At 35.4% G+C, this 57360-nt stretch carries 62 protein-coding genes (1 of these 62 only partly in view); 24 read left to right on the forward strand and 38 right to left on the reverse strand.

Translation table 11 applies throughout. From position 1 onward, the window contains the following. Window positions 1–451: 451 nt before the first annotated feature. From R2Q77_RS00005 to R2Q77_RS00015, 3 genes are read right to left on the reverse strand one after another with little or no spacing between them, the layout of a single operon-like run. A complete protein-coding gene (locus R2Q77_RS00005; protein ID WP_316801651.1) occupies window positions 452–811 on the reverse strand; it encodes a CoA-binding protein in 360 nt (119 codons plus the stop codon). A 1-nt stretch (window position 812) separates the two neighbouring features. Further along, the gene (locus tag R2Q77_RS00010) at window positions 813–1280 is read right to left on the reverse strand and encodes a hypothetical protein (RefSeq protein ID WP_316801652.1); all 468 of its coding nucleotides are present in this window, start codon (window positions 1278–1280) and stop codon (window positions 813–815) included. A gap of 34 nt (window positions 1281–1314) precedes the next feature. Next, entirely contained in the window at window positions 1315–2856 is a 1542-nt protein-coding gene (locus R2Q77_RS00015) for an NAD(P)/FAD-dependent oxidoreductase (RefSeq protein WP_316801653.1), read from the reverse strand. A 394-nt stretch (window positions 2857–3250) separates the two neighbouring features. On the opposite strand from R2Q77_RS00015, the gene R2Q77_RS00020 reads away from it, so the two are divergent. The 5 genes from R2Q77_RS00020 to R2Q77_RS00040 all read left to right on the forward strand — a co-directional run bounded on the left by R2Q77_RS00020 (window position 3251) and on the right by R2Q77_RS00040 (window position 7769). Continuing rightward, on the forward strand, window positions 3251–4981 hold the full coding sequence (locus R2Q77_RS00020; RefSeq protein ID WP_316801654.1) for a hypothetical protein: 1731 nt from the start codon (window positions 3251–3253) through the stop codon (window positions 4979–4981). Continuing rightward, on the forward strand, window positions 4974–5411 hold the full coding sequence (locus R2Q77_RS00025) for a hypothetical protein (RefSeq protein ID WP_316801655.1): 438 nt from the start codon (window positions 4974–4976) through the stop codon (window positions 5409–5411). The genes R2Q77_RS00020 and R2Q77_RS00025 overlap by 8 nt, the downstream gene beginning before the upstream one ends. Before the next feature lie 532 nt (window positions 5412–5943). Continuing rightward, on the forward strand, window positions 5944–6378 hold the full coding sequence (locus R2Q77_RS00030; protein ID WP_316801656.1) for a hypothetical protein: 435 nt from the start codon (window positions 5944–5946) through the stop codon (window positions 6376–6378). 32 nt (window positions 6379–6410) lie between these two features. Beyond that, entirely contained in the window at window positions 6411–7181 is a 771-nt protein-coding gene (locus R2Q77_RS00035) for a DUF2711 family protein (protein ID WP_316801657.1), read from the forward strand. Between the two features lie 42 nt (window positions 7182–7223). Beyond that, complete coding sequence (locus R2Q77_RS00040) at window positions 7224–7769, forward strand: hypothetical protein (RefSeq protein WP_316801658.1); 546 nt, start codon at window positions 7224–7226, stop codon at window positions 7767–7769. A gap of 250 nt (window positions 7770–8019) precedes the next feature. Here the strand turns inward: R2Q77_RS00040 and R2Q77_RS00045 are convergent, their stop codons facing one another. After that, window positions 8020–8166: a hypothetical protein gene (locus tag R2Q77_RS00045; RefSeq protein WP_316801659.1), complete on the reverse strand. Its 147-nt coding sequence runs from the start codon at window positions 8164–8166 to the stop codon at window positions 8020–8022. Window positions 8167–8277: 111 nt separating this feature from the next. Here R2Q77_RS00045 and R2Q77_RS00050 point away from each other — a divergent pair, with 111 nt between their 5' ends. The 5 genes from R2Q77_RS00050 (at window position 8278) to R2Q77_RS00070 (ending at window position 11175) form a co-directional block, all read left to right on the forward strand. After that, on the forward strand, window positions 8278–8859 hold the full coding sequence (locus tag R2Q77_RS00050; RefSeq protein ID WP_316801660.1) for a LemA family protein: 582 nt from the start codon (window positions 8278–8280) through the stop codon (window positions 8857–8859). Between the two features lie 80 nt (window positions 8860–8939). After that, window positions 8940–9383 (forward strand): TPM domain-containing protein, encoded by a 444-nt coding sequence (locus tag R2Q77_RS00055; RefSeq protein ID WP_316801661.1) that lies wholly within the window; start codon window positions 8940–8942, stop codon window positions 9381–9383. A 3-nt stretch (window positions 9384–9386) separates the two neighbouring features. Continuing rightward, window positions 9387–10160: a TPM domain-containing protein gene (locus R2Q77_RS00060; protein ID WP_316801662.1), complete on the forward strand. Its 774-nt coding sequence runs from the start codon at window positions 9387–9389 to the stop codon at window positions 10158–10160. 48 nt (window positions 10161–10208) lie between these two features. Beyond that, window positions 10209–10613: a hypothetical protein gene (locus R2Q77_RS00065; RefSeq protein WP_316801663.1), complete on the forward strand. Its 405-nt coding sequence runs from the start codon at window positions 10209–10211 to the stop codon at window positions 10611–10613. A 13-nt stretch (window positions 10614–10626) separates the two neighbouring features. Beyond that, on the forward strand, window positions 10627–11175 hold the full coding sequence (locus R2Q77_RS00070) for an NUDIX hydrolase (RefSeq protein WP_316801664.1): 549 nt from the start codon (window positions 10627–10629) through the stop codon (window positions 11173–11175). On the opposite strand, the gene R2Q77_RS00075 is transcribed toward R2Q77_RS00070, so the two are convergent. After that, window positions 11170–12240, reverse strand: a complete 1071-nt coding sequence (locus R2Q77_RS00075; protein WP_316801665.1) for a S41 family peptidase — start codon at window positions 12238–12240, stop codon at window positions 11170–11172. The two genes, R2Q77_RS00070 and R2Q77_RS00075, sit on opposite strands and share 6 nt — an antisense overlap. 33 nt (window positions 12241–12273) lie before the next feature. After that, window positions 12274–14040: a S41 family peptidase gene (locus tag R2Q77_RS00080; RefSeq protein WP_316801666.1), complete on the reverse strand. Its 1767-nt coding sequence runs from the start codon at window positions 14038–14040 to the stop codon at window positions 12274–12276. Window positions 14041–14253: 213 nt separating this feature from the next. Here R2Q77_RS00080 and R2Q77_RS00085 point away from each other — a divergent pair, with 213 nt between their 5' ends. Continuing rightward, complete coding sequence (locus R2Q77_RS00085) at window positions 14254–15297, forward strand: sensor histidine kinase (protein WP_316801667.1); 1044 nt, start codon at window positions 14254–14256, stop codon at window positions 15295–15297. Next, the gene (locus tag R2Q77_RS00090) at window positions 15294–16013 is read left to right on the forward strand and encodes a LytTR family DNA-binding domain-containing protein (protein WP_316801668.1); all 720 of its coding nucleotides are present in this window, start codon (window positions 15294–15296) and stop codon (window positions 16011–16013) included. Before R2Q77_RS00085 ends, R2Q77_RS00090 begins: the two co-directional genes overlap by 4 nt. Before the next feature lie 292 nt (window positions 16014–16305). On the opposite strand, the gene R2Q77_RS00095 is transcribed toward R2Q77_RS00090, so the two are convergent. Together R2Q77_RS00095 and R2Q77_RS00100 are read right to left on the reverse strand one after the other, a co-directional pair. Continuing rightward, complete coding sequence (locus tag R2Q77_RS00095) at window positions 16306–16551, reverse strand: hypothetical protein (RefSeq protein WP_316801669.1); 246 nt, start codon at window positions 16549–16551, stop codon at window positions 16306–16308. Window positions 16552–16743: 192 nt separating this feature from the next. After that, window positions 16744–17031 carry a hypothetical protein gene (locus R2Q77_RS00100; protein ID WP_316801670.1) on the reverse strand — a complete coding sequence of 96 codons (288 nt, stop codon included), beginning with the start codon at window positions 17029–17031 and terminating at the stop codon, window positions 16744–16746. A gap of 473 nt (window positions 17032–17504) precedes the next feature. On the opposite strand from R2Q77_RS00100, the gene R2Q77_RS00105 reads away from it, so the two are divergent. Then, window positions 17505–17702, forward strand: coding sequence for a hypothetical protein (locus R2Q77_RS00105; protein WP_316801671.1), 198 nt, complete (start codon window positions 17505–17507; stop codon window positions 17700–17702). A 69-nt stretch (window positions 17703–17771) separates the two neighbouring features. Here R2Q77_RS00105 and R2Q77_RS00110 read toward each other — a convergent pair whose 3' ends face one another. From R2Q77_RS00110 to R2Q77_RS00145, 8 genes are all read right to left on the reverse strand, one after another. Next, window positions 17772–18092 carry a hypothetical protein gene (locus tag R2Q77_RS00110; RefSeq protein ID WP_316801672.1) on the reverse strand — a complete coding sequence of 107 codons (321 nt, stop codon included), beginning with the start codon at window positions 18090–18092 and terminating at the stop codon, window positions 17772–17774. A gap of 676 nt (window positions 18093–18768) precedes the next feature. Next, entirely contained in the window at window positions 18769–19983 is a 1215-nt protein-coding gene (locus R2Q77_RS00115) for a PAAR-like protein (protein ID WP_316801673.1), read from the reverse strand. Continuing rightward, on the reverse strand, window positions 19961–20950 hold the full coding sequence (locus tag R2Q77_RS00120; protein WP_316801674.1) for a hypothetical protein: 990 nt from the start codon (window positions 20948–20950) through the stop codon (window positions 19961–19963). The genes R2Q77_RS00115 and R2Q77_RS00120 overlap by 23 nt, the downstream gene beginning before the upstream one ends. A 6-nt stretch (window positions 20951–20956) precedes the next feature. Next, window positions 20957–22744: a type VI secretion system Vgr family protein gene (locus R2Q77_RS00125; protein ID WP_316801675.1), complete on the reverse strand. Its 1788-nt coding sequence runs from the start codon at window positions 22742–22744 to the stop codon at window positions 20957–20959. A 291-nt stretch (window positions 22745–23035) separates the two neighbouring features. Then, entirely contained in the window at window positions 23036–23281 is a 246-nt protein-coding gene (locus R2Q77_RS00130; protein ID WP_316801676.1) for a hypothetical protein, read from the reverse strand. 729 nt (window positions 23282–24010) lie between these two features. After that, a complete protein-coding gene (gene dnaA / locus R2Q77_RS00135; RefSeq protein ID WP_316801677.1) occupies window positions 24011–25441 on the reverse strand; it encodes a chromosomal replication initiator protein DnaA in 1431 nt (476 codons plus the stop codon). A 470-nt stretch (window positions 25442–25911) separates the two neighbouring features. Continuing rightward, window positions 25912–27459, reverse strand: coding sequence for a methylmalonyl-CoA mutase (locus tag R2Q77_RS00140; RefSeq protein WP_316801678.1), 1548 nt, complete (start codon window positions 27457–27459; stop codon window positions 25912–25914). 91 nt (window positions 27460–27550) lie between these two features. Then, complete coding sequence (locus R2Q77_RS00145; RefSeq protein WP_316801679.1) at window positions 27551–28081, reverse strand: hypothetical protein; 531 nt, start codon at window positions 28079–28081, stop codon at window positions 27551–27553. Window positions 28082–28173: 92 nt separating this feature from the next. On the opposite strand from R2Q77_RS00145, the gene R2Q77_RS00150 reads away from it, so the two are divergent. Then, complete coding sequence (locus R2Q77_RS00150; RefSeq protein WP_316801680.1) at window positions 28174–28527, forward strand: iron-sulfur cluster assembly accessory protein; 354 nt, start codon at window positions 28174–28176, stop codon at window positions 28525–28527. 112 nt (window positions 28528–28639) lie between these two features. Beyond that, entirely contained in the window at window positions 28640–29872 is a 1233-nt protein-coding gene (locus R2Q77_RS00155; protein WP_316801681.1) for an ABC transporter permease, read from the forward strand. Between the two features lie 109 nt (window positions 29873–29981). Here R2Q77_RS00155 and R2Q77_RS00160 read toward each other — a convergent pair whose 3' ends face one another. The 5 genes from R2Q77_RS00160 to R2Q77_RS00180 are packed head-to-tail and all read right to left on the reverse strand — an operon-like array spanning window position 29982 to window position 34623. Beyond that, window positions 29982–30719, reverse strand: a complete 738-nt coding sequence (locus R2Q77_RS00160; RefSeq protein WP_316801682.1) for a tyrosine-protein phosphatase — start codon at window positions 30717–30719, stop codon at window positions 29982–29984. A gap of 23 nt (window positions 30720–30742) precedes the next feature. After that, complete coding sequence (locus R2Q77_RS00165; RefSeq protein WP_316801683.1) at window positions 30743–31297, reverse strand: hypothetical protein; 555 nt, start codon at window positions 31295–31297, stop codon at window positions 30743–30745. Next, the gene (gene galE / locus R2Q77_RS00170) at window positions 31298–32320 is read right to left on the reverse strand and encodes a UDP-glucose 4-epimerase GalE (RefSeq protein ID WP_316801684.1); all 1023 of its coding nucleotides are present in this window, start codon (window positions 32318–32320) and stop codon (window positions 31298–31300) included. A gap of 1 nt (window position 32321) precedes the next feature. After that, window positions 32322–33311: a UDP-glucuronic acid decarboxylase family protein gene (locus R2Q77_RS00175; protein ID WP_316801685.1), complete on the reverse strand. Its 990-nt coding sequence runs from the start codon at window positions 33309–33311 to the stop codon at window positions 32322–32324. 1 nt (window position 33312) lies between these two features. Then, window positions 33313–34623 carry a UDP-glucose/GDP-mannose dehydrogenase family protein gene (locus tag R2Q77_RS00180; protein ID WP_316801686.1) on the reverse strand — a complete coding sequence of 437 codons (1311 nt, stop codon included), beginning with the start codon at window positions 34621–34623 and terminating at the stop codon, window positions 33313–33315. Between the two features lie 66 nt (window positions 34624–34689). Here R2Q77_RS00180 and R2Q77_RS00185 point away from each other — a divergent pair, with 66 nt between their 5' ends. Then, on the forward strand, window positions 34690–35907 hold the full coding sequence (locus tag R2Q77_RS00185) for a 3-deoxy-D-manno-octulosonic acid transferase (protein WP_316801687.1): 1218 nt from the start codon (window positions 34690–34692) through the stop codon (window positions 35905–35907). A 176-nt stretch (window positions 35908–36083) separates the two neighbouring features. Here the strand turns inward: R2Q77_RS00185 and R2Q77_RS00190 are convergent, their stop codons facing one another. The 9 genes from R2Q77_RS00190 to R2Q77_RS00230 all read right to left on the reverse strand — a co-directional run bounded on the left by R2Q77_RS00190 (window position 36084) and on the right by R2Q77_RS00230 (window position 43069). Further along, window positions 36084–36692, reverse strand: coding sequence for an HAD family phosphatase (locus tag R2Q77_RS00190; protein WP_316801688.1), 609 nt, complete (start codon window positions 36690–36692; stop codon window positions 36084–36086). Then, window positions 36689–37204 (reverse strand): gluconokinase, encoded by a 516-nt coding sequence (locus R2Q77_RS00195; RefSeq protein ID WP_316801689.1) that lies wholly within the window; start codon window positions 37202–37204, stop codon window positions 36689–36691. Before R2Q77_RS00195 ends, R2Q77_RS00190 begins: the two co-directional genes overlap by 4 nt. Window position 37205: 1 nt before the next feature. Next, window positions 37206–38216, reverse strand: coding sequence for a ferrochelatase (gene hemH, locus R2Q77_RS00200; protein ID WP_316801690.1), 1011 nt, complete (start codon window positions 38214–38216; stop codon window positions 37206–37208). A 97-nt stretch (window positions 38217–38313) separates the two neighbouring features. Continuing rightward, window positions 38314–38988: a fatty acid desaturase gene (locus tag R2Q77_RS00205; protein ID WP_316801691.1), complete on the reverse strand. Its 675-nt coding sequence runs from the start codon at window positions 38986–38988 to the stop codon at window positions 38314–38316. A gap of 53 nt (window positions 38989–39041) precedes the next feature. After that, window positions 39042–39890 carry a 4-hydroxy-3-methylbut-2-enyl diphosphate reductase gene (locus tag R2Q77_RS00210; RefSeq protein WP_316801692.1) on the reverse strand — a complete coding sequence of 283 codons (849 nt, stop codon included), beginning with the start codon at window positions 39888–39890 and terminating at the stop codon, window positions 39042–39044. A gap of 12 nt (window positions 39891–39902) precedes the next feature. After that, window positions 39903–40577, reverse strand: coding sequence for a carotenoid biosynthesis protein (locus R2Q77_RS00215; RefSeq protein ID WP_316801693.1), 675 nt, complete (start codon window positions 40575–40577; stop codon window positions 39903–39905). Further along, window positions 40547–41644 (reverse strand): glycosyltransferase, encoded by a 1098-nt coding sequence (locus R2Q77_RS00220; protein ID WP_316801694.1) that lies wholly within the window; start codon window positions 41642–41644, stop codon window positions 40547–40549. Before R2Q77_RS00220 ends, R2Q77_RS00215 begins: the two co-directional genes overlap by 31 nt. After that, the gene (locus R2Q77_RS00225; RefSeq protein ID WP_316801695.1) at window positions 41641–42264 is read right to left on the reverse strand and encodes a 1-acyl-sn-glycerol-3-phosphate acyltransferase; all 624 of its coding nucleotides are present in this window, start codon (window positions 42262–42264) and stop codon (window positions 41641–41643) included. The genes R2Q77_RS00220 and R2Q77_RS00225 overlap by 4 nt, the downstream gene beginning before the upstream one ends. Window positions 42265–42559: 295 nt before the next feature. Further along, window positions 42560–43069 carry a phosphoribosyltransferase family protein gene (locus R2Q77_RS00230; protein WP_316801696.1) on the reverse strand — a complete coding sequence of 170 codons (510 nt, stop codon included), beginning with the start codon at window positions 43067–43069 and terminating at the stop codon, window positions 42560–42562. A gap of 143 nt (window positions 43070–43212) precedes the next feature. Between R2Q77_RS00230 and R2Q77_RS00235 the strand changes: the two genes are divergently transcribed. Both R2Q77_RS00235 and R2Q77_RS00240 read left to right on the forward strand, forming a co-directional pair. Further along, complete coding sequence (locus R2Q77_RS00235; RefSeq protein WP_316801697.1) at window positions 43213–44595, forward strand: serine hydrolase; 1383 nt, start codon at window positions 43213–43215, stop codon at window positions 44593–44595. Window positions 44596–44765: 170 nt separating this feature from the next. Continuing rightward, window positions 44766–45473 (forward strand): head GIN domain-containing protein, encoded by a 708-nt coding sequence (locus R2Q77_RS00240; RefSeq protein WP_316801698.1) that lies wholly within the window; start codon window positions 44766–44768, stop codon window positions 45471–45473. A 102-nt stretch (window positions 45474–45575) separates the two neighbouring features. Here R2Q77_RS00240 and R2Q77_RS00245 read toward each other — a convergent pair whose 3' ends face one another. The 3 genes from R2Q77_RS00245 to R2Q77_RS00255 all read right to left on the reverse strand — a co-directional run bounded on the left by R2Q77_RS00245 (window position 45576) and on the right by R2Q77_RS00255 (window position 47721). Beyond that, window positions 45576–45983 (reverse strand): hypothetical protein, encoded by a 408-nt coding sequence (locus tag R2Q77_RS00245; RefSeq protein WP_316801699.1) that lies wholly within the window; start codon window positions 45981–45983, stop codon window positions 45576–45578. Window positions 45984–46062: 79 nt separating this feature from the next. Further along, the gene (gene rlmD / locus R2Q77_RS00250; protein ID WP_316801700.1) at window positions 46063–47475 is read right to left on the reverse strand and encodes a 23S rRNA (uracil(1939)-C(5))-methyltransferase RlmD; all 1413 of its coding nucleotides are present in this window, start codon (window positions 47473–47475) and stop codon (window positions 46063–46065) included. A gap of 135 nt (window positions 47476–47610) precedes the next feature. Beyond that, on the reverse strand, window positions 47611–47721 hold the full coding sequence (locus R2Q77_RS00255) for a phenylalanyl-tRNA synthetase subunit alpha (RefSeq protein ID WP_131539288.1): 111 nt from the start codon (window positions 47719–47721) through the stop codon (window positions 47611–47613). Window positions 47722–47945: 224 nt separating this feature from the next. On the opposite strand from R2Q77_RS00255, the gene R2Q77_RS00260 reads away from it, so the two are divergent. The 6 genes from R2Q77_RS00260 to R2Q77_RS00285 all read left to right on the forward strand — a co-directional run bounded on the left by R2Q77_RS00260 (window position 47946) and on the right by R2Q77_RS00285 (window position 53817). Then, window positions 47946–48569 (forward strand): class I SAM-dependent methyltransferase, encoded by a 624-nt coding sequence (locus R2Q77_RS00260; RefSeq protein WP_316801701.1) that lies wholly within the window; start codon window positions 47946–47948, stop codon window positions 48567–48569. Window positions 48570–48662: 93 nt separating this feature from the next. Beyond that, window positions 48663–49121 (forward strand): DoxX family protein, encoded by a 459-nt coding sequence (locus tag R2Q77_RS00265; RefSeq protein ID WP_316801702.1) that lies wholly within the window; start codon window positions 48663–48665, stop codon window positions 49119–49121. Window positions 49122–49177: 56 nt separating this feature from the next. Next, window positions 49178–50881: a M28 family peptidase gene (locus R2Q77_RS00270; RefSeq protein WP_316801703.1), complete on the forward strand. Its 1704-nt coding sequence runs from the start codon at window positions 49178–49180 to the stop codon at window positions 50879–50881. Window positions 50882–50957: 76 nt separating this feature from the next. Continuing rightward, on the forward strand, window positions 50958–52457 hold the full coding sequence (gene crtD, locus R2Q77_RS00275; protein ID WP_316801704.1) for a 1-hydroxycarotenoid 3,4-desaturase CrtD: 1500 nt from the start codon (window positions 50958–50960) through the stop codon (window positions 52455–52457). A 177-nt stretch (window positions 52458–52634) separates the two neighbouring features. Then, window positions 52635–53042: an acyl-CoA thioesterase gene (locus R2Q77_RS00280; RefSeq protein WP_316801705.1), complete on the forward strand. Its 408-nt coding sequence runs from the start codon at window positions 52635–52637 to the stop codon at window positions 53040–53042. A gap of 532 nt (window positions 53043–53574) precedes the next feature. Continuing rightward, complete coding sequence (locus R2Q77_RS00285) at window positions 53575–53817, forward strand: hypothetical protein (RefSeq protein WP_316801706.1); 243 nt, start codon at window positions 53575–53577, stop codon at window positions 53815–53817. A gap of 69 nt (window positions 53818–53886) precedes the next feature. Here R2Q77_RS00285 and R2Q77_RS00290 read toward each other — a convergent pair whose 3' ends face one another. The 5 genes from R2Q77_RS00290 to R2Q77_RS00310 form a co-directional block, all read right to left on the reverse strand. Next, window positions 53887–54399 carry a shikimate kinase gene (locus tag R2Q77_RS00290; protein ID WP_316801707.1) on the reverse strand — a complete coding sequence of 171 codons (513 nt, stop codon included), beginning with the start codon at window positions 54397–54399 and terminating at the stop codon, window positions 53887–53889. Then, complete coding sequence (locus R2Q77_RS00295) at window positions 54396–54839, reverse strand: DinB family protein (protein WP_316801708.1); 444 nt, start codon at window positions 54837–54839, stop codon at window positions 54396–54398. Before R2Q77_RS00295 ends, R2Q77_RS00290 begins: the two co-directional genes overlap by 4 nt. 3 nt (window positions 54840–54842) lie before the next feature. Next, on the reverse strand, window positions 54843–55898 hold the full coding sequence (locus tag R2Q77_RS00300; RefSeq protein WP_316802741.1) for an ABC transporter permease: 1056 nt from the start codon (window positions 55896–55898) through the stop codon (window positions 54843–54845). 2 nt (window positions 55899–55900) lie between these two features. Then, window positions 55901–57052, reverse strand: a complete 1152-nt coding sequence (locus R2Q77_RS00305) for a BT_3928 family protein (RefSeq protein ID WP_316801709.1) — start codon at window positions 57050–57052, stop codon at window positions 55901–55903. Between the two features lie 180 nt (window positions 57053–57232). Further along, window positions 57233–57360, reverse strand: partial view of a DUF1599 domain-containing protein gene (locus tag R2Q77_RS00310; RefSeq protein WP_316801710.1) — the 3' portion only. The gene runs 418 nt beyond the window's last position; only the last 128 of its 546 coding nucleotides appear in the window; its start codon lies off the right edge, out of view — the gene reads right to left on this strand; the stop codon is at window positions 57233–57235.

The following is a 57360-nucleotide window of genomic DNA, read 5'->3' on the forward strand; positions in this document are numbered from 1 at the left end:
AACCGGGCTGCAAAGGTAGTAATCTTATTGACAATCGCAATGTTTATTTTAAAATAAATTATTGCCTCCTTTTCAATTACCATCTCCCTTTTCCCTTCCTCCGAAGCGGGTTGCAAAAGTAGAAAAATTATCCGCTAATCCAAAGCCAACACCACCTTTATTCCCTCAATATCCCCTAACTCCATGAATCTCAATCATAAAAAATAATACACAAAACCAAAATTAATAGAAAGTTGGTGTTTCAATGTTATTTTCATCTGAAATGAATTGAAAGCGGATTAAATAAAGCTAAATAAAACCCTCACATCAGCTTTTTGAGTATTTAGCCCTATTCTATAAACCTGACTTAATGAAAAATCCGCGTCCCGATGAATCGGCAGCGGATTAAAAATAACGTGGTCCGATTGTTAATCGTATCACAGCAACAATACTTTATTAATTATTTAATCCTTTAATACTGCCCTGTACTTAGCAAAACAAGTGTACAAGCTTCTACTGGTTCTATGTTATGCTGATTTAAAAGCTTTTCTAATTCATAATTTTCTGTCCCCGGATTAAAAATTACTCGTTTTGGTTTGGTTTCCAAAATATAATCGTGGTACTGCGCTTGTAAAGCAGGTCCTATATATAAGGTTATAGTATCTATATCCGGATGAATTTCTTCAGGTTTTTCTATTTCCACGCCGGCAACCTCTCCTTTTTTAATTCCTACGTTTACAAAATCGTGGTTAAAACGCTTTAACATGTGTGCCGCTTTGTAAGCATAACGGGTTGGATCTGGCGATGCGCCTATAATTAATGTCTTTTTCATCTTAAAATTTTGAGAGAAGTGCAATTTGTCCGGCATGGTAAGCATGATGCTGCACCAATCCATTTAATAACTCTACCTTATCTATTCCTTTACCTAATGCAGGGTTACTTTCCGATTTTACCCACTCGTGCCAATCCTGGCCATTAATGGCATCACATATACGAATGAGCTCCTCGTTGGCTACCTTAAAATCGAAAACAATTTTCTCCCAGCCTTGCGCAGTTTTATTGTCGGTTACGGGCCAATCTCCCAAAGCAGGCTCTGAAGCCATTTTATCCAGTAATCTGGCCGATACTTCTTCTGTCCAACTGGTTAAGTGTAAAGTAATTTCTGCAATGGAATGTCCATCTGTAATATAATATTCAAATGCATTCTCAGGTTTAACCTGATTTAATATTTGCATAATATGGTTTCCATGCCACGCATCACCATTAAATGCCTTTCTTAACTCAGCCGTAATATTAAACATAGTGAAACAACAACCGGGTGATTATAAAGTTTGTTTATGATGCCGATAAAATAGCATTGGCACAGTTAATTCCATCAATAGCGGCCGAAACAATACCTCCGGCATAACCAGCACCTTCAGCACATGGATATAAACCTGAAACCTGCGGATGCTGGAAGCTTTCCTTATCTCTTGGGATACGAACAGGCGATGAGGTACGGCTTTCTACGCCAACTAAAATGGCTTCATTGGTGTAATAACCTTTGATTTTATTCCCAAATAAAGGAAGTGCTACTTTTAAACTGTCGGATACAAAGGCTGGCAGGATATTATCGAGCATTACACTTTTTGTTCCCGGGAGGTAAGAATTTTTTGGTAAATCTATAGAAAGTTTATTGTTTACAAAATCCATCATCCTTTGTGCCGGTGCAACTAAATTGCCTCCACCTGCCTCGAAAGCTAATTTTTCGATTTCTGACTGGAAGTTTAACATCCGCAGTGGATCGTATCCCTGTACATCATTTAAGGTTACTTGTACAACCGTACCCGAATTTGCATATGGATTATTCCTTTTTGATGGCGACCATCCGTTCACTACGATTTCATTTTCTCCTGTTGCGCATGGCGCGATAATTCCACCCGGGCACATACAAAAAGAAAATACACCGCGAGCCCCCACCTGCTCTACCAAACTGTAATAGGCTGGGGGTAAAAATTCCGAACGAATATCGCAATGGTATTGTGCCGAATCTATAATGTCCTGGGGATGCTCTATACGAACGCCCAATGCAAAGGGTTTTGCTTCTATCAGGATATTTTTACGGTTTAACAATTCGTATACATCCCTGGCCGAATGTCCGGTAGCCAAAATAATATGCTCGGCAAGTAGTTTATCTTCAAAGTTTATTTCGATGCCTTTAACTTTTCCAAATTCCACCAATATGTCTGTCATCTGGCTATCAAACATGACCTCCCCGCCTGCATTTAATATGGTATCTTTTATAGAGGTAATAATATGCGGCAATTTGTTTGTACCAATATGTGGACGGGCATCGATCAAAATATCCTGTTCAGCGCCGTGGCTTACAAAAACCTGCAATACTTTATTTATATCTCCCCTTTTGTTGGATCGCGTATATAGCTTACCATCTGAATAGGTACCTGCCCCTCCTTCGCCATAACAATAATTAGATTCGGTATTCACTAAACCTTGTTTATTAATGGCTGCCAAATCTCTTCTGCGTTGCTTTACGTCCTTACCTCGTTCGATAATGATGGGTTTTAAACCATTTTCTATACACTGTAGTGCGGCAAATAACCCAGCCGGACCAGCCCCCACAATAATTACGGGTTTGGCACTACTGACATTTTGATAGTTCACGACAGCAATTTCTGCAATTCTTTCTTCGTCGATATAAGCCCTTACCTGTAAACGGTAAATCACTTTTCTTGATCGGGCATCAATAGACCTTTTTAGTATTTCGTAGCTTTTAATGCGGTTTAAAGGCAGTTTTAAAGATTCAGCAAGTTTCTGATTGATGGCTTCTGCCTGCTCAACCTGGTGCGGGAGCAATGTTATTTCGATTTCTTTCTGCATATCATATGTCAGGTATTTATCCCGAAGTGTAACAAAGGTACATCAAAATTCTGAATACACTAACTACTAACCTCTTATAAAAATTAATCACCTATTAATCAATTAAAAAAGTATCAAATGTTTATTAGAGTCAAATCATATCTAATGCTTATAGTTAAAACGTTGATTGCCTTCTTGACAATAGAGATGTATTTAAGGGTTTTTAAATAATTTATTTAGAATAAGAATAAAGGAAATTTTAACATTTAGCAACTACAAAACTAATTCGATATAAGCAAAGAAAAGAAAGACCATTATACGCAATATAAACATACATAAAATTGTTTTATTTAGATTATAGAAGTATCTTCGTTTAATCATCATCTCTCAAAATTTACTTTAAACTAATTAACTGATGAACAAATTAACGCTCTACAAAGGCAAGGCTATCGCTTGCCTTGCTCTCCTATGCCTATTTTTGGTGCAATCCTGTCGCAAGGATAGTCTTATGCCTAATTCAAATGATCTTCAAAAAGGTATTTCTATTGCTGAGGCAAAGCAATATTTTGAAAAAAATCTCCTCACCACACAACCCGAAAGGTTAATGTCAATATCAGGTTCGAGCAAAGATATTAGTGTTGAAAGTGTCCTTGCAGGCAAAGAGCCTTTGTGGGCGAGTGCCTATGAAAAGGTACTCACTACTGGTATGAGCGTAAAGGTGCCAATCAATTTTGGAAATGCTTATGCTATAATCAACCCAAAGACAAAAGCAGCTGTTCCTTTGAGCAGTCTGAATTACCTTTTCATTTACAAAGATAGCCTACAGACCATTCATGCTGAATGGGTAATTTTAGACCCGGATTCAGCCTGGTTATATGGAAATCGTAGTCAGTATTTAGGCCGAATTTACGTTAAGGATTGGAACGGTAAAACAATTAAGAACCTACAATATGACCAAAAGGGTATAGTTAGCCCTATCTCTTATTTAAACAAAAACAAACTAAATTCAGTAAGCAAATTGCAAACCACAAATGGCGAGGATGAAAACGGATTGATTGGTCCTCAACGTTATTGCATAAGAGTCTCAACCGGACGATGCCCTAAAATGCCTCCGAGATGTGACCAAACCCATTGTGATATGTGTACTGAGCTTTGTGCAAAAGAATTTTGCAATTGGATACCGGCTTGTAGTGGCCCAGAATGTCAGTTGCCCGGTGGTAACCCTGGTAGCCCAGGAAATCCTGGTGGAGGAGGACCAACTACGCCTGGTGGCGGAGGGGGAGCATATCCACCTGATGATTGTCATGGTGGAACCAGATTTCCACCAAAAAGCGAAGGAAATCAAGATCTCAATAGTATACCTCTTCCTCCATGCATACCTAACCCCAAACTTTTAGATGCCATCTTTATAAATTTAAGTATAGAAGAATCCAACTTTTTATCCAATTACCCAGAGATTGAAAATGCCCTTCGTGAATACTATATCAACGCAACAAATAAGGCAGAGGCTGAAGAGTTCTATAAATGGTCAGTAGGATATTTGATAAAAAACCCAGATGTTCCGCTTGCTGAATTAATAGAGCTGAATAATATTCCTAACAATAGCATTAATTTACCAAATTTAATAGATACAACGGGATTATCTCCTTATCCATCATTTAAAAAAATAGTGACAAATTTACCCGCTTTTTTAAATGAAAACCCGGAAGTAATGAATTCATTAAGCAGATACACAGGATTTTCAAAAGTTAAAATCATGGAGTTAATGAAACCAAATAAAGGTCCAGAAATAGCATTAGTTAGTAATCTAGTAGATGAATATAACCGCCCTTGTTTTGCTCGATACGATCCAAGTACAAAAATATTCCTTATAAAAAAAGAATTAGTAATAGGATTAGATAAAGTACAATCGCCAAATCGATATGCAGCAATTGGAATGCTGTTAACGATTGTAACACTTCACGAATTTGTTCATTATGGTAGAGATATAAATAAATTAACAAGAAGGATTTATATTAATGGCAACTGGCATGAATCCGGAACTATTTTTGAATTGAGTATTTCACCTCCTTATTTTTATGATATTATCAATAGAAATACCGCAATTCAATGGGTTAAATTTTTTAATTTTAATATAAATGACTAAACAAACAATACTCATTGTTATAATACTTATTTTTTCGTGCAAATTTGAAAAAAAAGATACTATAACATTATCAGATTCAATATCAATTTTTAATTCGTGCCTGGACAGTAAGTCCTTTCTGAAGGGGAACATACAGTATTCGGATACATTGTATATAATTAAAAACAAAAATTATCATAAAAATTACCCTACAAAATCTTCATATTTTAAACTGTACTATATAGAAAACGTAGAGAAAAATAAAACATTCAACCTACCAAACAGGTATGTGGATAAACGGGAAAGATATGAAATAACAGATTTTTCAAAGAAAAAAGATACAATATATATAAGCTTTTATAACCATGGGCTAAGGGAAGGATTTAACTTTAGCTTTCTTAAGAAGAAGGGTAGTTGGACCCTTGTAAGGGAGAGAAATTTATTGAATTAGCCTATTTGGAGGTAGTCTTTAAAGAAAAGTACACCTTATATAAATCAGCTGCAAATTTATTCTATGTAAATGGAATACCACGTTATTGACAAGTACATATGGGGGAGGAGATTATTGGGAAGGATCATTAACCTCATATAAAGAAGCATTTTCAAATCCAATGTATTATTAATGTTTGGGACATGTTTTTGTTGTAACAGCAACTAATCTAAAAAATATTCCAAATTCTAATGAACCGATAAAGTTAAAAGTAAAAAATGTTAGATTAAGTAACAAAAGTATACCCAATTTTGAAGTAAGTAATATGAGCATGGAGCAATTTAAACAAGCTATAGGTAGTAAATTTAAAATGCTTGGCAACCATTACCCTCAAATCCATCAATACTAATGGTGGAGAATAATATTGTAAAGTATGTCGCCAGAACCTCCGCAAGTAATGGTATTTACGATTTGACCATTGAAAGTTGGAGATATATGCCAAAAGAAGGGGTGAAAGTATTAGTTAGTAAGTTTAGATTCTTAAATTAGTAACATGAAAATACACATTGAAGATCTTGAAATAGATTTAAAAGAAAGATTTCAAAAAGAAATAAATTATTGGTATTTCGAAATCATTGATATCTTTTATAGTGGTTTTGATAGCGTTTCTATAGCGATTGGACATTACTCTGATCAAAAATTTAATTATAAATTTGATTTTAGTGGCGTTTATTCATATCGGATTATTCAGGAAAGTTATTACAATAGTGCTTTTTCTGATGAAAATTATCATGGATCTTCTTTTTTACAAATTGCTGATACCACCAGATATAAGAATGATATACTTATAAATACACTATTAGGAGAAATAATGTCTTCTAGTCAGGATATACACAAAATAAAGACATATCGCTTAATTTGTCATAATAGCTTTATTGATGTGCTTACAAGCAAAGAACCAATAATAGAGGTTGTAGAAACGGAATAGTTAAAGGAAAACTTAGATTTTACAATTAAAACATGTTGCCATTATTTTTATTATTGAGTATTACGCTAATTTATACCATATTCAATAAGGTTATTCATTATGTTAAATCTAAAAGATCAAAAAGAAAATATATAATTAATAGAATCATTACACCAGGGTACGAGGACAATAATATAATAGACTATTGGAAAAATACGTATTCAGCAGTTTTTATAGCATTTAAGCCATTTTATAAGTTAATCAAACGTAAAGATTATACAATGCCTTACGGACAATATGAAACCTTAAATGTAAAAATTAAAAAAAAATACAGACCTGTAAAATGGAAAATAATTAAAAAATTTAAGGATTTTAAAAGTTATGAAGACATTCAAAAAAGTCTGACCTATGGGAATTTAAACAAAAATAATGAAGAAAAACTTAATGACTTATTTGAAAATTATAATGTGATACCACCTTATGAAGATTTTTTTTACCCTTTTCAGGTCAAAAAGCTTTTAGAAGTAATGTTGTATTTAGGATACGACCAGGTAAGATTCAACTTTGTGATTCCTGAACTTTTTCCTTCTGAATCATTTTTTTTAGATAGGACTAATATTGAAAATATAGACGCTATTATAAAAGGAGGTTATTCAAATATGTATACAGAGGATAATAAAATTTTAATTGCAAATCTACCAAATCAACACGTAACATTGATATGTTCTGACAGAGAAACTGTCAAACTATTTGTTCAAAAAATGGACTTAGAGGGATTTTATGCGAGTGGGAAAACCAATTTTCACTGGCATGAACAAACCTAATTTATATTACTGTCAATTTATAATATTATAGGAATAATAAGTATGAAATTGACAATGTTAGCAGGTGTTATATATTGCCTTGCATTTTTTCAACAAGATGAGCCACTTAGTAAAGTTGCTAATATAGAACTTCCTCAACGGTCAGAGCGAATAAGCAAAAACAATATAGGCATCAATACAAAAAGAAAATTTAAATCCACTTATGCAATATCACAATTTGATCAAATTTACAAGGTAGATGAGATTTTATTTGCTTTTAAGGATTATAAGACTCAAAAGGATGATTTTAGAGGGTTAGAGGATAGAAAGAACGATTGGCTCGGCGCTATGTATGAAAATAATCCAAACGCAAATAAGAATGTTGAGCGAGCAGAAATTATTAAAGTAAACAAAACAAAATTTCTCATAATGATATCCTTACACGATGGCGATTATTATTGTTCCTTCATTTCAGATAAAAAAGGAAGTGGAGGAATTTCAGGTAGTATGCAATATAAAGCGGTGGATAAAGATAAAGCCGAGAAACTGTTAAATGTCATCTTGAACCACATTAGCTTCAAAGCTCCTTCACTTTCTAATGATAATTAAGCAAATATAGAAGAGTTAGAATCACAAGGCCATATGAAGCTGTTCCTATGGTCTTGTTCCTTATCTTTTACATTCGTTTGCTTTGCTGGTACATTAGCGTGAGCACAAATGTGTACTATTTTAAAATTCTTAATCAATAAGCTTACAGGAAATAAGTACTACTGACATTTTGATAGTTTACGACAGCAATTTCTGCAATTCTTTCTTCATCGATATAAGCCCTTACCTGTAAACGGTAAATCACTTTTCTCTATCGTGCATCAATAGATCCTTTTAGTATTTCATAGGCCTTAATACGGTTTAAAGGCAGTTTTAAAGATTCAGCAAGTTTCTGATTGATGGCTTCTGCTTGCTCAACCTGGTGCGGGAGCAAAGTAATTTCGATTTCTTTCTGCACATCAAATGTCAGGTATTTATCCCGAAGTGTAACAAAGGTACAGATTTTGTAATCTAATTTGTAAATTGACCATAAATTCAATTTGAAATAAATAAAACAAATATCATAAAGATGAAAAAATTAGTTTTCGGAATTTTAGCTGCCGTGATTGCAGTTACTACACTAAGTTCATGCGGGTATAACAGCATGGTTAAACTTGATGAAAATGTAAAATCTAAATGGGGAACAGTACAAACCCAATACCAAAGAAGAGCAGATTTAATTCCAAACTTGGTAAGCACAGTAAAAGGTGCTGCTAAATTTGAACAGGGAACTTTAACTGCTGTTGTTGAAGCCCGTGCTAAAGCCACTCAAATGACGGTTAAAGCAGATGAATTAACACCAGAAAACATTCAAAAATACCAGGCCGCACAAGGTCAGTTAAGCCAGGCATTGGGTAAATTATTATCCATTACCGAAAATTACCCTGAATTAAAGGCAACACAACAATTCAGTGATCTTTCGGCACAATTAGAAAGCACTGAAAACAGAATTACAGTTGCCCGTAAAGATTTTAATGATGCTGTACAGGAATACAATAGCAAAATCAGGTCTTTCCCAACCAATTTAACTGCCGGTATGTTCGGGTTTAAAGCTAAAGGTTACTTTGAGGCTGATGCAACTGCTAAAGATGCGCCTAAAGTAGAATTTTAATTTTAAGCGATAAAAATTAAGGGTAATGCATGTTTTATTAAATGTGTATTACCCTTTTTACTTCATTATAAAAGAAAAATATGTCTCTATTTTCAGGTATTGAACAAGATAAAATAGCGAAAGCCATTGCTGATGCTGAACAGGCAACATCTGGCGAAATCCGCATTGCCATAGATAAACATTGTGAGGGTGACGCTTATGAAAGGGCAATTGATTATTTCGCTAAGCTGAATATGGATAAAACAGCACAAAGAAATGGTGTTTTAATTTACCTGGCACATGCCGATCATAAATTTGCCATTATTGGAGATACGGGTATAAACCGTGTTGTGCCTGATAATTTTTGGGAAACAACCAAAGTTGCTATGAATGCACATTTTGCCAATGGTAACCTGGCAGATGGTATTGTGGCAGGCGTTGCCCTTACAGGCGAAAAGTTAGCGCTGTTTTTTCCTTATCAAACGGGGGATATAAATGAGCTGCCAAATGATATTGTATATATGGATAAACTGGATAATAACTAAACAATGAAAAAATTACTTCTTTTATCGCTGTTTAGTTTAATCTTCTGCTTTGCTTTTGCCCAGGATTTCCCCGAGAAGCCATCTACTTTGGTTAATGATTATGCCAATGTGCTTTCTTCCGAACAAAAACAGCAGTTAGAACAAAAACTGGTTGCTTTTGATGATTCTTCTTCAACTCAAATTGCCATTGCTATTATGAAATCCGTTGGAGATTATGATATTAATGAATATGCGGTTGAGCTTGGACGTAAATGGGGTGTTGGCCATAGTGGAAAAAACAATGGTATTATGATCGTTGTTGCGGTTGGCGACCGTAAAATATCCATTCAAACCGGATATGGTGTTGAAGGTGCCCTACCAGATGTTTATGCAAAACGTATTATTGATAATGACATTAAACCCAATTTTAAAGCCGGAAATTATTATGCCGGCCTGGAGGCAGGTACAACTTCTATTATAAAGTATACCAAAGGTGAGTATAAAAATGATAATCCGAAGGTTTCATCCAGCAATGGTGGGCCCGGAAGTATTATTGTGGTTATTATTATCGTTATTGTAATTATCATCCTGATGAGAAAAGGTGGTGGCGGAAATGGCGAAGTGATTGGAAGTCGCGGCGCATCCAACGCATTATTCTGGGCCATGCTTTTTGGAAGTGGTGGTCGTGGAGGCGGTGGTAGCGGCTGGGGCGGAGGTGGCTCATCTGGTGGTGGTGGTGGATTTGGTGGTTTTGGCGGCGGAAGTTTTGGTGGCGGTGGCTCCAGTGGTAGCTGGTAACCCGTTAAACCTGCAAAACCCGTCCATTCATTAAAACAATAATAGTTTATGTATAAAAGAGATTTAGTTACCGCTGAAATTCAAAAACTTGCTCAAGCTTTAGCCAGAATCATTGGCCTGAAACTTGAAGGTAAAAGAGAAGAATCCGATTTTTTATTTGAAAGTACCTTGGACGAAGAGTTTGGACTTTCTTATACAACGTTATTGGAAATGAACGATGTTGAATTTCAGGAATTTTTAAAGGGAAAGGAATTCTCGGCTGAAAAATTAGAACTATTAAGCAAACTCTTTTATACGCAAATTGATCATTTTGAGCAGACAAATGCAACGCAAACGCTTGCTCAAAAATTATTGGTCCTTTATCAGTTTATTGAAAAAGAATACCACATCCAGTCTTTTGAAGGTTTGTCGAGACAAAAGCAACTCAAATTTTTTTTAGAAAAACACAGTTAAACAGTAATAGTACATGATTATTGAAAAATGGCGTAAAATCGCTTCAAAATATTTAGTTAGAGAAAAGTGGGCAACCTTAAGGGTTGATACCTGCGAATTGCAGGGTGGTAAAGTAAAAGATGATTATTATGTTTTAGAATATCCAAATTGGGTAAATGCTGTAGCCTTAACCGAGGCCGGTAAAATTATTTTGGTAAGACAATACCGACATGCAGCAGATATTATTTCACTGGAAATTCCGGGCGGAGTAATTGATGGGGATGAAACCCCTGAATTTGCCGTTAAACGGGAGTTGCAGGAAGAAACCGGTTACACTTTTAAAACGTGTAAACAGGTGGCCGAACTTTATCCAAACCCGGCAACATCAACCAATAAAACTTTTACATATGTCTTAACCGGTGGGGTAAAAACTCATGCACAACACCTGGATGAACATGAAATTTTAAATGTAGAAGAATATACGGTTGAAGAAGTAAAGCAATTATTAAAGGATAATAAAATTGCCCAGGCTTTACATGTTGCTGGTTTACACTATGGATTAGCAGAATTAGAGCAATTATAATTTTGGCCATGCAAAATATAGCCCCTTAAACTTAGGTTTTTTGGGGCTACTTTTTTGATTTATGACTTCAAAGGCTTTCTCTACATAAAGTTGATTATTCTCTTCTACATCATTGGTCAGGTGTTCAATTTTAACATCCGGTTGCAACCCTTCTCCAATGATTGAATATTCTTTTCGATTACGGTCAATCAAATTTCCTTCTGTAAGAACAAGAAAGGCACCATCAGGCAATTGGTGTTCCTGATTAGAGGAAGTTAACCCGTTTGTTGCTGTTCCTACAAAGGTTACATTTTTTTGTCCAACAAATAAAGCCGCAGCAAACTCTCCGCTACTGGCCGTTTTCCTGTTAACTAAAACCACAACGGGTTTATTCTTCATTTTCACTTCCTGGTTAACAAACTTAAATGTATGTGTAATTTCCCCATCTTCATATAAACTATTATTCTTGTAATCTATAAAATGGTTTTTACCTGCCCCGTCCTTCCAGCCAATAACCTGGGTTTGATCAACAAAGGAAGCCAGCGCAGCATACATGGGTGCCAACATTCCACCATCATTATCCCTCAAATCGATAATCCAGCCCGTTGGCTGTTGTTTTTCCAGTTGTTTTACCTCCGCCCGAAAGGCATCAGCAAACTCATTCCATTCATCAAAATTATAGCTGTAAAATTGTGGCAGAGAAATAAAAGCATATTTACCTTTTAAAAGCTTCGATTTTATTTCAGGGAATTTCTGCCCTGTTGCTCTATAGCCCATAACATAATCTTTAACCGCTTCAGGAGGGAAAAATTTAGAATGATGATCGCCAAGTTTCCCAAGCGATTGTAAAATGATTGGATATAATTCTTTGACGGTTTTTGCCTGGCCCGCAGCTAAATAAGCTTCACGGTAAATCTGATCCCAGTTTATTTTATAACTGTTTACCGATCTTTTTTTCATTAAGTCTAAAGCGGTCTGCAAATAATTCCTTAAGCTATCTTCGTTGTTTTTTAAATTAAAACCAGCCCTGGAAGTTGCAAAAAGGCTCATAAAAGTTAAAAACAGCAATACAAATCTTCTTTTCATGGGTTCACTTTTTTAGGTTTAAATTTTAAAAAACTATTGTTCAACTTGCTGTATAGCGTAATTCAGTAAAGTATCTTTTCCTTCCAAAATAGCTGACGGGCTTGGGTGGATAATCTTATTTATCCTTACGCCCTTTCCTTGCGCAGATGTTCCATCCGGGTAATAAATGGCATTGCCCGTGAAGTGGACCTCGTAATTACCGGGAATATTAATGTATTTTTCATCACCATCGCCACCTGATGTTTGTTCGCCTATTGTTTTGGCATTTGGAAACATCGACTGCAAATCCATCGTTTCCCATTCTGATAAACTCCGCGTTTCAGCATTCACAATAATCATTACCTTTCCTTTATATTTAAATTGTTCGGGTACAACAGTTGCATTGTGATAAGTAGAAGCCGTATCAAGCCAGTTGAAAGTCCCTATATTGTTTAAGTTTGCTTTAAAATATTTAGCAAAGCGCTGATCATGGCTTCCAAATTTTTTATATAAAAAAGTATAAATAAAGCCTGACCATTGTGGATAACCACGCATATCGAAAATTATACCTTTTTGTTTAGATGCCAGATTTAAAATGGAATCTAAATGCTGATCTAATTTATCTTCCGAAACTTGCTGAACCAATTGAATAATACGGTCAATGTTAAAATAAGCGATATTATTTTTCAGCAACATAAAGCCTTTTAACGAATCGGCCTTGATGTATTTATTTTGAAAATAAGTATTTATCTTCTGGGTATTTACCTGGTCATTTAAATGGATAAAACTGACGAAAGCAGACTTTTCCTTTCCATTACTTTGTAATTTCATGCGAAAATCTGAACCATCAGCACTCCAGATTAGGTTAGTGCCATACTCACTAATTTTTGAAATCAATTTATTCCGGTTAGATGCTGTCAATAATTTGCTAAGGGTATCAATACGTGTAGAAACCGATTGTTCATTAATCTCTGTTATCCAGTCTCCAATATTAATTCCAGCTTGAGTGCAGACTTCTGGCACAATAATCCCCGTCACTAAAATACGTCTGTCAATAATTTTATAGTCAAACGGTGGGTAAAATGTATTTTTGAAAATCTCTTTTTTAAATTTTAAGCTCGAATAAAATCTATTGTATGCATGAGAATCGTTAAGATTTGCAACGATTTTTAAAATTAATACTTCGTAATCTTTCCTCGAACTGCAATTCTTAAACAAGGAAATATTTCTTTTGATTACCGTATCCCAATCTTCAGTCATCAATGTTTTATGTGGATAGAGGTAATCAATAGTCCCGTTTAATTTTGCCAATGCCAAAAGTCGTATACCCACAGGGAGATTTTCTGATGCCGCAAATTCATATTTCTTTTCATTAGGAATTTCTGAACCATAATTAAGTGGGGGTGCGTAATAATTACTTTTAACATCCCGGCTGTTGTAAACGTTTAATAAGTATTTTTTCAGGTCATCATTTACCTCCTTATTTTCGATGTACCACTTGTGCACAGGGTTAATTTTTAGGATGTTTTTAAGGGTAGCCTGCTGCAGTTCAGCTTTAATGTTTAATGGACCAAGTTGCTGAATTGTGCGAAGCAGCATATCATTCATTTCAGATTGTGTTTTTATCTTTTCAACTAAGTGCTGTTTTGTTAAAAAAAATGAATCTGCATTCACCCTACCTGAAGTAAATTCTGGGTGGTAATACTTTAGGAAATTCCATGTTTTAATAAAAATAAAGTATTTATCTGTTTCAGTAATGTTTTGAGCATTCATAGTTAAAAAGCTTAAACATAATACGAATGTGTACAGAATCTTTTTCATAAGCATTTTGGATTGATTACTCCAAAGGTGCATCCCAAAAACAACCGGTAACCGATGAAATTGATCAAAGCGCGCTTTCTATTGATGAAAGGCTTTAAATGCATAAAAACATTTAAAACTTAAATATGTACCGTTGATGTATAAATTTTGGGCGTTGGTACATTAGAGGTGGTACTTATTGTTTGATTATATTATTTTTAGAAAAATTTATCCATGAAAAAATCCCATTTCGTTTATTTCCATATTGGTTACTGGTTAATTTTATGGCTTAAAGAATTGCTTTTTGGTTTTCAAACCTTTAACGTAGATGATCTTACTTTTTCCAACGTCATAGGGATTTTAACCGTAAAACTGATTACGCTGATTTTTCCACTCTGTATATTTTATATAAACTTTCTTGTATTGGTGCCCAAGCTGGTCCGACCGAAGAAAATCTTATTCTATATTATTTCCATTTTCGCCCTTTTCGCTGCTCTTGCGCCACTGCACCAGTATATTTATGGATATATATTACCTAAAAAATTCGGCTGGTATTCTTATGTTTATACAGATAAACTAACTTTTTGGCTTTCATTTCAAACCTTGCTGTTCGAAAACTACGTATACATTTTCTTTAGTATTGCCATTAGCTATGTAAATGAATTTTTTGAAACACAGAAAAAGCAACAGGAACTGGCGAAAGAACAGGCCTTAACGGAGTTGGCTTATTTAAAATCGCAGATCAATCCACACTTTTTGTTCAATACATTAAATGATATTTATGCCCTAACTTACCAACAGGCAAAGCAAGCGCCAGAGGCCGTTTTAAAATTATCGGCTTTATTACGCTATATGCTTAAAGAAAGTAACGATCGGTTTGCGTTAATCGAAAAAGAAATCAGTTACCTCAGAAATGTAATCGAGTTATTCGAAATCGGCCAGAAAGGAATGGCTAATGTCAAGCTTGAGATTACCGGGACGATGGCACAACAACAAATTGCCCCCCTCATTTTAATCAACTTTATCGAAAATGCATTTAAACATGGTGTCACTAACGATCCTCAAAATCCCATTTATATTATGGTAGCGATTAACCCCAACCATTTGGATTTTAAAGTCGTCAATAAAAAGAACAACGACCAAAAAGATAAAACAAGTGGCATTGGCTTGGCCAATGTACAAAGGAGACTTTCTTTAATATACCCTAACAGGCATAAGCTTCAAATTATAGATGAAAATGATACTTTTACAGTTACCTTAAAATTAGATTGGATATGATTCGCTGTATTGTTGTTGATGATAAACCTTTGGCCATCGACATTTTAAATGATTATGTGGGTAAAGTACCCGATTTGAGTTTAGTTTTTAGTAGTACAAATCCTTTAGAAGCCTTAGAATATGTGATGAAAAACGAAGTTGATCTTGTTTTTCTGGATATACAAATGCCACAATTGAATGGTGTTCAATTTATGAAAATTGTAAGCGGCAAATGTAAAGTGATTTTAACCACAGCCTATTCAGAATATGCTTTGGATGGCTTTGAAAATGACGCTATTGATTATTTATTAAAACCAATTTCATTTGAGCGTTTTTATAAAGCTGTTCAGAAGGCGCAACACTATTTCGATTCTGCCCCGCAAACTAACCCTAAAATTGAACAGCTGCCCACAATTGTTAAGGAAAATGATTTCATTTTTGTTAAAACAGAGTATAAGCTCGTTAAAATAAACACAGAAGATATTCTATATGTGGAAGGAATGCAAAACTATGTAGCCATACATACCAAAACAGGAAAAGTAATGTCTTTACAAAACATTAAAAAAACTGAGGAGCAATTGCCTAAAAAACAATTTATAAGGGTTCATAAATCTTATATCATCGCTGTAAATAAAATAATCAGCATTGAGCGCAGCAGAATTTATATTGGAGAAACGATCATTTCACTTGGCGATGTGTATAAAGATGAATTTTATAAAATAATTGAGGGGAAATAAACAGTGGGAAGGTTTATTATTTGATGCGAAGGAATAACTACTTATTCTCTAAACCATTAGCTAAACACTGGTAAACTCAATCGCTAATAATAGGATTTTATTTATCCAATTTTCATTATAAGAAATAAGAAAGGGAATAGATATATAATACAAGAAATCATAGCAATGAGCATTATAGTCTTTATAATAGCGTACTCGTATAAAAAAAGATGTAATATGTTCTTATGTTACAATCATATATGAAGCTTAATCTCGCATGTTTCGGTTTAACCTAAATTGGAATAACAGTAGTTTATGCGTTCGACTCATTTATTAATTTATTTACCTCATCTATACTTAAACAATCTTCTCCCTCTATTAACCACCCAGTCATATAGTCATCTAAGAGCCTCGTAAGATATCTATCTATATACTTCCATTCCTTGTTTTCCCAAACTTCAATTGTTGCAACATTTTCATAAATCAGCTTTCCATTACCAGGAACACGAAAAATTTTTTCTATATTATTAAAATTCCGCTTGTAGTAGTTATAATTCATTTATTTAATACTTTCAACACCAATTAAATCATATAAGTATTTATAATTAAACTTTATTCATATAATTTTTTAGTCTCTATGAACGCTAAGAAATCTGTTATTTTAATGTTTACTCATTCCGATTTCAATCGATTAAATTCGCTGGTTATTAAATACTTGAACATGTTAACATTTATCTTGCCCCCTTATTTATCAAGCACTTATAATTCTATCTTCGTATTTTCTTATAAATGCATGTAACTTATTTAAGTACGCTAAAATATCTTCATTAGAATATTTTGTTTCGCTTATCATGGTCTTAAAATTAAAACTTGGATATAATGCCATTATATAATCCAATTCTGGAAGCATTTTTTTTCTTTTTTCTAAAGAAAAGCGCTCTTGAAAAGACTCAATATCTTCTTCATTAAAAACTAATGAATCTATATCATCAATATAATGGAGTGAGTAAAGTAATAAGGATATTGTTTCTGTTTTCATGTTTTACCAACCTGTTTTTTAGGTTTGTTGCATTAATACCTTTTTCTGAAACCTCTTTGTGAACTTGCTCGGTAAATTCTCAATCTGGTTTATAGTAAGCTTATGATCTTTATTGGTTAAACGCCAAAAATTTGATTTCAAGAAAGGACATCAAAACCTGTTGACTTAGGGAAAGATAATTTCTCTAACATATTTTCTTTTTTTCTGATGAGCTGTTAGATTGGCAAGATGAGTTTGTGATAGTTAAAATAGGTAAACAAGCCAATAAGGTTAACTTTCTTATTTTTTTTTCATGTTATATTTTAGATTTAAAAATTACTACGGTATACAATATAATTCCTCCCGAATAAAAAAACAAATGATATAAATTCTTAAAATTCGTAGCGTTCTTTAAAAACCATTTGATATGCCCTTTAGCTGGCATCCCATAATTTTGGTGAAAATTCGTTTGCTTTGTAATTATCATATTAACTATGCCGTATGAAAAATTAAAAAGAGTAATCATTGAAATCGCAAATAGCAAAACAATTAAGTATTCTTTTGCAAGTGCTGCCCCTATATTTGGCAGAATGGCATTGTACAAAAGCTTTAAAGGATATATTGAAAGAAAGAAGACAAGTGGATACAATATTAATATTGACTTATTAGAAAGTTTTTTGTTGAGAAAATAATAGCAATAAGTAAATATGACCACATAAACAACATAAATTATAATTTTCATATTATCCAATTAAAACATTTTACATCCTGTTAGTAAAGTACCTGGAATTGGGGGTTACGGAAACATAATTCTCTCCAGTAATAAAATCAACTATAGGCTTAAGAGAAAATGACGCTTCTAAATCAATATTGAGACCTAATGCTAAAGCTATTTTTCCACCAACATTAGCGCCAATTTCCATATCATCAATATCTAAATAATATCCGGCTTTTCCACCAATTGCAGCAGAACCTCCTGATAAACCAAATTTCGACTTAGCCTTCACTATACCTAAAAAATTTATGTCACCACCAGCATCAGCTTTAACCACACCTGCATCAGCAGATGCCTCTACTTGCATTCCATATCTCTGATCGGGACCGCCAGAATAAGAAAAAGCTTCGGCACCAACACCTTTTACAATTTTTTTGAGACTCTCTATTTTTTTATGATTCTAAAAAGTTACGGGTACCAAATCCAAAAGACGAGAGCTAAAATCATAAAAAATAATACCCTAATTATTCCTTTGCTGTGTACAATGTAAAAGAAACCATAAAGAATTGTTGATAAAATGGAAAGATAAAACAGGAAATTAAATAAATTAAGTCTATAAAAATTAAATAAAAAAACATCCATGATTGATCTTGAGGAATCAATGTTAAACACTGGATAATAATAGAAACCCTTTTGTTTGCCATCATTCCACAATGGTGGTGGCGAATATAAAGGGTTCTTTGCAGTATAGAAATTTATTATTTGCCGTTCATTCAGCATTATTATTTTTTTATCATAAAACCTGTTTTTATATCTTTGATAATAAATATTACTATCATTATGTAAGCCTATAGTTAAATATGTTTTTGACCCATCTTTAGATAAATTAATTTTATTAATAGTAGCATTAATGGCTTTAAGATTAGTAAACATATAAAAACTAATGAAAATGATCCTAATTAATAATAAAATTAGAATCATTAAGCTTACAAAAAGCGGTTTGTTATTAAACCATATATTTTTTATTGCGCTCATATAGTTTCTTAAATCTTTATAGCAAACACACCTAATTTTTCTTTCGCTATTGACTCTGGATTAATAGAACTTTCAAGTAGTCTTCTTTGTTCTCGCTCGACAACTATATTGCTAATTGTTTCAAAAATTGTCCCCGCCCAAAAAAGCCCACCCGCAGGTGTTTTAGGATTGAAACCGTCCTTAAAACCTTTAGCTCCTTTTTTTAAATTATCAGAATGTTTGGCATTAAGCTCTTTTTGCCCTAAATTTCTATTATAACTTGCTTTCTCGTTTTGTAGATTTTTCCATTCCTGACTACGACGATAGTTGTGCTTTCCATATGTCGCTTTTATTTGATTTTCCTGAGTTTTAAATTTATTTTTATTTAAAGGATTGTTCAAAGAACCTTCATTTGGATTCACTCTTTGACTTTGTGCACTCTCTGTTCCTTTTCTAATTATTTCTTCTCTATTATTGTGGATTTCTTTTGCATCAACTCCAGTTCTAACAGAATTTTCATCCCCACTCATTTTTGGAGCATAGTAGCCCAAATCATTTGACGCTCCGTAAATTCCCTCATTGTAGAGAGGACTATCTTTTAAATTATCATTCATTTTCCCATTAACACTCTCTTTTGCGAAATCTTGCAATTCATTAACTCCAACATTTAAAACATATCCAGTTCCTATCCCTGCCATATATCCTCCAAAACCTACTTGTGCCGTAACACAATAAGCTCCGTATCCACCTAACATCCAACCTCCTATAAATGACATTGCAATTTCTGTAGCTGCCTTGTTTCTAAAAATCGCTGCCTGTTGCGAGGCTATATTTTTATCATAAATAGGAATGATTGTGCCTCCTATTGGGCAGCTAAAATAAGATTTATCGGTAAGTACATTTTTCTTTTCCACATATGTAGTTGGATGAATTTTTTTCCATCCCCCACCATTAAAAAAGTTTACAATAGCACACATGCTTAAACTAATTCCGGTAGCTACAACAATAGTAAGTAGAATGGCCGCTAAGCTACCTCCCGAGGCCACCATTGCGCCGGCAACCAAAGCACCTAAGATTAAGGCGTACTTACACATAAAATCGCCAAAACGGTCATCTTTAGTTGCTATTAGCCTATTCTTATCATCATTAAAAACAGTTCCTTGGCTATAAACAACCAATTCTGATTTCATCATGCCACTGCTACAAACTAAATATACCTTACTAGGTAATATCGCTTTTTTCATCTTTAAGCTCTTTAATATTACAATCCATAAACATCTCTATACTTCCGGCTTTTTCAAAAACAGTCGCATTCATTTTCTTTATCAAACTACTATTATTTTCAATATCATAATTAGCTTCAAAATCGTAGCTATATTCATCCAGATCGATTTTTGCAAAAGGATATACCTCTTTGTACATTGCTTTTAATTTAGTTGTATCAAAATCATCTGGCTCTATTCCTTGCATTTCTAATTCACTTATACCTGTTTCGCTATGATAACGTTTTACTTTAACTTCAAAATCAAGTGGAACGATCTGGTCTTTAAATAATGTTGAATTTTTGAATTTTCTTTTTAGCGGATATGTTTTTTTTAATTCGTATTCTTGCCAATATCCGATAAACAACATTGCATAGATTGTATACCCATTATTTAAAAAATTAACTAAATCAAAATCCTTTAAATATTCATCATCACCCCCCTTGAGGATTAAATCTTGCTCCTCTGCTTTAAACATTAAGAACTTTCGATCATTTTTTAAGTCTGCCCGTATACTTAACCAACGTTGCTTCAGTTCTTCCTTATTAAGAATATTTAATATTGAACCGTCTTTATCTAATTTTAAAGTGATATTGTCCTTCACTGATGCAATTTTAGATAATAAGCTATTAAAGTTATTTAATTCTTCAATATTGTTATCAAGATAACTACTTAGTATTTCTATATTAACTGTGCAATATGAACCAACCTCTTGTATAGTAAGTTTGAAATCAGTCATTGTAGATGATTTGCTTACTATTATATCATCAATGCGCATTAATGATAAGCATTCACTTCGATAAACCCGACTTAGGTCGGATCGTTTAAATTCCAAATCGTGCATTGTGCTTATTTCAGATTTATCAATAACTTTCGTATTATTTTGTTTATCTTCTTTAGATGACAAACTCCATCTTTGAAAATCCACTAATTTGTTTTCCTCGCTCATAAAAAATTAGTTGATATTAACATTTTTGCCATTTAAAGTATGTTCGTCTTTTGCATCAGTCAAAATTGTACTTCCTCCAGTGTTTATAGCTGTTGTACCTTTTTTACCAATATTAACCTTGGCTCCTGGCGTTGCTCCCTTTTCATCTTTTCCTAATCCCTGGCATTCTGCATTTACGTTAATCGATTCGCTTCCGATGATATTAATGTTTTTTCCAATCAAACTAATCGTTCCGTCCTTCTTCATGGTAATACTGCTGAGGCCAGTTTTGATTACAATGGTTTCGGCAGATTCGGCTGTAATTTGCCCTGTTCCATTTTCTATTTTTACAAAATTTGCCTCATTTGTACCCAAATTTAGCGCATGATTTAAATCGTCAAAACTCAGGCAACTGCCTTTTCTCGAAGTTAAGCCCTTGGTATTGCTATTTTTAAAGCCGCTGCTATCGCCACTTTTACCATGGTAAACACTACCCAATACCACAGGACGTGCTACATTACCTTCTTCAAAAGCAATTACCACCTGGTCGCCTTTTTCCGGTATAACATGAAACCCACGGTTTTTACCGGTATCTCCTGTCCCGGCATTGGGACTTATTACCCTGAGCCACTCAGTAGGGTCGTTGGTTTGACATTCCCACTTTAACTTCACTTTGATCCTACCTTGTCCCTGTGGATCATCGTTATCTAAAACATCGGCCAATTGCATGTCAGGAGCGGGCTTTTCATAATTTTTAACCATTAAACGTTCCGTGGTAGCAACCATTCCTTCAAAGGTGTTGTGGTATTTACCTGTTCCATCTATGTTGTGGTTAATTTTGGTAATCAGGAATTTCCCAAGGCTTTCTGTTGCAAAAGCGAGCTCCTTTCTTAGGCTCATGCTGATTTCGGCAATGGTTCCAATACCCAGTTCGGCATTGTCACCCATAGCATTTATTTTTAGCAATTCGCTAATGTGTGCCTTTTCCTCGTTTTCTACATGGCTTTTAATGTCGCTCCCATTATCAACGCGGATAAGCGATGGCTGATTAAATGTTTTATTGTATATGGTGTTCGATGCATTTATGGCATGTGCCAAATCAGGATTTCCATCGGCTTTTCCTGCACTTTCACTCTGCAACATTTCGTCCTGTTTAGGGTTATAAGCAAAACGCTTATATTTTATTGGCGAAACCTCCATTGCATATTGCAGGTTTTGAACATCACGGCCATAAAACAGGGCTACTTCCTTTTGTTCGTCGGGTTTACCAAAATTGAGTTGTTTTCCGTCATAGAAAAACCATTCGTGATATTCTCCAGATAAACGGTTTAGAAATTGAAAATCACTTTCACGATACTGGATCAGGTAATCTATTGCCGCTTTTCTGGATGCATTGGCTACAATCGTCAGATCGTTTGCCGGTGTATCTTTTGTAGCCAACTTTACAATCGTATCCAGATCCTTATCCAGATAGGAACCCAGATCTGGTCCGCGGTCGATTAAAATAGTAGGACTATAGCCGCTTACAATTAAAACCCCATGATAACCATGACTTTGCGACAACTCTACCCGGGTAACCAAACCTGCAAAATTCTGCATTTTTTCTACTGTGTGACCAAAAGATGCCGTTAAAGTTTTGCCAACGAAATTGCGGCTATCGTCTAAGCTAATCAATCCTGGCGACCCCATCTGATCGTGATTAAAGCGTAGTTCGAAATAATGATGATCATTAAAAGTTTGTTGCAGGCTAAAGGAAGCAAAGTGAATAATACGCTTACCTTCTATATTGATCTCAGTGATTAATTTCTGTTCCATAATTAGTTATTTAATATTTCATGAGCATACCCAAAGAGAAAATAGTCTGCTGCGTTACTAAACTTAATTTTAAACCTAATTTTCTCTTGTAATCTATTTCCAGCGAGGCATGCCTTATGCAAATTGCTGTTAATACTTAGATGGTTGAATACCCTGCTCATTTTGATCGCTTTTAGATGTATATTTTGGTTAGGAAGACCATATGTTTTACTTTCCTTCGGTCAGGCGGAAACATTATTATTTAAAGCCAGATATTGAATAGCTATCTATTATCTGCCGTTTTAATAAAAATTAAGGTTGAGGCCAATCTTTTTCACCTTGTACATTAACCACCTTTAAGCTGGAATCAGGTACTAAAAGATTAAACGACGTATATATATTGTCGGATACCGAAATACTTTCTCTGTATTGAATGAAGTGAGCAGCTAAGAAAAATAGTGCCTTTCTTTTTGAATGTTCTTCTCGATTTAACATCCGGGCACAATGAATTGCATTGTAGCCTTTGCCTGAAAAATTCAATCTAGCTTTGAAAGCCATAGTTTTAAAATTTAAAGGTTAAAAATTGATTTACCGTAGCCTCCGCTACTTTCGTTAAGTAAAACCAAATATCAAGCCAAATTTTTCTATACTACTCATTACTAACCCATAACAATTTCTTGAAATTACTAAGAAAGCTTTAGTTGGTATTGAAATGCCATTAATTATGAAAAAAGTTGTGGAAAAATTTTTAAGTAAAATTAACTATGTGAAACTATGATTTAGAAAATAAACCGCAAATTGAATACTAATTTTCCCTAAATGCTACATTTTTTCCCCAAGCGTACAGGTGGATTTGTTATTTGGTAAGATAATGCCTTAATACTGCAAAAAGACCAGGATTAAGTGTTCTGCTCTTGATTATAGAAGATTTTGCTTCATCCTAACTTCCGTAATAAAAACTTTGCATTTAGGTAAGTTCCCGCTCAGCTACTCAACTGAGTTTGATTGTTAATTTAGAAATTACCCTTATAAACAATATGGCTAAGTTCATCGTCATGCAGCATTTATTTCAGCATCTCTCTTGGGCAGGAAAGACCCTTAAGTAAATTCAGGGTGGTTTATTAAGTAATCAAGCGTGTGCTTTAAATAGATAAAAGAGAATTTAATAATCCAATTCGGGCTACCATGCTTCCTGTACTCTTTTATATATGTAGTTAAATCTTAGGCACAACAAAAAGCCCCCAATAAAAATTGGGGGCTCCTGTTATTTTATTAAGATGAGCATGTTTAGCTCATTTTTAATTTTTTCTGAATATCGTGCACGTAAGCTTTAAACTTCTTATCTGTATCAATTAAATCTTCAACGGTTTGACAAGCGTAGATTACTGTACTGTGATCGCGGCCGCCAAAGAAAGCTCCAATTGTTTTTAAAGACGATTTCGTGTGGCTTTTTGATAAATACATAGATATTTGACGGGCCTGGACAATCTCACGTTTACGTGTTTGAGATTTAACCATATCAACAGGAACTTCGAAATATTCGCAAACCAACTTCTGAATGTATTCCATCGAAATCTCTTTTGAGGTATTCTTGATGAAATTCTTCAACATCTGTTTAGCTAAGCTTAAATCAATTTCTTTTTTGTTTAAAGTAGCCTGTGCCAATAATGAAACCATTGCGCCTTCCAGTTCACGCACGTTATTGTCGATATTATGTGCAACATACTCTACAACATCTCCTGGTAATTCAATACCATCGGCGTACATTTTCTTTCTTAAAATTGCAATCCGGGTTTCCAGGTCAGGGATTTGCAAATCAGCTGAAAGCCCCCATTTGAAACGACTTAATAAGCGCTCCTCTAAACCTGCTAAATCTTTTGGTGCTTTATCTGATGTTAAGATAACCTGTTTACCTGATTGGTGCAGATGATTAAAGATGTGGAAGAAAATATCCTGGGTTTTTTCTTTACCTGCAAAGTTGTGTACATCATCCATAATGATTACATCCATTGCCTGGTAAAAATTAACGAAATCGTTAATGGTATTGTTTTTCAGGGAATCCACAAACTGCTGGCAAAACTTTTCGCAGCTTACATAAATAACCAGCTTATCAGGCATGGTTGCTTTTATCTCATTTCCTATTGCCTGTGCAAGGTGGGTTTTTCCTAAACCTACTCCACCATAAATCATTAACGGATTAAATGATGTACCCCCTGGTTTTGCAGCAACGGCATAACCTGCAGAGCGGGCCAAACGGTTACAATCTCCTTCAATATAATTATCAAAAGTATAATTTGAGTTTAATTGTGGGTCAACATTTAATTTTTTTAATCCAGGGATTATAAATGGATTTTTAATGTCTTTGTTAATAGAAACCGGGATGGGCATAGATTGCGACTTTGCTTCTGCTCCGTTTCCGTTAGACGGCATATTGGTGGTATAAGGATTACCACTGTTTGATGATTTATCTACAACGATATTATATTCCAACCGCCCGTCTTCTCCAAGTTGTTTTTTTACAGTTTTACGTAATAAGCCTACGTAGTGTTCTTCAAGCCATTCGTAAAAGAATAAACTCGGTACCTGAATGGTTAAAACCTTACCTTCTAATTTAAGGGCTGTTATTGGCTCGAACCAAGTTTTGAAACTTTGGTTCGGAATGTTATCCTTAATAATTTGAAGACAGTTCTTCCACACTTCTGTACAAGTTTTTTCCATTGCGATTTCTATAATTTATTGGTTTACAGTGCCGATTCGGTAATCCGAGATGGATCGTTTCGGGACTACGAATATTGAGAAAATTATCAACATTTTAAACAAAAATTTCAAATATTTCGTAACATCTTCATAAGCAGCAAACTATCACCATCAACCTGAATTTTTAGTGTGGATAACTATTTATCCACATCGGTTTTCCACATCACGACTACTTTTGTCCCTATTTCCGCTATGTCAGCATAAACTGGCATCAGGAAAGCAAATTCCACGCCACATGGCTTAATTTTGAGCTTAATTTTGGTTATTTTTATTCAGTAATCTCAAACCCACTGAATATCAAAGCTATTATATAAATACTAATTTACCGGATAATATGTCTGTTCAGTTTATTCAAACGCTGATTATATTTTTATTTCCCCATACGGGGCATTTGGAGACAAATTACCCCAGCTTTAATGCACTCCTTACAATTAATATTCGCCGAAAACACTTCTCAGCACATCTGCAATTTCACCAAGCGTTGCATACTTCTCAACGGCATCAATAATTAATGGCATTAAGTTTACATCTGCACTTGCCGCTTTTGCCAATGCAGCCAATGCTACTTCAACTTCATCCGCATTTCGATGTGCTTTTAAATACTCCAGTTTTTCAGTCTGCAGCTTTCGGATAGAATCATCAATATTAAAAACTTCGGTAATCCCTTCTTCCGCCTGGGTAAATTTATTTACACCAACTAAAACCCTTGTGCCATTTTCTACTTCTGTTTGATATTGATAAGCTGCCCCAGAAATTTCATTCTGCATATAATCGCTTTCTATTGCATTTACAGATCCGCCCATAGCATCGATCTTATCTATATATATCCAGGCAGCAGCTTCTACTTCATCCGTTAAGTTTTCAATAAAAAAAGATCCAGCCAGTGGATCTACAGTATCTGTTACACCGCTTTCAAAACCTATAATTTGCTGTGTACGCAAAGCGATTTTAGCGGCGGATTCTGTTGGAAGCGAAAGTGCTTCATCATATCCATTGGTATGCAAAGACTGTGTACCGCCTAAAACAGCGGCCATGGCCTGGTTACTTACCCTGATTACATTATTTAGAGGTTGCTGTGCCGTTAAGGTCGAGCCGCCCGTTTGCGTATGAAAACGAAGCATCTGTGCTTTTACATCTGTAGCACCAAGATCTTTGGTGATTTTTGCCCACATTCTTCTTGCAGCCCTAAATTTGGCAATTTCTTCAAAAAAATTATTGTGGCAATTAAAAAAGAAAGATAATCTTTTGGCAAAAATATTAATATCCAACCCCTTATCCAGTGCCGCTTTTAGATAGGTTTTTCCATTAGCTAAGGTAAAAGCCAATTCCTGCACCGCTGTTGAACCTGCTTCCCTGATGTGATAGCCCGAAATAGAAATGGTATTCCATTTGGGTACTTCCTTACTGCAATATTCAAAAATATCGGTAATTAACCGCATTGATGGTTTAGGCGGATAGATATAAGTACCTCTCGCGGCATATTCTTTTAATATATCGTTTTGTATGGTACCCGAAATTTGCTTTAAATCTGCTCCTTGTTTCTTAGCTAAAGCAATATACATTGCCAATAAAATGGATGCGGTAGCATTAATTGTCATTGATGTTGTAATGTTTTTCAGTTCAATGCCATCAAACAAAATCTCAATATCTTTTAATGAATCAATGGCTACGCCAACTTTTCCAACTTCGCCATCTGCCATTTCATGATCAGAATCATAACCTATCTGCGTAGGTAAATCAAAAGCTACCGAAAGCCCCGTTGTACCCTGTGCTAATAAATAATGATAACGCTTATTGGATTCTTCGGCTGTGGAAAAGCCTGCATACTGGCGCATGGTCCACAAACGACCACGATACATATCCTTTTGAATACCCCGGGTAAAAGGAAATTCGCCTGGCTTCTCCTCCATGGCCTTTGCCGAAGTATAAAGCTCTTTAATTTCTATACCTGATGTGGTTATATGTTTATTATCACTCATCTTTATAGTTGGTTAATTGTGCCGCCTTGCTGTGTCCGGTAATTGTTAAAATTGATTAACTGAAGCTTATGCAATCAACAGTTAACCGGATCTAAAACAATTGCTGAATGTCCTTTTTTATGAGTTCGATGGTTAAATCATAAGGATTTTCATCTATAGAAGCCATATGCTGCAATATGGCTTTACTCAATTCTATTCCATTAGCATCAGCTGGCAAACCCTGTACTGCATTGTTAATCATGGCAATGGTATCATCTTTTAATTTCCTTACCACATTCCAGGTAATACTGTTTACATACAGCTGCTGGGTAATATTATGCTGGTATTCTGACCGTACTTCATTTAAAACACCGGCTTGCAATACACTTAAGCCAATTCCCTGCTGGTGTAAACGTACCAGTAAATTGGCTGGGTTTATGCGATCGGTAAATATAATCAGCCTTTCATGTGCCTGTAATCTCAGGGGTAAAAGATGCGCTCTTGCTTCTTTATTAATTTCGATGGTTTTAAGGTTAAAAAAACGCTGAATATCGGCCTTCAGGATATAATAAACTGCCATAAAGGCGATAAAGATGCCGGCAAATAAAATAGCCACATCGGTCAGGATTTGTTGTATATTCATTGGTATTGTTTAACTACGGTAATTTTAACACCCGCATAAAAGCAAAAATGTGCATTATTATTTATATTTGTATCAGTTAAAATTTAAATAACATGAGCACAACAGTTGATACAGCATTTGCACCGGTAAGTTTTTCTGAAAACGCAGCAAAAGAGTTATATAAATTAAGAGATCAGCAAGAAATTGGTGAAAATTTTGGTTTACGTGTTGGCGTTGAAGGCGGTGGCTGCGCAGGAATGAATTACGTTTTAGGTTTCGATCAGAAAAAAGATGGCGATCAGGAGTTTTTTATTGATGGTATTAAAGTATTCATGAATAAAGCACACCAGATGTATTTAATGGGTATGATGATTGACTGGCAGGATGGCTTAAATTCACGTGGTTTTACCTTTGTTAATCCAAATGCAACCAGCACCTGTGGCTGTGGCACAAGTTTTTCGGCATAAACAAAATATTATTGTAACATATAGCACGGTCCCCTTGTCTAAACATTGGGACTTTTTTATTTTTAAGGCAAATTGTTCGCATTTTGCGTCCATCGCCATACGCTATAACTAAATGAATTACAGAGAAAACATCAGGCTGGCATTAGAATCAATTAAAGGCAATCGTTTACGTACCATGTTAACGGCTTTAATTATTGCCATTGGTTTAATGGCTTTAGTTGGCATTTTAACTACGCTTGATGCGGTTAAAAAGAGTATGACCGAGGCATTCAGCAGCATGGGTGCCAATTCATTTACCATCAGGAACCGCGGTACCGGAATTAGAATTGGCGGCCCCGGCAAACGGCCAAAACCTTTTAAGGAAATCAGATATGAGGATGCAGTACGATTTAAAGATAGCCTTAACACGCCAGCAACTGTAGCTGTAAGTGTTTTTGCCAGCGGTGGCTCTACGGTAAAATATGGAAGTTTAAAAACCAACCCTAATATTAATGTACAGGGTGTTGATGAAAATGGCTTACCTGCACAAGGGCTTAACCTTTCAGAAGGTAGAAATTTCAGCAAATCTGAGGTACAAATGGGTTCTAATGTTTGTATTGTTGGGGGCGATGTGGTAGATAAGCTCTTTAAAAATTCAGACCCGATGGATAAACTGATTAATGTTGGAAACAACAGGTTTAAAATTGTTGGAATTTTAGCTAAAAAGGGTTCGAGTATGGGTTTTAGTGGCGATAGAGCTGTGTATGTTCCTTTATTAAAAGCCAAACAGATTAATGCAAATGCCAATCCATCCTACACCATTACCGTTATGGTTCCAAATAACGATATTATGGATAATGTTATTGGAGAATCTACTGCTTTATTTAGAAATATTCGGAAAGTAAAAGTTTCAGAAACCAATAATTTTGAGATTACAAAAAGCGATGCCATTGCTCAAACCTTATTTGAAAACCTTGCTTTTGTAGCCATTGGTGGTGTAGCCATTGGAATTATTACCTTAATTGGTGCTTCTATTGGTTTAATGAATATTATGCTGGTATCGGTTACGGAACGTACCCGCGAAATTGGGATCAGAAAAGCTATAGGTGCTAATCCGCAGGTTATTCGTCGTCAGTTTTTAATCGAAGCTGTGGTAATTTGTTTAATGGGCGGGGCACTGGGTATCTTCCTGGGTATACTCCTCGGAAACATTATATCATTAGCCATGGGCGGCGCATTTATTATTCCATGGATGTTTATTATCGGCGGCTTTTTGTTGTGCGTATTAGTGGGGATTGGCTCTGGTTATTATCCAGCAAAAAAAGCCTCTAAATTGGATCCTGTTGAAGCTTTGAGATACGAGTAAGGCTTAACTCTAAAGTATTAAAAATTAGTCTGTAAGCTCAAGGTTTAAGCCGTTGAGTATAAAATGATTGTGTAAATTTGTATACTTGACGGTTAAAACTAAGAATTGCTTAAAGCAAAACATTATTTAACTGGTGCTGACTTAAAAGTCTTTGCATTTCTGCCGTATTTAAACTTTCTTCCAGTGCTGCTGCGTGTTTTAAATGATGCATATCGCTCCCTATAAAATCAATCATGTGGTTTTCAATCATTTGCACTGCTACATTTTTGGCTCCCGAACCATAATAACCAGTTAATGCAATAGAATTTAACTGCAACAAGCAACCAGTTTCTTTTATCTGATGGTATTTTTCGAAAGAACTGTAGTAATATGGATACCTTTCGGGATGCGCCAGCACAGGTTTATAGCCCGAATCCTGCATGGTTTTGATAAAGTCGATTAAATTTTGAGGTGCATTTATATAAGAAAGTTCAAAAAGCACATAATTATTACCAAAAGTAAGCACCTCCTTTTGTTTAATTTTACGCTCTAAAGTTTCATCTAAATAATATTCAGCGGCAGCATCGATTTCCAGATCCAGTTGAATATCCATCAAACCTTTTCTTAAAATATCCAGGCCCCTGTTAATGGTATCGGGTGTATTGCGAAAATAATCTGCCATAATGTGTGGTGTAGCAATTAGTTTTTTAAAGCCCAGTGCCTTAAACTTTTTCGCCAGCAGCAAAGAATCTCCAATGGTTTGAGCACCATCGTCAATACCCGGTATAATATGCGAGTGCATATCTGTTCCGATATTAGAAAAGTTAAATTCGGGTACTATTTTTTTCTTTTTAAATAAACCGAACATAATAGGATGATTAAAAATTAAATTTATAACGCTTTTGGAATGTTTGACGATTCTGCTGCTGATGCCAGTTTAGAAGCATAAATTTTATCCAACAGCTGATTCACATCATTACTCAAATCAAATTGCAGGTCTTCGTGAAGTTTTCTAAACTTATTCAAAGTTACCGCAACTGTTTTTAAATAGTACACCGAGAAAAGAATCATAAAGTCCCGATAGGAAAGGATTCTACCTTTATACGCTATCGGGATAATATTTAAAATGTAGATTTTGAGTTCAACCTCTCCAACTGCATCTTTTGTAACTTTATAAAAATGATTAACCGAAGTAATCATTTTCCGCACTTTCACCAATGCTTCTTTAGCATTCAGATTTTTTAATTCCGAAATCTGTTCTGCAACATCGGCCTTTATCTTTTCCTTTCGATCTTCAAGATCAGTCTCATCTTCCAGCAACTTATAGTGGAGATGTTCAGTAAGCACTTTATCTTTAGCAACCAAACGCAACAGCAGCTTGTCTTTTTCTTTAACAGGCAAATCTGTTATCGCTAATTTTAAATCTTTATGCGCTGCCAGCTTCATCTAAAAAGGATTAGCTTTAATGTATTTTTCCCACTCCCAGGCAGAACGCATCATTTCATTAATATCCAGGTTAGCTTTCCAGCCCAGCACTTCATTAGATTTAGTTACATCGCCATAAATCTGGATAATGTCTCCTGCTCTCCTTGGTCCAATTTGGTATTCTAATTTAGCACTCGTCGATTTTTCAAATGCAGCAATAATCTCCAGTACGGAGGTACCTTTGCCCGTTCCAACATTAAACACTTCGTAGTTTGAACTGACTTTATTTTCTTCCAGTCGCTTTATAGCTGCAACATGTGCTTTAGCCAAATCAACAACATGAATATAATCACGAATTGCCGATCCGTCAGGTGTATCGTAATCGTCGCCATAAACCCTTATCGGCCCACGTTTGCCAATTGCAGACTGCGTAATAAACGGAACTAAATTTGCCGGAACTCCATTTGGCAACTCGCCAATTAAAGCCGTTTCATGTGCGCCTACCGGATTAAAATAACGGAGTGCAATTACATTTAACGAGGGTGTTACTGCGGCAGTTTCCTCTAAAATCTCTTCGGCAATTTGTTTAGTATTGCCATAAGGCGATTCTGCTTTCTTTACTGGTGCAGCTTCTGTTACCGGTAAAGTATCTGGCTGCCCATAAACGGTGCATGAAGAAGAAAAAACGAAATTTATTTTTTCGTTAAAAGAGGTAAGCAGATTAATTAAGCCATAAAAGTTATTTTTATAATACTTTAATGGTTGCTCAACCGACTCTCCAACAGCTTTATAGGCAGCAAAATGAATGATTCCGCTGATATCGGTGTGGCGCTCTGCAAATTCCTGAACCGCTTTATCATCTTGTAAATCAATTTCATGAAAATCATGCCATTTACCTGTAATGGCGTGAAGCTGTGTTAAAATTTTAATGTTCGAGTTGGAAAGATTATCCAGGATAACCACTTCATAACCTGCATTGTGTAATTCTACTACGGTGTGCGAACCAATATAACCGGTACCCCCGGTAACCAATATTTTAGCCATTTTAACGATTGAATGTTGTGAAATCTTTATGTTCTATTTTTTCTAATGCTTCTGCCGGTAACGACTTGAAGTATTCGTAAGTGATTTTAAGCCCTTCTGCACGGCCAATTTTTGGCTCCCATCCTAATAGTGCTTTTGCTTTTGTAATATCCGGTCTGCGTTGTTTAGGATCGTCTTGTGGTAATTCCTTGTAAACAATCTTCTGCGAAGTTCCTGTAAGTTTAATAATTTCCTCACAGAATTGCTTAATGGTTATTTCATCCGGATTACCAATATTTACAGGTTGCGCATAGTCTGACATCAGTAAACGATAAATACCCTCTATCAGATCATCTACATAACAAAACGAACGGGTTTGCGATCCATCACCAAATACGGTCAAATCTTCTCCCCTTAAGGCCTGGCCAATAAAAGCAGGCAAAACTCGTCCATCATTTAACCGCATTCTTGGTCCGTAGGTATTAAAAATACGGACAATACGGGTTTCTACACCATGAAAAGTATGGTACGCCATGGTTATCGCTTCCTGAAAACGTTTGGCTTCATCGTACACCCCTCTCGGCCCCACTGGGTTTACGTTACCCCAGTATTCTTCTGGTTGTGGGTTAACACTCGGATCGCCGTATACTTCTGATGTGGAAGCAATTAACATCCTTGCGCCTTTTGCCCTGGCAAGCCCCAATAAATTATGTGTGCCTAACGAGCCTACCTTTAACGTTTGGATTGGGATTTTTAAATAGTCTATCGGACTGGCGGGAGAGGCAAAGTGAAGGATACAATCCAGTTTACCGGGAATATGAACAAATTTGGAAACATCATGGTTATAAAACTCGAAGTTTTCCAGGTTAAAAAGGTGTTCTATATTAGCTAAATCTCCTGTAATCAGGTTATCCATGCCCATTACATGGTAATCTTCTTTTATAAAACGATCGCAAAGGTGCGAACCTAAAAATCCGGCTGCTCCTGTAATCAGAATTCTTTTACGACTCATCTTAATCAATTAATTTTCTGCCAATACTGTTGTAATAATAACCTAAATCGATCATTTTTGGCAGATCGTATAAATTACGTCCATCAAAAATTACTTTATTTTTAATTTTACTTTCTATTTTATCAAAATCAGGATTACGGAAAACCGACCATTCGGTAGCAATTAATAATGCATCAGCATTTTCTAAAGCATCATACTGATTTTTAGCATAACCTACCTGATCACCAACAGCTTGCTTAACATTTGCCATAGCTTCCGGATCAAAAACAGTAACTGTTGCGCCATGTTTTACCAGCGCATCGATAATGTATAAAGCCGGGGCTTCTCTGATGTCATCGGTTTCTGGTTTAAAAGCCAATCCCCATAAGGCAAAGTGTTTCCCCTGGATATCATTTTTATAATATTTCAACAATTTATCTACCAGAATGGTTTTTTGCCTTTCGTTTACTTCCATTACCGATTTCAGGATCTGAAAATCATATGCGTAATCATCTGAAGATTTAACCAGTGCCTGCACATCTTTAGGGAAGCAGGAGCCTCCATAACCTACACCCGGAAAAAGGAAACGCTTGCCAATACGGTCATCAGAACCAATGCCTTTTCTTACCGCATCAACATCGGCACCAACCAGTTCGCAAAGGTTGGCAATTTCATTCATGAAGGTAATTTTGGTTGCAAGAAATGAGTTTGCCGCATATTTTGTCAATTCTGATGAACGTTCGTCCATAAACAAAATCGGGTTGCCCTGACGTACATAAGGTGCGTATAAATCAGCCATTATTTTTTTTGCTCTTTCGCTCTTGGTTCCTAAAACCACCCGGTCGGGTTTCATAAAATCATCTACCGCTACACCTTCGCGTAAAAACTCGGGGTTAGAAACCACATCGATTTCAATCTCGGTATTTTCAGTGAAAACGGCTTTAACTTTATCAGCTGTTCCAACAGGCACCGTAGATTTATTGATGATTACTTTATACTCGGTTACCAGTTTGGAAATATCCTTTGCTGCGCCCAAAATATAGGAAAGATCGGCCGCTCCATCTCCACCCGGGGGCGTTGGCAATGCCATAAAAATAATCTGAGATTTGGCTACGGCCTCGGCTAAATCAGTGGTAAACAATAACCTGCCCTGCTCTATATTGCGGTGAAAAAGCAAGTCTAATCCAGGTTCGTAAATCGGCACTTCGCCATTTTGCATTTGCTTTACCTTCGCTTCGTTTATGTCTACACAAATCACATCATTCCCAGTTTCGGCTAAACAAGTTCCCGTTACCAAACCTACGTATCCGGTACCAATTACGGCTATCTTCATCTATTTTTAAGCTTTTTAAATATATTCGTTTTATATTGCCACGAAGATAAGAAATTATTACACTCAATGCTTTTGCTTTACACACTTGGAATTAGATTTTACGGACTTATTATTTGGATATTCTCCCATTTTAACCACAAGGCGAAATTATTTATTGATGGTCGAAAAAATATTTTCAACCAGATTGCTCAAAAAATTAATCCTGCCGATAAGCACATTTGGTTTCATTTTGCCTCTTTAGGAGAATTTGAACAGGGGCGCCCTGTTTTAGAAAAATTAAAAAGCCAATTTCCCTCCAAAAAAATTATTATAACTTTCTTTTCGCCTTCGGGGTATGAAATCAGAAAAAACTATGCCCTTGCAAATGTTTTTTATTTACCGTTGGATACTCCGGGCAATGCGAAAAAATTTATTGAGGCCATCAATCCGGAAATGGCAATTTTTACTAAATATGAATTTTGGCATTTCTACTTCAAAGCGCTGAAAAATAACAATATTCCATTATATGTTATTTCCGGAATATTCAGAAAAGAACAAGCCTTTTTTAAAGGATATGGCAACTTTTACAGGAACATACTAAAAAATGTAACGCACTTTTTTGTTCAGAATACGGAAAGTGAAAGGCTTTTAAAGTCTATTGGATTAACAAATGTTACTTTAAGTGGCGATACACGCTTTGATCGGGTTTACGAAAATGCACAAGCACCCCGAAAAATAGAAGAAATAGAAGTTTTTATTGGAAATAATCCAGCCTTAATTTGCGGAAGTACCTGGCCCGAAGATGAAAAACTTATTGCTGATTTACCTATACGGTATCCCGGTTGGAAATTTATTATTGCTCCTCACGAAATTGGAAGTAACCACATTGCAGCTATTGAAGGCCTATTTCCCGATTTCATAAAATATTCTGCGCTCGGTTCGCAACCATCATCAAATCCACCTCAGGTTTTGGTGATAGACAATATCGGCATGCTTTCTTCATTGTATCAATATGGAAAACTCGCTTACATTGGTGGAGGTTTTGGTGCAGGCATACACAATACATTGGAGGCTGCGGCTTTGGGGCTACCGGTAATTTTCGGCCCTAAATATCAAAAATTTCAGGAAGCCAAAGATTTAATTGCGCTTAGTACTGCTAAAAGCATTAACTCGGCTGATGAATTGATTCAGGCGTTCGAATACTTTAAGGAAAATAGCGCCGCATCAGCTACAGCAAGAAAGTATGTGGCTGATCAAAAAGGCGCAACTGAAATTATTCTTAACTACATTTACAAAGCCGTATAAAATTTCAGAAATTGAAATAAGCCCAGCCTTTCTTAATCATTTATTTCCCATTATGCTGATTTGTTTCAGCATTTTATTTATTCGGAAACGCACCTCAGTGGTTTTGGCTTTTGCAAGCCCTGCCCTATGCTAAATCCCTATAGAATTATTTCTTACGACAAAAAATAATTAACAACCTAAATCTGGTCTACTCTAATCCATTTCATCCCTGCAGCCACTGCCGCCTGAACACCAGGTTCGCCATCTTCAAAAACTATACATTTTGCAGGATTTACACCAAGTAATTCGGCTGCGGCTAAAAAAGGATCGGCAAATGGCTTTCCTCTTTCCGTTTCACCTGAACAAACCAAAACTTCCACTAAAGGCAATAAATTTAGAACGGTTAATGTTTTTTCGACTGTTTTTCGGCTTCCGCCAGAAACCACACCAATTTTAACCTTACCTGCATTCTTTTTTAAATGTTCAGCCACAAATTCTATGGGCTTAGTCTCTAAAATAAAGTTATCAAAAAACTCTACCGATTTTTCATGCGAAAAAGTATCAGGTAATTCTACTCCGTAACGGCGGCCAATTTCCTGACTTACCAAAACAGTTGGCCAACCAGCAAGTTCATCTATTATTGCCGTATCTAAATCAATCTGGTACCTGGATGCAACATTCTTATACGAAAGTTTATGCGCGGTCATGTTATCTGCAAGTGTTCCATCGCAATCATATAAAAAAGCTTCATAATCACCCAATGTTAACTGATCTAATTGCGCAAGTTTTTCTAATTCTGTTTTCAAAATGCATTATTTATAGCTTCAATACAGTTGTCTGTCACTTCATCAACAGATAAAGAAGCATTTATGGTCGTGATATTTTTCTCCGTTAATAAGGGCTCTTCTAATGCTTCGAACTGACTTTCTAAAAGTCCTTTTGGCATAAAATGCCCTACACGTTTTTGTAAACGTGAGTCAATTTCTTCAAAACTGGATTTCAGATAAATAAATTGGGTTTCACCTGAAATTCCTTTCCTTAAAAGATCACGATAAGATTTTTTTAAGGCTGAGCAGGCCATAATCAACATAGGTTCTTTTTCCAAATGATCAGAAGCTATTTTACCCAGGTTATTTAACCAGGGAATACGATCGGCATCCGTTAAAGGAATACCTGAACTCATTTTTATAATATTTGCCGAAGGGTGAAAATCATCTGCATCCATAAATTCAACATTTAATTTTTGGGCAACGTGTTTTCCAATAACGGTTTTACCGCTACCCGATACACCCATGAAAATGATGCAGCCCTTCGTCATATTAATTTACCATCCCGGCTAAGGCTTCGATAAATACCGGACTATCATTTAAGCTTTCTACCAATTGCACGTGTTCTCCACCCAATGCTTTAAATTCTTCATGATATTCTACAGTGATTTCGTAAAGCGTTTCTAAACAATCGGCAACAAAGGCAGGACTAAAAACCAATAAACGTTTTTTGCCTTCTGCAGCCAGTTTCTTTAAAACATCTGTAGTGTAAGGTTGTACCCAAGGCTCCTTACCTAAACGCGACTGGAAACAAACGGTATAGTTTTCTTTTGCAATACCTAATTCCTGAGCGATTAATCTTGCGGTATCATGGCCTTGTGCAGAGTAGCAGAATTTATTTGTGTCGTTTAAGGTTTGACAGCAATCTGCACTTTTCAAACAATAACTTCCGGTATGGTCACATTTTAAAAGCTGACGTTCGGGTAAACCGTGAAAACTAAAAAGAATATGATCGTAAGTTTTTGGCTGATGTTTTCTCGCGTTCTCAGCGAAAACTTTAATCATCAGTTCGTTATTATGAAAAGAGTTAATGAAAGAAATTGGCGGTACAGTTTGCCATTTGCTTACCAATTCCATAACCAGTTGCATTACAGAACCTGTACTTGCTGATGCATATTGAGGAAATAAAGGAATAACCTGGATGCTTTCTACCAAACCGGCTTTTAAATTTGCCAAAGCAGTTTCGATAGAGGGACTTTGATAGCGCATTGCCAACTCTACATGATACTCCTCGCCCAAACGTTCTTGCAACATACTTGCCTGTAATTTACTAAAATACAGAAGAGGCGAACCTTTTTCATTCCAGATTTCTTTATACAATTTTGCAGTTTTAGGGCTGCGAAAAGGAACAATTATTCCTTTTACAAGTAAAGTTCTGTTTAATTTTGGTATATCAATTACACGTTCGTCCATTAAAAACTGATCTAAATATTTTTTTACATCAGAAACTGCCGGACTATCAGGCGTACCTAAATTAACGAGTAGAATTCCCTTTTTGCTCATTTATTAAGAATATGGATTGTTGCGCAAATATCGCTTTTTTATTTTTTTTTACCTATCCAAAAAATGTGATGGCAGACATTTTTAAGTCAAATTTCCATCAGGTTTTACTTTTATACAACAGCCACCAGGGTGTACCGGGTTTTTGGTGATGCTCTAAATGATAGCCAAAGAAATAACAACTGATAAAGGCAAAAAAATGATTTTTACGTAAAGTTGAAGATTGATGTTCATTATCGTGCGCGCCCTTATGTGGCTTATAGGTGCCAAAATAAAACAACTGAAAGGTACTTAACACTGCGGGTAATACCCAAAAAAGCAAAAGGTTTTGCTGGGGAATCCAAATTTTCAGCACATTGAATGCCACGGCCATAATAACCAGCTGAATAATGGTAACGTAATTCCACATAAACCGTAAATACCATTTCCAAAAACCATGTTCGGCATAATCAGGATCGTTAACGCTGTGCACGTAGCTATGGTGCTTGTGATGTTTGAGGTATAACGGCTTGTAGAAAAACCCGGCATATAAAAATACCGAAACATAGCCTATAAAATTATTAGTGGTTTGGTTTGTTGAAATTGTACCATGCATGGCATCGTGAGCTGTGATAAACAAACCTGTATACAAATGCATTTGCACCAAAACCATCAGGTAAACCAGCGGGTTTGCCCAGCTAAAATTCCAGTTTAATAAACAATAAAGAGATAAAAACCAACAGCTGATAACCGTTAGCGCAACAAATAATCCGATAAATTTATTTGGATTTTTCAATGGCTGTTCTTTATTTCATTAAGGTTAAACAGCAGAAAATGAAAAAGGATTTATTAAAATGTTTCTAAAGCCGTTTTAACTTTTTCCATCAACCACATTGGAGTTGATGTTGCACCGCAAATACCAACTTTGTCATTTGTATTAAACCAGGCTTGTTCTAATTCTTCTACGTTAGAAATGAAATAGGAATGCTCATTGTGTTTTTTGCAAACATCATAAAGCACTTTTCCGTTTGATGATTTCTTGCCCGAAACGAAAACAATTTTATCATAATGGCTCACAAAGTCTTCCAGTTCTCCATAACGATTGCTTACCTGCCTGCAAATGGTATCATTGGCTTTCACTTCGTAACCACGCCCCAGCAATTCGTCTTTAATATGATAAAATTTATCCGTGCTTTTTGTGGTTTGGCTATACAAAGTAAACTTAGAAGGTAATGCTACATTATCCAGTTCAGCTAAATCCTGAAAAACAATTGCCTTCCCATCCGTTTGTCCTTGCAAACCAATTACCTCTGCATGGCCATGCTTCCCGAAAATCAGAATCTGTTCGTCATCATCATGAGAATTTTTTATCCTGTTCTGCAACTTTAAAACAACCGGGCAAGAGGCATCAATTAAGGTAAGGTTATTCTCTAACGCCAATTGGTAGGTAGAAGGCGCTTCGCCGTGTGCCCTAATTAAAACCTTTTCATTTTTCAGTGTTTTTAAAACTTCATGATCGATAATTTTCAATCCACGATCGGTTAACCTTTCTACTTCTTCATCATTATGAACAATATCACCCAAACAATATAAATAACCCTCGCTATCTAAAATATCTTCAGCCATTTCTATAGCGTATACTACGCCAAAGCAGAAGCCTGATGATTTATCTATGGTGACTTGTAAGTTATTGCTCATTGTGATACAAAATTAAGCAAAAATATTTGATCCGGTTGTCATGTACAAGACAACAAAAAATATGAGCTGGGCAACAAACATAGTGGTGCCGATGTACTTTTGTTGTTTTAAATCCAGTGCGTAATAAAATTTAAGTAAAATTACAGAAACTATAAACCAGGCTACGAAGTTTTGTCCGGGAATTTTATGATAATCCCAATGCCAGTAATCAAATTTCATGGCCACCGGTTCTAAGAAAAAATCGAGCGTAATTAAGGCCAACCCACCTAATAACGATGCCAGTATTGTATTTCTGATTTTAAAACTCTTCATCATCTGGCCAACACTAAAAATAAGAATTACCCAGTTTACCCCCATTAAAATTGGAACCGCAGCAATTTTGTAACCCAGTGTGGTACCATAATAATAGCTGCCAAAAATTTTGCCTGTGTTAACCCCCAGTACTTCTACCAAAAAACCACATAAAAACACGCCGCAAACAAATAAGGCAAGTCTTTTAACATTTGCATTATAGGAAAGTATAATTACAGCAAACATAAGCAGCAAATGAAAAGGAACCATTTTTATAAAGTATGGCTGTGCAGCAGGAATCAAAAAGCCCAGCAAACCAACCAAATGAAAAATGATGATTACAGCAACCGCTGCTTTTTTTACTTTTAAATCGGTCTGATCCTTCTGCCCTTCCATGTGCCTGTTTTAAAAATGTGTTTTTTGATTGAAATAATAGAAATAATTAAAAAAAATAACATTTGCAACGGATGCAAAATCATATTAAAAAATACGTTCTGTCCAGACAAATAAGAGATCATTAATCTACTTAAAACAATTAAAGTTATAGGTAATACGAGGAGCGCAATGTTAAAGTTGAATACTAAAATAAGCGGTCCTATAATTACCAAAAGCTGGTAAAGTAATAAGATTATGATGTTATTACCAAAACCAGCGAGCAAATTTTTACTGAAACCATTTAAACATTCATTCAGGTTTTTATACATTCTACAGTAAATCATGCCATTAGCAAGCAAAGCTTCTGTTTTATATTTTTCCTGTTTTAGCAGCTTCATTAACTCAACATCCTCCACAACCTGGCCTTTTACTAAACTATGCCACTTATGTTGTTGGTAATTTGCTGCATTAAAAAACATGCATTGTCCGCTTGCAGCAGAAAATGCAGGGTTTCCGGATAGTTTGACTAACCTTAATGGCAATAGGTTTAAAAGTATAAAATGCATTAACGGAACGGTTACCTTCTCGCCAAATGAAAACATTAGCTGGTTGGTAAATAAGCTCAACAAGCTTAACTGCCCCGCTTCCATCCTATAAATTAAACTGTTGATGAGTCCTATCTTAATTAGCTCATCTGCATCCACAAACAATAAATATTTACCTGTAGCTGCATCACTTAACTGATGGCATGCATAATTTTTCCCTAACCAGCCATCAGGCAGTTTTTCACCCTTTATAATGCTGAATTGCGGATTTTCCTTGCAAAACCTGCTTACAACAGCAAAAGTATTGTCGCTTGAGTGATCGTCTAAAACGATTACTTCATAATTGGTATAATCCTGTTCTTTTATAGATTGCAACAGCATTATAATATTTTCGGCTTCATCCCTTGCCGGAATAAGAATGGAAACCTTGTGTTGAAAGTGCTTGATTACCCGGGGTAATTTTGGATTGGAAATAAAATTGAAAACGGTTACAGAAAACCGGATTACTAAAAAAATAAGGACAACTTGAATAAAAATGGTCATTCGGTAATTTGTGTTTGTTTAACAACCGAATGTTCATAATGTTTATTGTAGGCACTTTTAAGCAATTGTAAACTGGTATACGCTTCGTTTTCCCAATGCTGCAAATAAGTACTGGCAGCAGGCTTACGTTTGGAAAAATAATCGACGAAAGTGGCCGCAAAAATTATGTTAATCTTTTTCTGACTTGCATTGATCATTTGCATTACACCTTTCTCAAAATTAATACTTTTAAGGTGGTTAGAATGAAGTTTACCCTGTGGAAATACAAGCACTAAATTTGCGGGATTATCTAAAAGTTTACCTGCATAATCCAATGTTTCTAAAACATCTTTACCTGTTTTTTCAGCAGCAAATGCACCAAGGTATTTGAGAAAACTTACTTTTTTATAATTCTCTGCATTAACAAGTACATGAAATTGCTTTTTAAAAAATTTTCTATTGATGTAGAAAATAAAAAAACCATCCCACCAGCTGAAATGATTTGCCAGCAATAAAATTGAATTTTCCTTTTCGAATGCCGGCTCATCAAAATTAAAGGCCGAAAAATCTTTTTTTATGATGTACTGAATGTACCACGAAAAAAAATTAAAGATAATTGTATTTTTTCTGGGGTGATACATGCAGGGAAATTGCAAAAAAATAGCCTTAATTGCAAATTTAGAGTGTAATTATTACTTTTTTGATTGAAAAACGTGAGTAATATGCGTTTATTTGGAAACCAGTTTTACTTATAACCTGAGTTCGGTTATTAAAATCCTATTCTTAACTATTTATTCAGGTTTTTACCGTTAAAAGATGCTAAAAATCAGCATACCGATGAGATTTATATACTGCATATAGCGGTAATTTTTCCAAAAAACACTTGCGCTCAGGTTTATAAAGTGGCAAAACTGTTGTTACCATTGTAATGATTATTTAACTCAAATAAACACGGTCTTCCTCACCTTGCACGTCCATTATTACATCTACATGCTCTTTTAAAACTGTAGCCAGCTCTAAACCAACAAAATCCGTAGCAATAGGAAAAATCTTATGGCTTCTATCTACTAAAACTACTGTTCGGATTTTTTTATGTGGTGTATTTAAGAAAACACCTAATCCATAGGCCAGTGTTTTGCCGCTGTTTAACACATCATCTACTAAAATAATTACTTTATTTTTCCAATGGCTTTCATCTAAATCCGTTTTAGCAATTAACTTACTGCTCTCGCGCTCCAAATCGATTCTTAACAATACAATTTTAAAATCAGCAATTTTCTTAAGTACTTTTTCAAGTCTTAAAGCCAATTTATAACCTCTATCCCAAATGCCGGCCAATACAATTTCCTTCTCATTCAGGTTATCTTCCAGAATTTGATAAGCAATGCGGTTAATTTTTTGCTGAATTTGTTTTTTGTTAAGAATTAATAATTGTGATGTAGCCATTTTTATGAAGCGGATTGAATACAAAAAGAACGATTTTAAGGATGAAAGCCAAACTATTTCAAAAATATTTTGAAATGTTTGTGACAATAACGAATTACATACGTCCTTTTAATAACGTGATAAAAAGTAAAACCGCTAAAAGCATGAAATATTTAAACAAAATTTTCCTTTTTCTTATCCTTTTCCAGTTTTCTTCAACACATAGTTATGCACAGCAAACGAGAAAGACGAGTATAAAGGAGGGTCAAAAAATACAGGCACTCGAAAAAAAGATCAGCATCTGGCAAAAAGATTTAAATGTACCAAATGTGGGCCTTGGTATAATTGAAAATGGAAAATTAGTACACGCAAAAGTATATGGAAAAGATTTTAATGGCAATGCAGCTCCGGTAAACATGCTTTTTAATGTTGCTTCTGTTACTAAAGTTGTATTTACCACATTGGTACTTAAATTAATCGATAACGGCGATTGGCAATTAGACGAGCCTTTGTACCATTACTTTACCGATCCGGATGTTGCTTCAGATTCATTATCTAAAAAAATAACCACCCGCCATATATTAAGCCAACAATCGGGTTTTACCAATTGGAGATGGATGAATAAAACGGGTAAACTGGAATTTGAATTTGAGCCAGGGAAAAAGTTTAACTATTCTGGAGAAGGTATGGAATATTTGAAATCGGCTATTGAACATAAATTCCATAAACCTTTAAACCAACTGGCAGATTCTATCCTCTTTAAACCGCTTAAAATGGTTGATACTAAACACCAATGGAACGGCAAGCAGGATTTTGAAAGGTTTAGCAGATGGTACGATGCTAACGGAACAGAATATGCTAAAAGTAATTATGCCTCGGAGCCAAGTGCTGCCGATGACCTGATTACAACAGTGGAAGACCTTGGTAAATTTGCAATTGAAACGTTAAACGGAATTCATATTTCCAGTCAGCTTTTTGAAGAAACGACTAAAGTACAGGCCGAAATCAATCCAAATTTAAAACAAGGACTTGGATGGAGGATTATTCAAAACCTCCCACATCAAGAATATGCTATAGAACACGGAGGAAATGATGCTGGCGTTGCGGCATTTATTGTACTGTTGCCCAAATCGAAACGTGGAATTATAATTCTGACTAACGGTGATAATGGACAGATCATTTGCAACAACGTGGTAAGGGCTTTTTGGCCGGAGGGAACTGAAATTATCCATAAAGCACTTAAAAGCACTAAATTAAACGAGGTACAAAAAGTTGTAAAAGTTAGCGATGGGGTGCTGCAAAGCTACTTAGGAAAATATAGGCGACCCGATGATGTGGAGGTAAATATTACAATGAAAGATAAAAACTTAGTGTTAAAAACTACAGGACTTCCAACCTTTAATTTATTTCCTCAATCTCAGGATACATTCTTCTTAATGGATTTTGAACCCAAAATAGTTTTTACCAAAAATGAAAAGGGTATTGTAGATGCGGTGTTAATCAAAGATGGCGATAACATACTAAAATGTGTTAAAACAAACTTATAAAACCTGTTTATTAAAAGCTATTTAACTGGTAAACAAACAAATTCAAAAATAATTCAATTTTTTTGCAACGTTTCTTACCTGTTTACGTCTAATCAATACACTTAAACAAAATCACAAACTGCCCGAGCACAAAAAAGCGCAAAGGTAAGCACATTACTAAACATATTCTCATGAGAACAATAACCAAATCATCTGCCTTTTTATTTTTAATTGCCATCAGTTCTTATTTTGCTAAAGCGCAAGACAATAAAAATGTTGCTGTAAAAAGCTTTAATAGCATCACCGTTAGTAGCGGCATAGATCTTTATTTAACGCAAGGCGGATCAGAAAGCCTGAATATTAAAGCCGATGCCGAAGTATTAAAAAACATAGTTGTGGAACAAAATGGTGGCAACCTGACCATAAAAATGAAAGATGGGATTAGCTGGGGTGGCCTATTTAAAAATCAAGTGATTAAAGCTTACGTTCATTATAAAAATTTAAATGCGCTTACGGCTTCAGGCGGTTCGGATGTATTTACAGAAGGAACGATGAAAGCAGATAAAATATCAATCAGATCATCAGGAGGTTCGGACATTAAACTGAATTTGGTTTGTAACGACCTTACGCTTCAAAGCAGTGGTGGCAGTGATGTTGATTTAAAAGGTAAAGCAGAAAATCTTAGCATTCAAGCCAGTGGTGGCAGCGATATCGACGCTTATGAGTTTATTGCAGAATATGCAAAAGTAACAGCATCCGGAGGTTCGGATGTAAATATTTCGGTAAATAAAGGCTTAGAAGCCGGAGCAAGCGGCGGTGCCGATGTTCATTTCAAAGGTAATGCATCTCTCAAAAAAACATCATCATCTAAAAGTGGTGAGGTTAAGAGAGTAAATTAATAAAATAGGTTTAGTTAATGATTCAGCTGCGTTTGTGGATGCAACGCAGCGTTTCTATTTTAATAGAAATTCATTAAACCGGTATGTTAACCTGCTATAATTTTATCCCCTGCTTTTTTTATAAGGATAATATACAAAATTTGCACCTTCGGGCACAACGACAAATAAGCACATAAAGTTTTCAGGTTTTTTATACGTTTTTAAAAACGATTCCTTACGTTCTTTATTAATAATACCTTTCTCTACAAACTCTTCTAAAGTTGAAGCCTGGATAGTCCAGTCGGTATTTAATTCTTCTTTATTTAAAATAACCTCGCCAATATTAACCTGGTGCTGGTGTGCAATAAAAATAGGGTGAGCAGATATGCCTTCAACCATAATTTCTATAGCAACTTCTTTTATAGACTCTGAATAAAATTCTAAATCTTTTTCTAAACTTAATAACGGACTTTTTTGTTTTTCTGTCCCACCATCTTCCGGCGTTGCGCCTAATAATTCTTCTCTATCCATTTTAAAAGTAAAAGGTTTAAGATACAAGGTTTAAAAGTTCGATACATAATTTAAGATTGCAATTGCACAATCTTAAAATTTATGCCTTTAACCTCAATAGTACTACATTCTCTACATGCTGCGTATGCGGAAACATATCTACAGGTTTAATGCGCTCAACATTATATTTTGAGCTTAATAATTCTAAATCTCTTGCCTGCGTAGCTGCGTTGCAACTCACATAAACAATTTTTTCGGCTTCCATATCCAATAAGCGTTGCACAACATCTGCATGCATTCCTGCCCTTGGCGGATCTGTAATTACCACATCCGGTTTACCATGATCTGCAATAAATTGAGCGGTTAAAATATCTTTCATATCGCCAGCATAGAAAATGGTATTATTAATTCCGTTTAAAGCAGAATTAAACTTAGCATCTTCTATAGCAGTTGGTACATATTCTACTCCAACAACCTGTTTTACATTTTTAGCCACAAAGTTTGCAATTGTTCCTGCGCCTGTGTACAAATCATAAACCAGTTCATCTCCTTTAAAACCGGCAAAATCCCTGGTTATTTTATACAATTCAAAAGCCTGTTCAGAATTGGTTTGATAAAAAGATTTTACACCAATTTTAAACCGGATGCCATCCATTTCCTCAAAAATGTGATCCCTTCCTGAAAAAACCAAGACTTCCTGATCAAAAATTGTATCATTTTTCTTCTGGTTAACAATATATAGCAGAGAAGTAATTTGTGGGAATTCTGACTTTAAAAAATTCATTAGTCCATCAACCTGTTCTTGTTCAGGGTAGGCAAAAATAACCGCTACCATAACCTCACCTGTGGTTGAGGTACGAATAATCAGGTTGCGCAAAACACCTTCATGGTTGCGTAAATCGTAAAACGATAATTTATTTTCGGTTGCATAATTACGAACAGCATTACGAATTTGATTCGAAGGCTCATCCTGTAAATAGCAATGCTCAATGTCCAAAATTTTATCAAAACGTAAAGGAACATGAAAACCAAGAGCATTCATATCAAAATCCTCATCACGCTCAATATCTGTTTTTTCCAACCAGCGTTTATTAGAGAAGGTAAATTCCAGTTTGTTGCGGTAATACCTGTTTTTAGCTGAACCTAAAATAGGCTCTGCAGAAGAGGTATCTATTTTACCAAGACGCTGTAAGGCAGCCTCAACATTTTTTTGTTTAAACTTTAATTGAGAATCATAGCCCATATGTTGCCATTTACAGCCACCACAGGTTCCGAAATGAGGGCAAAAAGGATCGGTTCTTAATGCAGATTTTTCATGCAATTGCTCAATTATGGCTTCTGCAAAGTTTTTTTTCTTTTTGGTTAATCTTACATCAACAACATCGCCTGGAACGGCTTTGTCTACAAAAATGACTAATTCATCTGCCTTACCTACTCCTTTTCCTTCTTCTGCAATATCAATAATGTGTACACTGGGAATTATAGTTACCGTACCGGGTTTTCTTCTGCTCATTATGACGCAAATATAAGAAAAAGGGCTTAAAGGTTAAGCGTTACAGAAATAAGGATGTTATTTTATACGCAAAATAGCAGCAATATCCACCCGCACAAGTAAGATTTCACTTGTTACCGAGGATAAGATAAATGCTTATTGACCAATAAATTTTAATGCAGCGCCCCAAAAACCACCCAACCAATTAAAATTCAGGTCAAATTTCTCATCAATCTGTACTGAAAACTCTAAAACTTCTTTGCTCATGATAAAAAACCCTTCTATTTTCACAATAATACAAAATTTATACCAAAAACCAAAACGGTTCAAGTTAAGATTAAATTAAATTTACATTACGATTTAATATAATCTGTTCTACTGAAAACTAAATATCAAGGCTTTTTTTACAAATAACTTACCCGTAATTACATTTCACAACTATAAGGCTTATGTATATTTGAACATCAACGATCTTAAATCAACAAAAAATAATGAACGAATCCTGGATTGAACGATGGAATGAGCGGTACAGCAATGAAGAGTTTGCTTATGGTGAACAGCCTAATGATTATTTAAAAGAACAGCTTGAAAAATTAAACCCTGGAACCATACTCTTTCCAGCAGAAGGCGAAGGCAGAAATGCCATTTTTGCGGCTAAAACGGGCTGGAAAACCTTTGCCTTTGACATCAGTATAGAGGGTAAAAATAAGGCACTTAAACTTGCAGAAATTAACGATGTGAAGATTAACTATCAAATTGGTGAACTGCAGACATTACATTATGACGTGGCACAGTTTGATGCAATTGCTTTAATTTATGCTCACTTTCCAGCCAACATTAAATCTTCATACCATAAAACGCTCGATAAATATTTAAAAAAGGGTGGTTTGATTATTTTTGAAGCCTTTAGCAAAAATCACCTCTCCTATATTGCTAAAAACGAAAAAGTAGGCGGGCCTAAAGACATTGCCATGTTATTTTCAACGGATGAAGTAAAATTGGATTTTGCCAACTATGAAATTTTAGAATTAACAGAAAAAGAAATTGAATTGAGTGAAGGTCTTTTTCACAATGGGAAAGGATCGGTAATACGGTTTATTGGAAGAAAAAAATAAGTTTTAATTCACCCCTGATGCCAACTAATTATTTGATTATTAGATATTAATTTGTAACTTAATACATCATTTCACATAAAAAGGAGGTTCATCATGAACGTTATCCGTAAAATTGAACATTGGGGCGATGTTCATCAATCAAAATGGCTTGATTTTTTAAGAATCATCCTCGGGCTGGTTATTTTTGGCAAAGGGGTTTCATTTATTAGCGACACATCGACACTGCAAAACTTAATTACCCAGAACAATGTATTTGGCTTTTCGGGTGTGTTAATTAGTGTTGCCATCCATATTATTGCTTTTGCACACTTAGTTGGCGGCATTTTAATTACGTTGGGATTAGTTACCCGGTTTGCCGTAGTTATTCAAATCCCCATTTTATTATTTGCCGTCTTTTTTGTTAACCTTACCTATGGATTTTCTATGCTCAATTCAGAATTATGGCTATCGGTTTTAGTGCTTTTTATGCTAATTCTATTTTGGGTTGTTGGCTCCGGACCATTATCTGTAGATGAAGGTTTAAAAAATAAAAGAGGAAAACGTTACGATTAGTCTTCAGGATTAATTGCTGTAAATTATTCTTAGTATCTTTCGGCTTTAGCTTTTATATGAAAACAAAGATACTTTTAGCGCTGCTTTTTGCGGGTATAGGCACTTACGCCCAAAGTCCTGCAGATCCATATTTCAAATTAACCAGAGCAGGTTTTAATGAAAAAAATGCTTTTGAAACAACAGCTTTTGTAGAAAAATACTTTAGGGTACCCGGTAATACTGGTTTTAATGCTACTATTAAACAGGTAGAGAGCATTTTAAAGAAAGCTGGTTTTGTAGAACAAAAACAAGATGAGTTTGAAGCGCCACTAACCTACCGGATTGAAAAACGGGCAATGAAAAATAACACCTGGGAGCCTGTTGATGCCAGTGTTGAAATTATAGGTGAGTCCGCTCCACTGATTTCTTATAAATCCAACCGCAACATGATTCCGATTAACTGCGTATCTACCCCTGCCAGTGGCTCTACAGCAGAGGTTATTTTTCTTTCAAAAATAACGCCTTCTGAAATTGAGAAGATGGACCTGAAAGGTAAAATCATCTTTTCTGAATCACATCCTTCAAGATTACTATCTATTGCAACAAAAGCAGGTGCTATTGGCGTTCTAGGTTATTCCATGCCTAAATATACGCAGCCAGAAATTCACCAAACTTCTATTCAGTTTGGGAGCATGAAAGCCAACAGTGAGGTTTGGACACTTCTTTTATCCTACGCTGCAAAAGAAAAACTAAAGACTGCATGCGAAAAAGGTGCTGTTAAACTTAAAGTTAATATTGAAACAAAAATTTATCCTTCTGAAGAGTTGACCATTGTTGCAAATGTACATGGAAGCATAAAGCCAAACGAACGTTTTGTATTTAGTGCACACGTACAGGAACCAGGCGCTAATGATAATGCAAGCGGCGTTGGAACCCTGGCAGAAATGGCCCGTTTAACGGCTGAATTATATCAGGCTAAGAAAATAAAACCGCTGCGTACATTAACCTTTTTATGGGGTGATGAAATTGTTTCAACAAGGCGTTACATTACCGATGATTCGGTTAGAGCAAAAGGAATTTTATGGGGAATGAGCCTGGATATGGTTGGGGAAGACACAAAAAAAACCGGGGGTTCTTTCTTAATTGAAAAAATGCCCGACCCTTCTGCAATATGGACGAGAGGAACAGACAAGCACACTGAGTGGGGTGCTGGTGATGTAAAGGAGAAAGACCTTTTCCCGCATTACTTTAATGATTTTATTTTCGATATATGCAAAGCGCAAGGCAAATTTGCCAACTGGACTGTAAACTACAATCCTTTTGAAGGCGGAAGCGACCATACACCTTTTCTTCAAAATAAAATCCCTGGCTTATTAATGTGGCATTTTACCGATGTTTTTTACCATACAGACAATGACCGTATAGATAAAGTTTCGCCAACAGAAATGAAGAACGTTGGTATTAGCGGTTTAACTGCTGCCTATACCCTGATTAATGCGGATGAAAATACAGCCAGTGCCACGATAACCCAGGTTAAAAATGATGCTTTAATCCGTTTAAAGACAGAATTTGAGTTAAGCAAAAAAGCAATTGCCGAGGGTAAACCTGCAGCAGAAGAAAAGCATATTATTGAGGTTTGGAGTAAATGGTATATAGATGCTTTGGCCACCATTAATAAAATGCCCGTTAAAGTAGAAACCACAAGAATAGGTTCGGCCATAAAATTTGCCGTTAATGAGGTAGAAAAGCAAACAAATGTTTATTTAGAAGCGTTGAAGTAAACTGATTAATGCAGCTTAAACAAGCTGTTTGGTTGATTAAAAATTCCGAAAATCATTTTATTTCCCTTTCCTAAACATGCCTAAACCAAAAGCAATCGTTATAGGTGCCGGAATCGCCGGCATCGCTTCAGCCATACGCATGGCTGTAAAAGGTTATGATGTTGATGTTTTTGAGGCAAACAGCAATCCGGGCGGAAAACTGAACGAACTGAATTTAAGCGGTTTCAGATTTGATGCGGGACCCAGCCTTTTTACTATGCCACAATTTGTAGATGAGCTTTTTAAAATTGCAAACAAAAACCCGGCTGATTATTTTGAGTACGACAAGCTGGATGAAATTTGCAGGTATTTTTACGAAGATGGTTTGCGGCTAACTGCAGGTGCAGATCTCAAAAAATTCGCAAAAGAAATAGAAGAAAAAACCAGTTCCAACGTAAAAGAGGTCGAATTGTATCTGAAAAAAAGCAAAACAATTTACGAGGTTACACACAAGGTTTTCCTGGAAAGAAGCTTACATAAAATTAAAAGTTACCTGCATTTTGATACCATTAAATCACTTTTTCACTTTAGCAGGATTGATGCATTCAGAACTCAAAATCGGGCTAATAAAGTTTTCTTTAAAGACCTGCGAATTGTGCAGCTTTTTAACCGTTATGCTACTTATAATGGCTCCGATCCATACCAGGCGCCGGCTACCCTAAATGTAATCCCGCATTTTGAATATCATTTTGGTGCATTTTTACCTAAAAAGGGAATGTATAATATTATTACCTCTTTGGTGAATTTAGCGAAAGACTTAGGCATTAATTTTCATTTTAACCAAAAGGTTGACGAAATTATTTATTCCGATGCTCAAAAACCTAAAATAAAAGGCATAAAATTAAATGGTTCGGTTTTATTAGCTGATGTAGTCGTTTCCAATCTCGATATCTGGTTTACCTATAAAAACCTGCTTAAAAAAATACCCCCTCCTAAAAAGCTTTTGCAGCAGGAACGCAGTAGTTCAGCTTTAATTTTCTACTGGGGGATAAAGGGCACTCATAACGAATTGGGCCTTCATAACATCTTATTTTCCGCACATTACCAAAACGAATTTGATGCCATCTGGAAAAACAAAACCATAGGTGATGATCCTACAATTTACATTAACATTACAGCTAAACACATTAAAAGTGACGCACCTACAGATTGCGAAAATTGGTTTGTAATGATAAATGTGCCAGCCAACCATGGTCAAAACTGGGACATATTGATTCAGGAAGCTAAATTAAATGTCATTAAGAAGATCAACCGTATTTTAAATACCAACATTGAAGCCAGCATTATTTGCGAAGAAATTCTTGATCCAAGAGGCATAGAAACTAAAACGGGTTCTTACCAGGGATCTTTATATGGCAACAGTTCGAATAATCAATTTTCAGCCTTTTTAAGACATTCTAATTTTAGCTCAAAAATTAAGAACCTTTACTTCTGTGGTGGAAGCGTACACCCTGGCGGCGGAATTCCTTTGGCCTTGCTATCTGCTAAAATCATTGATCGTGAAATCAGTTTTTTGAAGGATTCTACATCCGCTTAGTAAAAAAATAATCTAATTCCATAGAAAGATAAAACCGTAAACAAAGCAATGGCAACATATACCATTGTTAAACCCTCAAACTATTACGCTATCCTGAAAAATAATAATTTTTAAAAAGATAGCTTTGTCTTTCACAGTACAGGGAGATCTGTATGGTCTCCATGTAAACTATAATGTATGAATTTCCACACCCGTAAATGGATAAAACCCGAAGACCTGAATCCAAATGGCGGTTTATTTGGCGGAAGTCTTTTAAAATGGATTGATGAAGAAGCTGCTATTTATGCCATTGTTCAACTGGAGAACCCAAAAGTAGTAACTAAGTATATGTCTGAAATCAATTTCGTAAGCTCAGGAAAGCTTGGTGATATTATTGAAATGGGCATTACAGCAACAAATTTCGGTAATACTTCTATCACCATGTGCTGTGAGGTAAGAAATAAAATTACCCGTAAGAGTATCCTAACGATTGATAAAATTGTTTTCGTAAACATTAACGACTACGGAGAACCTGCCCCTCATGGAAAAACAAAGATTAAATATATTGAAGAGCAATTTGATCAGGAAGATGAAAGCCGGCTTTAATTGGGATTGAGAGTTAAAAATTATCTGCTTGCCGCAGGACTTCTCTTCTTTGGGCAACCAAAGAAGCAAAACCGAGCATTTCTGCGAGCTCATTAATACAAATAAAAACATAAACAACTATTAATAGTTGCCGGCTCGCAATCTTTCTGTTAAAGTAACTACTAAGGCTCGTCCAGTGCCTGCCGAAACATTGACCATGCCGGTTAAAAGCTTAACAGAGAAATAGTAGTTTGGCCTTGTTGGGGTGTAGATCCCTGCACCATGCTAAACAAACCTTAACTTTTTACTGCTTTAACCCAAGCACGTATCTGGCATAGCAGCATTTCGCAGAAGAGCACATTAGAATTCTTGCAGTTATTTTAGTGTTTCGAATAACCAAGGGAATATGCAGCGAGCGCTGTAATTGTGAAATGGGCTAAGCCTCATATTGCCGCTATTGAATTCTGATCTTGCTATTCAAGAAAGGATGCAAGCCTTGATTTTTGTTTCTTTTTATCAAGAAAAAGAAAAAAGCCCGTTTAGCTAAGACAATATGATCCAGCCGCTCGCAGCGGGGGCTTCTCTTCTTTGGGCAACCAAAGAAGCAAAGTTGCCGGCTCGCAATCTTTCTGTTAAAGTAACTACTAAGGCTCGTCCAGTGCCTACCGAAACATTGACCATGCCGGTTAAAAGCTTAACGGATAAATATTGGTTAGGCCTTGCTGGGAGGAAATTGCAACTGCAAAATCATACTCATTACCTTCTTTTAAAAGGACTATACCGGTTAAAAACTTAACAGAGAAATAGTAATGGCTTTACAAATTGGCGAAGCAAATCGAATATAACTTCAATAGCAAAACGTTTTTTAGTTGAGTGTATGCCTGGCTTTTAATTCAGCTTCTAATTTTTCAGCATCCAAATCAAGTGCATTAACTATAATTTGCGCTTTGGTATAAAAAGGATCTCGTTGTTTTAGTTTCACTTTTATAAACTCAAGAAGTTGTTCATCGTCCATATCTTTTATAAGCGGCCGTTTCTGACGATTGTGCAATCTTGAAACTAATGCTGCAGGTTCCATATGGAGATAAATAGTTGCACCATTTTCATTCATCCATTCCATATTATTAAAAAAACATGGCAAGCCACCGCCAGTTGCCACTACACAGGTTTCAGGATAGTTAAAATTTTCTAATGTTTCGCGTTCTAAATCTCTAAAAGCGTTTTCACCAAATTCAGTGAAATACTCTGCAATGGTTTTACCTGTCGACTGTACAATTTCTGCATCAAGATCAATCACCTGGCATTCTAAACGATGTGCCAGCTGCTTTGCTTTTGTACTTTTACCGCAACCCATAAATCCTATTAGAAAAATTTTCATAATTGATGATCGCGTTTTAACATAATATAATCGGTTATTGGTGGTGTAAAACCAGCTTTTTTAAATAAAGTAGCAATTTGGGCACGATGATAAGTAGAATGATTTAATAAATGAAATAAAACTTCTTCTACTTTATTCTGGTATTGATCGCCTTTAGAATTAGAATAAATAATCATTTGATTTAAAGGAACATCATTTAATATTGTTCTGATTTGGATAAAATTATCAGCAGACATTTTTACAAATGAGGTTTTAGACTGGATATCCCATACGCCATAAAGTGCTTTTTCTCCTGTAATGCGGTTAACCCAGATGTGTTGTGCATTTAACACATGACTAAATAATTTTTCTGCTTCAGGCATATCAACTGCAGTAGAATTGAAAACAGAGATAATCCGTTCATCCGCTACCTGCGTATAGTTTACCATTTCCTCCAGCATAATTTAATTTAATTTTACCCTTGGATCTACATATGCATATAAAATATCCACCAGGATGTTAATCACTACGAACACAAAAGCAATAAATAATATGGAACCCATTACCACTGGAAAATCAGACATTTCGAGGGCCGTTACCGTTGTACGTCCTAAACCATTATAGCCAAAAATATATTCAACAAAAAATGAGCCAGCTAATAGGGAAGCAAACCAACCTGAAATTGCTGTAATAACGGGATTTAAGGCGTTTTTCAAGGCATGTTTATAAATAATGGCATTTTTGCCAAGTCCTTTTGCCTTTGCTGTACGAATGTAATCCTGAGCCAGTACATCAAGCATGGCGCTTCTGGTGAGTTGTACAATTATAGCCAATGGCCTAAGTCCAAGGGTAATCATGGGCAGCCATAAGTTTCTCAATGTAAGCACTTCTCCTTTAAATGGATCGTAACTATATAAACTACCGCTCATTCTTAAACCGGTATAATTACTTAAAACAAAACCAAAAAGCCATGCAATAATAATTCCCGCGAAGAATGAAGGTGCGGATATGCCTAAAATAGCAAAACTGTTTGCAGCTTTATCAATCCAGCTATCTTTATATACGGCAGATAATACGCCGAGCAAAACACCAATAAGTGTTGCAAATATCATAGCTGTAAGTGCCAGGATAAAAGTATTTGGAACCGTTTCTGAAAGTATAGCGGTAACATCACGCCTGGTTTGATAAGAACTGCGCAGATAAGGCCATTTAAACACCAATGCCTTTTCTCCAAAGCCAAATATTTTTGCATAATGATATTTTTCCTGTGTTGCAGTATTATTATCTAAAACACTAATTGGAGAAAGGTCATTTACATAAAGAATAAACTGGACAGGTTTAGAGCGATCCAGACCAAATTCCTTCCGTACCGCTTCTAAAGATTGTACATCGGCCCGCTGCCCCATTGTCATCCTTGCCGGATCGCCGGGCAAAATATTAAACAATAAAAAAACAATCAGTACAACACCGGCCATTACGGCCAATCCATACAATAGCTTTTTTAATGCATAGCTGAACATCATTATTTGCCGAAGTATTTTTTAGAAAGCTCATCAAATGATGGCATACTATGATAATGCCATTTATTAACTACAACCCCATTTTTTAAAAGTAAAATGCCTGGATTTGCCCTGACCATACTTTTTAATGGCACAGCATCGGCGTAAAACACTTCTGAGAAAAGGTTATTCTGCTTGATGAATACAGCCGCATCCTGAGCAGAATTGGATGTTAACAGAACGGTGCGGATATTAAATTGCTGTGTTGCATTTATAGCTAAAGCATTTAAATCGCCTATGGCTTTTAAATTAGTTTCATTTAGATTGTAGGCAACAAAAACCAAACTGTAGTAAGGATTTTCTATTAATTCTTTTGTATAATCTGTTCCTGATGCATCAGTAATAATCAAATCCTTAATTTTTGGAGAAAATCCTTCCTTAATTAATTTCTTGATTGGCTCGCCTATAATTTCCCAGTTGTTATCTTCCCAGATTTTGGTTTTAAGGTACTCCTTATCACTCATATCTTTTTCTTCCTTAGTTTTTTTATTTTTAAGGTGATACATAATCTGAAATTCATCGGGTTTTTCTCCCGGAGGGATAACCATTAGTGATGGAATATGCGCCCCAACTTTATAAGGCAGAAAATCTATAACCGGTAAAAAATTATAGGTAAACAGGCCAAAAAATAAGGATACCAAAGTAACTATAATGGCTATATTCCTTTGAGTTGCAGACTTAGTCGTTACCGGATGTATAAATTCTTTTTGAAAGAAAATATAGAGAATTAAAACCAACAAGATTAAATCTTTACCGAAAGATTGCCAAGGTGTTAATGGAATAGCATCTCCAAAACAGCCACAACTGGTTACAACTTTAAATACCGCCGAAACAAATGTTAACAGGGTAAAAAATATAATTAGCAACAACAAACCCCAGGCTACTTTTTTACCCCATAAACCTAAAAGTAATAAAGCACCCAAAACAATTTCCAAAGTACAGAGCAAAATAGCAATACCTGTTGCAATTCCACTCAGAAAACCCATATGAAAAACTTCAAAGTATTCTTGCAGTTTATAACCAAATCCAAGTGGGTCATTTGCTTTTATCAACCCTGAAAAAATAAAAAGCGCACCTACTAAAATTCTTGAAATGGTTAATAATGTATTTTTCATGTGCTTATTTATTGTTTTTTAATAGGAACTAAGTAATTATGATCTTATCCTTTACACCTATATGGATTTACAAAACCATATAGGTGTCATGTTAATTCACTTGTTATTCCTTATTTATTTCATCCTTTAAGATCATAGTTCTAAAACGATTGTGCGGCATGGGCTCTAATTCGATTAATTTTAAGCAAACCCTAATTTAATCAAAGCAAATACCGAATAGTTTAACATATCCTGATAGTTTGCGTTTACGCCTTCCGAAGCTAAGGTTTGACCTTCATTATCTTCAATTTGTTTAACCCTTAATATTT

The organism is Pedobacter nototheniae (genome assembly GCF_032678625.1).
Taxonomy (GTDB): domain Bacteria; phylum Bacteroidota; class Bacteroidia; order Sphingobacteriales; family Sphingobacteriaceae; genus Pedobacter; species Pedobacter nototheniae_A.

Excerpts from the sequence above, each read along its gene's own strand:
- R2Q77_RS00005 (WP_316801651.1), bottom strand. The coding sequence starts at position 811 with ATGAAAAAGACATTAATTATAGGCGCATCGCCAGATCCAACCCGTTAT.
- R2Q77_RS00010 (WP_316801652.1), bottom strand. The coding sequence starts at position 1,280 with ATGTTTAATATTACGGCTGAGTTAAGAAAGGCATTTAATGGTGATGCG.
- R2Q77_RS00015 (WP_316801653.1), bottom strand. The coding sequence starts at position 2,856 with ATGCAGAAAGAAATCGAAATAACATTGCTCCCGCACCAGGTTGAGCAG.
- R2Q77_RS00020 (WP_316801654.1), top strand. The coding sequence starts at position 3,251 with ATGAACAAATTAACGCTCTACAAAGGCAAGGCTATCGCTTGCCTTGCT.
- R2Q77_RS00025 (WP_316801655.1), top strand. The coding sequence starts at position 4,974 with ATGACTAAACAAACAATACTCATTGTTATAATACTTATTTTTTCGTGC.
- R2Q77_RS00030 (WP_316801656.1), top strand. The coding sequence starts at position 5,944 with ATGAAAATACACATTGAAGATCTTGAAATAGATTTAAAAGAAAGATTT.
- R2Q77_RS00035 (WP_316801657.1), top strand. The coding sequence starts at position 6,411 with ATGTTGCCATTATTTTTATTATTGAGTATTACGCTAATTTATACCATA.
- R2Q77_RS00040 (WP_316801658.1), top strand. The coding sequence starts at position 7,224 with ATGAAATTGACAATGTTAGCAGGTGTTATATATTGCCTTGCATTTTTT.
- R2Q77_RS00050 (WP_316801660.1), top strand. The coding sequence starts at position 8,278 with ATGAAAAAATTAGTTTTCGGAATTTTAGCTGCCGTGATTGCAGTTACT.
- R2Q77_RS00055 (WP_316801661.1), top strand. The coding sequence starts at position 8,940 with ATGTCTCTATTTTCAGGTATTGAACAAGATAAAATAGCGAAAGCCATT.
- R2Q77_RS00060 (WP_316801662.1), top strand. The coding sequence starts at position 9,387 with ATGAAAAAATTACTTCTTTTATCGCTGTTTAGTTTAATCTTCTGCTTT.
- R2Q77_RS00065 (WP_316801663.1), top strand. The coding sequence starts at position 10,209 with ATGTATAAAAGAGATTTAGTTACCGCTGAAATTCAAAAACTTGCTCAA.
- R2Q77_RS00070 (WP_316801664.1), top strand. The coding sequence starts at position 10,627 with ATGATTATTGAAAAATGGCGTAAAATCGCTTCAAAATATTTAGTTAGA.
- R2Q77_RS00075 (WP_316801665.1), bottom strand. The coding sequence starts at position 12,240 with ATGAAAAGAAGATTTGTATTGCTGTTTTTAACTTTTATGAGCCTTTTT.
- R2Q77_RS00080 (WP_316801666.1), bottom strand. The coding sequence starts at position 14,040 with ATGAAAAAGATTCTGTACACATTCGTATTATGTTTAAGCTTTTTAACT.
- R2Q77_RS00085 (WP_316801667.1), top strand. The coding sequence starts at position 14,254 with ATGAAAAAATCCCATTTCGTTTATTTCCATATTGGTTACTGGTTAATT.
- R2Q77_RS00090 (WP_316801668.1), top strand. The coding sequence starts at position 15,294 with ATGATTCGCTGTATTGTTGTTGATGATAAACCTTTGGCCATCGACATT.
- R2Q77_RS00095 (WP_316801669.1), bottom strand. The coding sequence starts at position 16,551 with ATGAATTATAACTACTACAAGCGGAATTTTAATAATATAGAAAAAATT.
- R2Q77_RS00100 (WP_316801670.1), bottom strand. The coding sequence starts at position 17,031 with ATGAAAACAGAAACAATATCCTTATTACTTTACTCACTCCATTATATT.
- R2Q77_RS00105 (WP_316801671.1), top strand. The coding sequence starts at position 17,505 with ATGCCGTATGAAAAATTAAAAAGAGTAATCATTGAAATCGCAAATAGC.
- R2Q77_RS00110 (WP_316801672.1), bottom strand. The coding sequence starts at position 18,092 with ATGCAAGTAGAGGCATCTGCTGATGCAGGTGTGGTTAAAGCTGATGCT.
- R2Q77_RS00115 (WP_316801673.1), bottom strand. The coding sequence starts at position 19,983 with ATGAAAAAAGCGATATTACCTAGTAAGGTATATTTAGTTTGTAGCAGT.
- R2Q77_RS00120 (WP_316801674.1), bottom strand. The coding sequence starts at position 20,950 with ATGAGCGAGGAAAACAAATTAGTGGATTTTCAAAGATGGAGTTTGTCA.
- R2Q77_RS00125 (WP_316801675.1), bottom strand. The coding sequence starts at position 22,744 with ATGGAACAGAAATTAATCACTGAGATCAATATAGAAGGTAAGCGTATT.
- R2Q77_RS00130 (WP_316801676.1), bottom strand. The coding sequence starts at position 23,281 with ATGGCTTTCAAAGCTAGATTGAATTTTTCAGGCAAAGGCTACAATGCA.
- dnaA (WP_316801677.1), bottom strand. The coding sequence starts at position 25,441 with ATGGAAAAAACTTGTACAGAAGTGTGGAAGAACTGTCTTCAAATTATT.
- R2Q77_RS00140 (WP_316801678.1), bottom strand. The coding sequence starts at position 27,459 with ATGAGTGATAATAAACATATAACCACATCAGGTATAGAAATTAAAGAG.
- R2Q77_RS00145 (WP_316801679.1), bottom strand. The coding sequence starts at position 28,081 with ATGAATATACAACAAATCCTGACCGATGTGGCTATTTTATTTGCCGGC.
- R2Q77_RS00150 (WP_316801680.1), top strand. The coding sequence starts at position 28,174 with ATGAGCACAACAGTTGATACAGCATTTGCACCGGTAAGTTTTTCTGAA.
- R2Q77_RS00155 (WP_316801681.1), top strand. The coding sequence starts at position 28,640 with ATGAATTACAGAGAAAACATCAGGCTGGCATTAGAATCAATTAAAGGC.
- R2Q77_RS00160 (WP_316801682.1), bottom strand. The coding sequence starts at position 30,719 with ATGTTCGGTTTATTTAAAAAGAAAAAAATAGTACCCGAATTTAACTTT.
- R2Q77_RS00165 (WP_316801683.1), bottom strand. The coding sequence starts at position 31,297 with ATGAAGCTGGCAGCGCATAAAGATTTAAAATTAGCGATAACAGATTTG.
- galE (WP_316801684.1), bottom strand. The coding sequence starts at position 32,320 with ATGGCTAAAATATTGGTTACCGGGGGTACCGGTTATATTGGTTCGCAC.
- R2Q77_RS00175 (WP_316801685.1), bottom strand. The coding sequence starts at position 33,311 with ATGAGTCGTAAAAGAATTCTGATTACAGGAGCAGCCGGATTTTTAGGT.
- R2Q77_RS00180 (WP_316801686.1), bottom strand. The coding sequence starts at position 34,623 with ATGAAGATAGCCGTAATTGGTACCGGATACGTAGGTTTGGTAACGGGA.
- R2Q77_RS00185 (WP_316801687.1), top strand. The coding sequence starts at position 34,690 with ATGCTTTTGCTTTACACACTTGGAATTAGATTTTACGGACTTATTATT.
- R2Q77_RS00195 (WP_316801689.1), bottom strand. The coding sequence starts at position 37,204 with ATGACGAAGGGCTGCATCATTTTCATGGGTGTATCGGGTAGCGGTAAA.
- hemH (WP_316801690.1), bottom strand. The coding sequence starts at position 38,216 with ATGAGCAAAAAGGGAATTCTACTCGTTAATTTAGGTACGCCTGATAGT.
- R2Q77_RS00210 (WP_316801692.1), bottom strand. The coding sequence starts at position 39,890 with ATGAGCAATAACTTACAAGTCACCATAGATAAATCATCAGGCTTCTGC.
- R2Q77_RS00215 (WP_316801693.1), bottom strand. The coding sequence starts at position 40,577 with ATGGAAGGGCAGAAGGATCAGACCGATTTAAAAGTAAAAAAAGCAGCG.
- R2Q77_RS00220 (WP_316801694.1), bottom strand. The coding sequence starts at position 41,644 with ATGACCATTTTTATTCAAGTTGTCCTTATTTTTTTAGTAATCCGGTTT.
- R2Q77_RS00225 (WP_316801695.1), bottom strand. The coding sequence starts at position 42,264 with ATGTATCACCCCAGAAAAAATACAATTATCTTTAATTTTTTTTCGTGG.
- R2Q77_RS00230 (WP_316801696.1), bottom strand. The coding sequence starts at position 43,069 with ATGGCTACATCACAATTATTAATTCTTAACAAAAAACAAATTCAGCAA.
- R2Q77_RS00235 (WP_316801697.1), top strand. The coding sequence starts at position 43,213 with ATGAAATATTTAAACAAAATTTTCCTTTTTCTTATCCTTTTCCAGTTT.
- R2Q77_RS00240 (WP_316801698.1), top strand. The coding sequence starts at position 44,766 with ATGAGAACAATAACCAAATCATCTGCCTTTTTATTTTTAATTGCCATC.
- R2Q77_RS00245 (WP_316801699.1), bottom strand. The coding sequence starts at position 45,983 with ATGGATAGAGAAGAATTATTAGGCGCAACGCCGGAAGATGGTGGGACA.
- rlmD (WP_316801700.1), bottom strand. The coding sequence starts at position 47,475 with ATGAGCAGAAGAAAACCCGGTACGGTAACTATAATTCCCAGTGTACAC.
- R2Q77_RS00255 (WP_131539288.1), bottom strand. The coding sequence starts at position 47,721 with ATGAGCAAAGAAGTTTTAGAGTTTTCAGTACAGATTGATGAGAAATTT.
- R2Q77_RS00260 (WP_316801701.1), top strand. The coding sequence starts at position 47,946 with ATGAACGAATCCTGGATTGAACGATGGAATGAGCGGTACAGCAATGAA.
- R2Q77_RS00265 (WP_316801702.1), top strand. The coding sequence starts at position 48,663 with ATGAACGTTATCCGTAAAATTGAACATTGGGGCGATGTTCATCAATCA.
- R2Q77_RS00270 (WP_316801703.1), top strand. The coding sequence starts at position 49,178 with ATGAAAACAAAGATACTTTTAGCGCTGCTTTTTGCGGGTATAGGCACT.
- crtD (WP_316801704.1), top strand. The coding sequence starts at position 50,958 with ATGCCTAAACCAAAAGCAATCGTTATAGGTGCCGGAATCGCCGGCATC.
- R2Q77_RS00280 (WP_316801705.1), top strand. The coding sequence starts at position 52,635 with ATGAATTTCCACACCCGTAAATGGATAAAACCCGAAGACCTGAATCCA.
- R2Q77_RS00285 (WP_316801706.1), top strand. The coding sequence starts at position 53,575 with ATGATCCAGCCGCTCGCAGCGGGGGCTTCTCTTCTTTGGGCAACCAAA.
- R2Q77_RS00290 (WP_316801707.1), bottom strand. The coding sequence starts at position 54,399 with ATGAAAATTTTTCTAATAGGATTTATGGGTTGCGGTAAAAGTACAAAA.
- R2Q77_RS00295 (WP_316801708.1), bottom strand. The coding sequence starts at position 54,839 with ATGCTGGAGGAAATGGTAAACTATACGCAGGTAGCGGATGAACGGATT.
- R2Q77_RS00300 (WP_316802741.1), bottom strand. The coding sequence starts at position 55,898 with ATGTTCAGCTATGCATTAAAAAAGCTATTGTATGGATTGGCCGTAATG.
- R2Q77_RS00305 (WP_316801709.1), bottom strand. The coding sequence starts at position 57,052 with ATGAAAAATACATTATTAACCATTTCAAGAATTTTAGTAGGTGCGCTT.